We start from the raw sequence: 57,321 nt of genomic DNA, 5'->3' as shown, positions 1-57,321 counted from the left end.
TCGAGGTGCTCTCCGCCGACGTTGTCGAAGTAAACGTCGATCCCGCGCTCCCCCGCGGCTTTGGCGAGCTGCTCGGCGACCGGGCCGTCGTGGTAGTTGAAGGCGGCGTCGAAGCCGAGCTCCAGCAGGCGGGCCACCTTGTCGGCCGAGCCCGCGCTGCCGATAACCCGGGACGCGCCCATGGCCTTGGCAATCTGGCCCACGAGGGAGCCGACGGCGCCGGCAGCGCCGGAAACGAAGACGACGTCGCCGGCTTTGAACTCGGCAACCTTGAGCAGGCCGGCGTAGGCGGTCAGCCCGGTCATTCCCAGCGCACCGAGGAACGCCGATGCCGGGGCGAGGTCGGTGCGTGCCGGCGTGGTGGCCGTGGCATCGAGGACGGCGTACTCGCGCCAGCCGAGGCCGTGGACGACAGTGTCGCCGACGGCACGGCCTTCGGCCTTGGAGGCGATGACCTCGCCGACGGCGCCGCCGTCGAGCGCGGCGTCGAGGGCGAACGGCGCGGAGTAGGACTTGACGTCGTTCATGCGGCCGCGCATGTAGGGGTCGACGGAGATGAAGAGGTTGCGGACCAGGATCTGGCCGTCCTGGAGTTCCGGCAGCGCGGACTCGGCGAGGCGGAAGTTCTCCGGAACGGGACGGCCGTGCGGCCGGGAGGCGAGCTGGATTTCGCGGGTGACGGCGGGGAGAGTGGTGTTTTCGGTGCTCATGCTGCGACCTCCATGATGGTGATGTCTACGGTGATGTTTCCGCGGGTGGCGTTCGAGTAAGGGCAAATCTGGTGGGCTTTGGCCACCAGGGACTCGGCGGTCTGCCGGTCGACGCCGGGAAGGGCGATCTCAAGTTCGGCGGCCAGACCGTAGCCTGCCCCTTCGTCCAGGGCGCCGAAGTGGATCTTGGCGGCAACCGCGGAGTCGGTCAGGTCGGCGCGTTCCTTGCGGCCCACGAGGCGAAGTGCCGAGTGGAAGCAGGCGGCGTACCCGGCGGCGAACAGCTGCTCCGGGTTGGTCCCTTCGCCGTTGCCTCCCAGTTCCACCGGGCTGGCCAGGGTGACGTTGAGCTTGCCGTCGTTGGTCTGGGCGTTGCCGTCGCGTCCTTCGCCGGAGGCCAGGGCCTCGGCCGTGTAGAGGGTCTTCATGGGGTTCCAATCTGTTGGGGGCAGGGAAGTTTCTGGGTCCGGACCGCCGGCGGGGAGCCGGGTCCGGGGCCGGTCAGTGGCCGGAGTGCAGGGCGGCGGTGAGCCTGCCGAGGGTTTCGCGGAGCTGGTCGAGCTCGGCGGCGGAGAGTCCGGCGGCGTCCGCGAGCCTCTGCGGGATGCCGGTGGCCCGGGCACTGAGAGCGGCGCCGGACTCGGTGAGGAAAACCTCCACGCGGCGCTCGTCGGCTGCGGACCGCCGTCGTTCCACGAGCTCCAGGGCCTCAAGCCGCTTGAGCAGCGGGGACAGTGTCCCGGAGTCCAGTCCGAGCTCCTCGCCGAGACCGCGGACGCTGCGGGGCTGGTCCTCCCAGAGCACCATCATCACGAGGTACTGCGGGTAGGTCAGTCCGAGCTCTTCCAGCATGGGGCGGTAGGCGGCAGTGGCTGCGCGCGACGCCGAATACATCGCAAAGCACACCTGCCGGTCCAGCCGGGGTGCGTCCAGGCCGGGGGCGCTGGATCCGGCGGACTCCGGGGTCTCTGTTTCGTTCACATAAAAAGAGTATCGCGCAATTCAGTTGCACACAACTCAATTGAGCACAATGCCACTGGCCTCAGTGCCGTAACGCCGGGTTTCCCCCACGTTCGCGGTGCCCCAAGGGCCCGCCGGTTACAGGTCGCGGAGGGTGCGGAGTGCGGCGGCGGTGAGGACCCGGATGCCGAGCCCCAGGGAGCGTTCGTCCAGGATGTAGTCGCCGCGGTGCAGGTCGTACTCCTCGCCGCCGGGCGTCTTGGTGCCGAGCCGCATCATCGCGCCGGGCAGGTCCGCCAGGAACCAGGCGAAGTCCTCGCCGCCCATCGACTGGGGGGTGAGCACCACGGAGCTTTCGCCGAGTTCGGCGCGGGCCGCGGCCTCGATCAGGGCGGTCTCGTGCTCGGAGTTCACTACTGGAGGTACGCCGCGGGTGTGCTCAAGGTGGACGTCGACGCCGTAGGGTGCCGCGATCTGCTGCACCACCTCGTCGAGGATCTCCCCGGCACTGTGCCAGGCATCCCGGTCCAGGCACCGCATGGTGCCGGCCATGTAGCCGCTCGCGGGGATGGCGTTCGGGGCCGAGCCGGCCGATATGTGCCCCCAGACCACGGAGACTCCGCTGCGCACGTCGACGCGGCGGGACAGCACGGCGGGGACGTTCACGGCGATCTGTGCCAGGGCGAAGACGAGTTCTTCGGTCAGGTGCGGGCGCGAGGTGTGGCCGCCGCGGCCGGTCAGCTCAATCTTGATGGTGTCCGATGCCGAGGTGATGGCGCCGATCCGGGTGCCGATCTTGCCGACCTCGATCCGGGGGTCGCAGTGCAGCGCGAGGATCCGGGGCACGCCGTCGAGGACACCCTGTTCGATGCACGCGTGTGCGCCGCCGGGCATGGTCTCCTCCGCCGGCTGGAAGATGATCCGGACCGTACCGCCCAGCGGGGCGGATTCGTGCAGGTTCTGCAGGACCAAAGCGATGCCCAGCATGGTGGTGGTGTGCACGTCGTGGCCGCAGGCGTGCGTGACGCCGTGGTTCTTGGACGCGAACGGCAGGCCGGTCTCTTCGATGATGGGCAGGGCGTCGATGTCACCGCGGAGGGCGGTGGCGATGGGCCCCTCCCCGATATCGACGGTCAGCCCGGTGCCCTCGAGGCGGCGCGGCTTCAGCCCGGCGGCCTCCAGCCGCTGGGCCAGCTTCTCCGTGGTGCGGAACTCCTTGAAGGACAGCTCCGGGTGCGCATGGAGGTCACGGCGGAACTCGATCAGCTCCGGGAGCAGCGGCTCCAGCCACGGCCCCACCAAGGTGGTGGGCTCAGCTTCAGTAGTGTAATTACGCACACATTCACTGTAGCGAGAGTCGCATAAATAGCGGCATCGCGGTCCGCGGGTTACGGCAGAACACGCGCCGCAGCGGGGTCGGGCTAGAGGACGTCCGTGTCGCCGCTGGCCTTGAGCGCGTCGACGGCGGCCTTGACCCGCTGGGAGTGGGCCTTGGTGGTCACCAGCAGCGCGTCCGGGGTGTCCACGATGACAACGTCTTCAATGCCGATCAGGGCGATCACACGCTTGGTGTCGGTGACCACCACGCCGCTGGCGTTTTCGGTGAAGACGCGGGCGCCCTCCCCGATCACGGTCACGTCGTCGACCTCTTTGGCGCTGTTCAGGCGGCCCACGGACGCGAAGTCCCCGACGTCGTCCCAGCGGAAGGTTCCGGGTACGACGGCGACGTCCCCGGCAGCCGCGGCCGGCTCGGCGACTGCGTAGTCGATGGCGATCTTGGGCAGCGTCGGCCAGACCCGGGCCGTGACCTCGTCGCGCAGCGGGGTGTCCCAGGCCTTGGCGATTTCCTGCAGGCCGGCGAAGAGTTCGGGCTGGTTGGCTTCCAGGTGCTTGAGCATCAGGGAGACCGGCGCCACGAACATCCCGGCGTTCCAGGCGTACTCGCCGCTGTCCAGGTACTGCTGGGCGACGTCCTCACTGGGCTTCTCGACGAACTCGACCACCGTGTGGGCACTCGGCGCACCGGGCACGCTCAGCTTGTCGCCGGCGCGGATGTAGCCGAACCCGGTGGAGGGGTGGGTCGGCTTGATGCCGATGGTGACGATCTTGCCGGCGGCCGCGGTGTGGATGGCCTCGCGCACGGCGTCCTGGAACAGCTCGTCGGGGCTGATGACCTGGTCCGCCGCGAAGGACCCCATGATGGTGTGGGGGTCGCGTTCGTACAGGATGGCAGCGGCCAGCCCGATCGCGGCGCCGGAATCCTTGGGCTCGCTCTCCAGGACGAGGTCAGCCTCGCGCACCTCGGGCAGCTGGCTGCACACGGCGTCGCGGTGGGCGGTGCCGGTGACCACCAGGACCCGGCTGCCGGCCAGGGGTTCCAGCCGGTCGTACGTGGCGCGCAACAAAGTACTGCCAGAACCGGTGAGGTCATGCAGGAACTTGGGGGCGGCTGCCCGGGACAGCGGCCAGAGCCGGGTCCCCACGCCGCCTGCCGGAATCACCGCGATAAAACGGTCCAGCGGAGAGTCTGCCGCCGCGGCCTCGGGTGAATCGTGGCTGGTCACTTTGTCTGTAGTCATCACGGCTACTTTAGCCGAACCGGCCCGTCATCCCCTGTGTGGCCACGCGTACGCGCCACGTCGGGCGCCCGGGAACACGGCCGCTGCCGACGCCGGATGTGGCGTTCGTCTCAAAACCGGCCAAAAACCCCGCAGGGCGCCGTCACCATCGATCCGCTGAATTGAATAAGCTAAGAGCGAAGCCTAGATTTAGGCTTGAGCTTACGAGTGCTCTCGCAGCAGGCGTTCCCCCCGCGTGGATCCCATGCCAGCGCCGCTGTGTTGCAGGGAGGTTTATTCAGTGCCGACAAAACCAGCTGGCACCTTGTACCGCGGCCGTGAAGGCATGTGGTCTTGGGTTGGACACCGCGTTACCGGTGTAGTGATCTTTTTCTTCTTGTTGGTCCACGTGCTGGACACCTCTCTGGTGCGTGTGTCCCCCGAGGCCTACACCGCCGTGATTGGTGCTTACAAGAACCCCCTTATGGCCCTGGGTGAAACGGGCCTCGTCGCAGCGATCGTGTTCCACGCCTTCAACGGCCTGCGGATCATCGCCGTCGACTTCTGGAAGAAGGGCGCCAAGTACCAGCGCCAGATGCTGTGGACGGTCCTGGGTCTCTGGGTCGTTGTCATGATCGGCTTCTCCATCCGCCACCTGTCCCTCGCCCTCGGAGGTCACTGAGCCATGACTGCAACTGAGATTAAGAGCCCGCGCAGCCCGCAGATGGGCAGCGGCCGGATCGCGCCGCAGTACCGCCGCAACGGTTCCTCGAAGGGCAACTTCGAAATGATCGCGTGGCTCTTCATGCGGCTTTCCGGCGTGGTCCTGGTGGTGCTGATCTTCGGCCACCTGTTCGTCAACCTGATGGTCGGCGAAGGCATCCACGCCATTGACTTCGGTTTCGTCGCCGGCAAGTGGGCGGACCCGTTCTGGCAAATCTGGGACCTCGCCATGCTGTGGCTGGCTATGCTCCACGGCACCAACGGCGTGCGCACCATCATCAACGACTACGCCGAGAAGGACGCGACCCGCCTCTGGCTGAAGATCGTGCTCTACGCGGCTGCCGCCGCCATTGTCATCCTGGGCACGCTGGTGATCTTCACCTTCAACCCGTGCCCGGTGGTCAACGGCGTGCAGCTCCCCGGCGGGTTCTGCCCGGCCTAGTAGCGGCCCGGAGTTCCGGGCGCTGATCCCCGTCTGCCCGAGCGGGCGCGGACCAGAGACTTCACTGCGCAGGTTTCGCCGGCAGTGTAAAACAGCGAATTTTGAGAGAAAGAGCATCTGGTATGCAGGTCCATAAGTACGACGTCGTCATTGTTGGTGCCGGTGGCGCTGGCATGCGCGCCGCGATCGAATCCGGTCAGCGCGCCCGAACAGCAGTACTGACCAAGCTTTACCCCACGCGCTCCCACACCGGCGCGGCGCAGGGCGGCATGTGTGCAGCCCTCGCCAACGTCGAAGAGGACAACTGGGAATGGCACACCTTCGACACCATCAAGGGTGGCGACTACCTGGTGGACCAGGACGCTGCCGAGGTTATGGCGAAGGAAGCGATCGACGCCGTCCTGGACCTTGAGAAGATGGGCCTGCCGTTCAACCGCACGCCTGAGGGCCGGATCGACCAGCGCCGCTTCGGCGGCCACACCCGCGACCACGGCAAGGCCCCGGTCCGCCGTGCCTGCTACGCCGCAGACCGCACCGGCCACATGATCCTGCAGACCCTGTACCAAAACTGCGTCAAGCACAACGTTGAGTTCTACAACGAGTACTACGTGCTGGACCTGCTGACCGTCGAGGAGGACGCGGTCCGCGAGGACGGCACCCCGTACAAGCAGAAGCGCGTTGCCGGCGTCGTCTCCTACGACCTCGCTTCCGGCGAACTGCACGTCTTCCAGGCCAAGTCCGTGGTGTTCGCCTCCGGCGGCGCCGGCAAGGTGTTCAAGACCACCTCCAACGCCCACACCCTCACCGGTGACGGCATGGGCATCGCCTTCCGCCGCGGCATCCCGCTGGAGGACATGGAATTCTTCCAGTTCCACCCGACCGGCCTTGCCGGCCTGGGCATCCTGCTCTCCGAAGCAGCCCGCGGCGAAGGTGCCATCCTGCGCAACTCCGAGGGTGAGCGCTTTATGGAGCGCTACGCCCCCACCATCAAGGACCTCGCCCCGCGCGACATCGTGGCCCGCTCCATGGCCAACGAAGTCCGCGAGGGACGCGGCTGCGGCCCGAACAAGGACTACGTCCTCCTGGACCTGACCCACCTGGAGCCGGCGCACATCGACGCCAAGCTGCCGGACATCACCGAGTTCGCCCGCACCTACCTGGGTGTGGAGCCGTACACGGAGCCCGTTCCGGTGTTCCCGACGGCGCACTACGCCATGGGCGGCATCCCCACCAACATCAGCGCCGAAGTCCTCCAGGACAACGACACGATCGTCCCCGGCCTCTACGCCGCCGGCGAGGTGGCCTGCGTCTCGGTCCACGGCTCCAACCGCCTCGGCACCAACTCGCTGCTGGACATCAACGTCTTCGGCAAGCGTGCCGGCGTCGCCGCCGCGGAGTACGCCAAGACCGCTGACTTCGTGGAACTCCCCGCGGATCCCGAGGCGTACACGCTGAACCTGCTCGAGCACGTCCGCACCGCGGACGGCACCGAAAAGGTGGCCCAGATCCGCAAGGAACTGCAGGACACCATGGACGCCAACATGCAGGTGTTCCGCACCGCCGACACGCTGAACCAGGTCCTCGCGGACATCGCCTCCTTCGAGGAGCGGTACCAGCGCATCAGCGTCCAGGACAAGGGCAAGCGCTTCAACCTGGACCTGCTCGAGGCCGTGGAACTGGGCTTCCTGCTGGAACTGGCCAAGGTGATGACCGTGGCTGCCCTGCACCGCGAGGAATCCCGTGGCGGGCACTTCCGTGAGGACTTCCCGGACCGTGACGACGAAAAATTCATGAAGCACTCCATGGCGTACAAGGATGACCACGCCCCGGCGGACGGTTCCGCCGAGTCGGTTGCCGGCATCCGGCTTGCCACCAAACCGGTGGTCTTTACGCGCTACGAGCCGATGGTGAGGAAGTACTAAGATGACCGCTGAACTCGCTGAGCCAGCCTCCAAGATCGAACTGCCCGCCGGCGTCGGCGGCGGCGGGGAAATCCCCTCCTTCGACGTCACGCTGCGCGTGCGCCGCTACAACCCCGAGGTCTCCGAGGAATCCACCTGGGACGACTTCCAGGTCACCATGTACGGCACGGACCGTGTCCTGGACGCCCTGCACAAGATCAAGTGGGAAATGGACGGCAGCGTCTCCTTCCGCCGGTCCTGCGCCCACGGCGTCTGCGGCTCCGATGCCATGCGCATCAACGGCCGCAACCGCCTCGCCTGCAAAACCCTGCTGAAGGACCTGGACACCACCAAGCCCATCACGGTCGAACCGATCAAGGGCCTGCCGGTCGAGAAGGACCTGATCGTGGACATGGAGCCGTTCTTCCAGTCCTTCCGCGAAGTCATGCCGTTCCTGATCAACCGCGGCCACGAGCCCACCAAGGAACGCCTGCAGTCCGCCGAGGACCGCGAGCGGTTCGACGACACCACCAAGTGCATCCTCTGCGCCGCGTGCACATCCTCCTGCCCGGTGTTCTGGACCGATGGCCAGTACTTCGGCCCGGCCGCGATCGTGAACGCGCACCGCTTCATCTTCGATTCCCGGGATGACGCCGGCGACATGCGCCTGGAGATCCTCAACGACAAGGAAGGCGTGTGGCGGTGCCGCACCACCTTCAACTGCACCGAGGCCTGCCCCCGCGGCATCCAGGTCACGCAGGCCATTGCCGAGGTCAAGCAGGCCATCCTGGCCCGCAAAATCTAGCAGCACCCGCACCACCAGTTCCAAACGACGACGGCGCCTCCCACCTTCCGGTGGGGGCGCCGTCGTCGTTTCCCGCCCAGCCGAAAGGGGACGCCTGTGTCCCGGTCCGAAAAAGTCACCTTCGAAGGCTCCACCGGCGAGCTGCTCTCCGGCGTCGTCGACCTCCCCGAAGGCCCGGCGAAGGGCTGGGGCGTGTTCTCCCACGGCTTCACCCTCGGCAAGGACAGCCCGGCCGCCTCCCGGATGTGCAAGGCCCTGGCGGACAACGGGGTGGGCATGCTCCGGTTCGACAACCTGGGCTTGGGTGAATCCGCGGGCCTCTGGTCCGAGGGCTCCTTCAGCCACAAGGTGGCGGACACCGTGCGGGCCGCTGAGTTCATGAACGGCGCGGGGCGGCCCGTGTCGCTGCTGGTGGGCCATTCCTTCGGCGGCGCGGCCGTGCTGGCGGCCGCCGGCAGTATTCCCGGCCTCGACGCCGTGGCCACGGTGGGCGCGCCGTTCTCCCCCAAGCACGTGGCCCACGTCTTCGACGCGGCCCTGGACCGCATCCTCAGCGAGGGCAGCGCGGAAGTGGACCTGGGCGGCAAACGCGTGGAAATCCGCCGCCACTTTGTCGAGGACCTGGAGAACGCGGACCTGACGGACTGCATCCGGCGGCTGCACAAGCCCCTGATGGTGCTGCACTCCCCCACCGACAACACGGTGGGCATCGAGAACGCCAGCAGCATCTTCCAGACAGCACGGCATCCGCGCAATTTCGTCTCGCTGGAGGGCTCGGACCACCTGCTCACGGGCAAGGGCCAGGCAGCCCGCGCGGCCAGGATTATTTCGGCATGGGCCGATCAGTACCTCGACGCCTGAAAGTCTCGGCCGGGCGCCGGTGCTCGTGCTCTGACGGGGTCTTGCCCGGCTGGACCTGACGGGCTCCCCAGCCCGCCGTTCTGGCCGGCGTTGAGGTCTTGAGGTCCTCTTCCCGCACCGCGGACCAGGCGGCGGAGACCAGGTAGACCTGGCTGACCAGGTTGAACCAGATGAGCAGGCCGATGATGATGGCGAACGGGGCCAGCAGCGGGTTCCGGCCGGCGCTGGCGAGGAGCTCGGCGCTGAAGATCTGCAGCACGCTGGTGCCCACGGCGGCCAGGATGGTGCCTTCCAGGAGGGCCCGGCGCTGCAGTTTCAGGCCGCCGGCGAGGCGGAACATGATCAGGGCAGTGACCCAGCCGAGCACCAGGGGCACGCCGATTTTGATAGACGTGGTGAGCGGGCCGGCCACAACCGGGTCCAGCTTGAGCTGCTCGGCCACCCAGCCGGCCGCCGTACCGAACACCAGGGAGGCGCCGGCGCTGATGACCAGGGCGACGCCGAGCAACAGCAGGGTGCCGACGTCGTGCAGTTTCAGCAGGAGCGGGTTGATTTTCAGCGGCCCGATCCGCAGCACACCGCGCAGTCCGTCGCGGAGGCCGGCGATCCAGCCCAGCGAGGTCACCACGGTGACGATGGCGGCGATCACGGCCGTCCACCCGAGGCCGCTGGGGTTCAGCAGCTCCTGCGGGTCCACCAGGCCCTCGCGTCCGTCGACCTTGAGCAGGCCCGGGGCGCTGGTGGCCACGCTGCCCACCACCTTGTCCAGCAGGGCCGGCTGGCCGCGCAGCAGCAGCCCGGCGATCGAGAAGCCGGTCGCCAGCAAACCGGTGATGGAGAAGAACATGTTGAAGCCGATTCCGGCGCTCATCAGCGGTCCGTGCTGCAGGTTGTAGTGCTGGAACGCGCGCATCGGACGGAACGCGTTGAGCCGGGCAAGCAGCCACTGGACCATGGCCAGCAGCCCGGCCAGGCCGCCGCCGGACCGCCGGGCCTTGCCCCAGTCGACCCGCTTCCGGATCACCTCAAGCTTCAGCCGGGCGAGTTCGGTGGGGAGGGGCGGGTCAGCGGCCGCTTGCTTCGTCGGCCGGGCCTCGGTGGTCGTCAAGTTCGGTGCCAAAGTCAAGTTCTTCCCGTAGCTGCCAGATGCCGTTGTCATCGTGCTCGTAAAGTCCCATGCTAGCCACCGGGAAGCTGGCCCTATAGTCCTTCAGCACCGTTTCGGCCTCATCGAGGCTTTCGGGCGCGACATCGTGGGCCACGGTGACGTGCGGGTGATAGGCGAAGGGCAGGTCACGCTCCAGCGGGCCGGCCTGGAGCTGCCGGTGCAGGTTCACGCACTCGCCGAAGCCCGCCTCGACGTTCAGGAACACCACCGGGGAGACCGGCCGGAACGAGCCCGTGCCGGCGATCGTCACCGTGAAGGGTTCCTGCTGCCGGGCCACCTCCCGGACGTGGCTGCGCGTAGCTTCCCAGTCCTGCGTCATGGTGGTGGTCACCAGCGTGATGTGCGCCGGCACCGTGGCGGCCATGGGGTCCCCAAAGGAGGCGCGCCAGCGCTGCAGTTCCTCGGCGATCTCCGGCGGGAAGCCCAGGATCACGCCGATGCTGATGCCCTCCTCCGGGGTCTCCCCGTTGCCGGCCGCCGGACCCCGGTGGGGTGCGGCGGCCGATCCCTTGCGCCCGCCGTGGTGGGCGGTGCGCGCGGTGTCGCTGGAGGTGACTTTGCTGGCGGAGGACATTGCGCTAGTGGACTCCCGCCAAGCTGAGGGTTGGCAGGAACCCCATCCGCTCGTACACCCGGGCCAGCGTCACGGAGGCGATTTCGCGGGCGCGTTCGGCGCCCTGGGCCAGCAGCCTGTCCAGCTCAGCGGGGTCGGCCATCAGCTCGTTGGTCCGGTTCCGCAGCGGCGTAATGAAGTCGACCATGACGTCGGCCAGGTCCGTTTTCAGGTGGCCGTACATCTTGCCCTGGTACTCGGTTTCGAGTTCGGCCACCGTTTTGCCGGTCAGCGTCGAGTAGATGGTCAGCAGGTTCGAGACGCCCGGCTTCTCCTCGGCGTCGAAACGGATCTCCGTCCCGGCGTCGGTCACGGCGGACTTGATGCGCTTGGCGGCAATCTTGGGGTCCTCCAGCAGCTGGATGGAGCCGTTGGGTGATTCGCCGGTCTTGGACATCTTCGCCGCCGGGTTCTGCAGATCATAGATCTTCGCGCTGGCCTTGAGGATGGTCGCCTCGGGCACGGTGAAGGTCTCGCCGAAGCGGGTGTTGAATCGCTGGGCCAGGTTGCGGGTCAGCTCCAGGTGCTGGCGCTGGTCCTCGCCCACCGGAACCAGGTCCGTCTGGTACAGCAGGATATCGGCGGCCATCAGCGTCGGGTAGGCGAAGAGTCCCAGGGTCGCGGCTTCGGCACCGAACTTCTGGGTCTTGTCCTTGAACTGGGTCATGCGGGAGGCTTCACCGAACCCGGTGATGCAGTTCAGGGCCCACGCGAGCTGCGCGTGTTCCGGAACGTGGGACTGCACGAAGAAGATGGACTTGTCGGGGTCAATCCCGGCCGCGATGTACTGCGCGGCGACGATGCGGGTCCGCTTGGCAAGCTCCGCGGGCTCGAAGTCGACGGTGATGGCGTGCAGGTCCGGGATGAAGAACACTGCGTCGTATTCGGACTGCATGTCCACCCAGTTGCGCACGGCCCCGATGTAGTTGCCCAGGTGGAGGGAATCGGCGGTGGGCTTGGCGCCGGAGAGGATGCGCTTCTTGGGCGCAGTGGCGGTTGTGCTGGTCATGGTGTTAGAAGCCTTTGAACTCAGAGCCGGTAGTCCACTACCAGCGGGGCATGGTCGGAGAAGCGGGTGTCCCAGGACGGCGCCCGGTCAACAACAGCTGACACCGCCGCGGCGGCGAGGGCGGGCGTGGCCATCTGGTAGTCGATGCGCCAGCCAGTGTCGTTGTCGAAGGCCTGTCCTCTCTGCGACCACCAAGTGTAGGGGCCGTCGACGGTACCCGCCAGGCCCCTGTGAACATCCTTCCAGCCGATTTCCTCGCCGAAGAAGCGGTCAAAGTACGCACGCTCCTCGGGCAGGAAGCCGGCACGTTTGACGTTGCCCTTCCAGTTCTTGATGTCCAGCTCGGTGTGGCCGACGTTGAGGTCACCCACCACCAGGGCGTGGTCGCTGTGCTTAGCCAGCTCCGGCAGCCGGTTGACCATAACGTCGAGGAACCGGAATTTGTCGTCCTGCTTCGGGGTGCCTGCCTCGCCGGAGTGCACGTAGGCGCTCACCACGCTCAGCTGGGAGGCCTCGCCTGCGGCATTGCGGACGATGTAGTCGGCCTCGACCCAGCGGCCCGTGGTGGCGAAGTAGTCATCGCCGATGCCGCTCCGGGTGGCGATAGGTTCGGTGCGGGAGGCGATGGCGACGCCGGCCCGTCCCTTGGCCTCGGCTTCGGCGTGCAGGATGTACCAGCCTTCACCGAGCAACTCGTGGACCACCGCGTCTGGGGCACGGACCTCCTGCAGGCAGAGGATGTCGACGTCCCTGGGCGCCAGCCACTCCGCCATGCCCTTCTTGTAGGCGGCGCGGAGGCCGTTGACGTTTACCGATGCGATGCGAAGGTGGTCCTTCTTCAATGCCGAGCTCACCCGCTCCACTCTAGTCGATGACAGTTCCGCTGACCGGCTCGTCGGGGGCACCGGAGGGCTTGATCATGTCCCGCGCGTTTGTGGCAGTAATCTCGATGGTTTCCAGGGCGCGGCGGATGGTGTCCTGGTCCGCGGCCTCACCCTTGGCGCGTTCCTGCTCCACCACCCGGACCTGCACCTGCACGATCTTGAAGGAGTGGTCCAGCTTCATGTCGCGGATGTCGTCCGCACCGCGGGCCTCGTTCACCAGGCGGGTGCCTCCATGGTCGGCGCTGCCGGATGAGGGGGCCCGGCCGACGGCCGAGTTGAACGCATTCTGCGCCTCGTTGAACTTGGCGCCGGCCTTCTTGGCGGCCCGCTGGATGCTGAACACCACGAACGCTGCCAGCGCCAGCCAGAAGGCTGCGATCACGGCAACAACCCAGCCGACGACGTCGTTCTGGTTGGCCGCGAAAATGACGGCCACCAGGAAGGCGATGATAAAGACGGACATTCCCAGGCCGCTGAGGCGGAACATCGAGAATTTCCCGGTGGCCGCGTTGAAGGCGGACGGCTTGGCAGAAGGATTGTCCAGGGATCGCATGAGCTTATTATCGCAAACCGGAGAGGCCCGGGGCGGCGCTTCCACCCCGGGCGAACGCCGCGTGCTGCTGGCGGGTTACTTCAGGAACAGCTTGCGGAGCCGGCCCGTGGTGAGGGTAACGCCGAGCAGGATCATGACCAGGTAGTAGCCAATGTGGATGGCGGTGGCCGGGGTGAACACCCCAACACTGATCTGGCGCAGCAGTTCCACGCCGTGCCAGAGCGGCATCGCCTGGATCAGCCACTGGATCCACTGCGGGTAGACGGCCAGCGGGTAGAACGTGGCACTGAAGAGGAACATCGGCAGCATCACGAAGTTGATCCAGTCCATCTGCTGGAACGTCTTCATATAGCTGGTGATGCCCATGCCGAAGCTGGCGAAGCCAAACGCGATCAGCACCGAGGCCGGGACCATCAGGATGGCCCAGGGTGTGGTGATCAGCCCCATCACGCCCATCACGGCGGTGAAGCCGGTAGCGTACATAAACCCGCGGAGCAGGGCCAGGAAGATTTCACCCATGGCGACGTCGATCGGCCCCAGGGACGTGTACAGCATGCCCTGGTAGAGCTTGGCGAAATTCATCTTGAAGAAGACGTTCCAGGTGGAGTCGTACACCGCGCCGTTCATCGCCGAGACCGCCAGCAATGCCGGGGCGATGTAGGCGGCGTAGGAGATCTGCTGCCCGCCCGGGCCCTGCACGGCCCCGACGATCGCGCCGAGGCCCACACCCATCGAGATCAGGTACAGCACGGGTTCGAAGAAGCCGGAGACCATGACCATCCAGTTGCTGCTCTTGGTGGCCATCAGCCCGCGCGCGACGACAGCGCGGACGTTGCGGGAGTAGAGCGGCCCGAAGTTACGCTCGCGTGCAGCGTCGGTGACGCTCCGTCCGGCGGCTTGGCTTCCCGAACCGGGGTGGCCGGCAAGCACGCTCATGATGCCATCCTTTTCGCGAACTGGCGCCGGGTCAGGACCCAGCCGATGACAGTGAGGCCGAGCAGGAACACCAGGTGGACCACGGTCAGCAGGGGTGCTTCCTCATAGCCGTAGGTGAACACCCGCCCCAGCTCGGTACCGTGCCAGATCGGCGAGATCCAGCCGATCCAGCGGACCGCCAGGGGCAGGGTGTCCAGCGGGAAAAAGGTTCCGGAGAACAGGAACAGCGGCATAACGATGAAGCGCATCACCATCGCGAACTGGCCCTTGTCGTTTTTGATCGTGGCGGCGTAGGCCATCAGGGGCAGGCCGAACGAGAGCCCGGCGAGGGTGGCCACCAGGATGGAGACCCAGCCCCAGGCGCCCGGGGAGGCGCCGAAGAGGGCCACCACGCCGAAGTAGATGGCGGACTGCAGCACAAAGCGGACCGTGACGGCGATGATCTGGCCTGCCGCGATCTGTTCCGGGGTCAGCGGTGAAGCGTGCGGGCCGTAGTAGACCCGGCGCCATTTGAAGCCGTCCATCACCGGGAAGGTGAATTCATTGGCCGCCGTCATCACCGCCGCGGAAATCAGCAGCGCCGGCGCGATGAACGCCAGATAGCTGACGCCGCCGAACGCCGCGGTGGAGTTCGTGTCCACCAGGGTTGCCAGGCCCACGCCCATGGCGAAAAGATAGGCAACGGGCTGGCCGACGCCGTACATCACGATGGTCCAGCCGTAGCCCTTCATCACGCGGAGAACCTGCTCGGCGTAGTAGAAGGCGCCCCAGCGGCGGGCGCGGGCGGCCGAGACGGCCGGCGCGTGGGCACGCAAAGCTGGCGCCGGCGTCGTTTGTACTGACTCAGTCAACGAGGCTCCTACCGGTCAGGCGCAGGAAGACGTCTTCCAGCGAGGAGCGGCGCACCAGGGACGTGACCGGGTGCAGGCCCCGGGAGGAGACCTGCTCGAGCGCGGCCTCGCCGTCGTGGGCATAAATGAGGACGCGGTCCGGCAGGGTTTCAATCCGTTCGCCGATGCCTTCGAGTTCGGTGCCCACGGTGGCGTTCCGTTCGGAGCCGAAGCGCAACTCCAGGACCTCGCGGGTGGAGTATTCGCGGATCAGGCTCGCCGGGGAACCTTCGGCCATGATCTTTCCCTTGTCCACCACAATCAGGCGGTCACAGAGCTGTTCCGCCTCGTCCATGTAATGGGTGGTGAGGATCAGGGTGACGCCTTGTTCCTTGAGCCGGAACAGCCGGTCCCAGAGGATGTGCCGGGCCTGCGGATCGAGTCCGGTCGTGGGTTCGTCCAGGAGCAGGATGCGCGGTTCGTTGATCAGGGACCGGGCGATCGTGAGCCGGCGCTTCATGCCGCCGGACAGGGCGTCCACCTTCGACTTGGCCTTGTCCGTCAGCTGGGCGAATTCCAGCAGTTCGTCGGCTTTGGGCTTGAGGTAGCTCATGGGCAGGCCGAAGTAGCGGCCGTAGACCAGGAGGTTGTCGCGGACCTTCAGTTCCTCATCGAGGTTGTCCTGCTGCGGCACCACACCAAGGTGGGCGCGGACCTCGGGGCCGTGCTGCTCCGGGTCCAGGCCCATGATGCTCAGGCTGCCGGAGGTCCGCTGCGAGACCCCGCCGATCATCTTCATGGTGGTGGACTTGCCGGCGCCGTTGGGACCAAGGAGGCCGAACGCCTCGCCGGCGGGCACGCGGAAGGTGATCCCGTCGACGGCGGTCACGTCGCCATACGTTTTGGTGAGGTTTTCGGCGGTGATGACGTACTGGGGTTCGCCGGTTTCGGCGGCACTGGTCAACGGGGACTCTTTCGACACAAGTTCAGACACCCGGAACACGGTAGTCCATCCCGGCAAACTATGAAAGAGTCTTTTCGTAAAAAAATCCAGACATTTTATTTTCCTGGGCCGCGGGCCCACACCCGCTGCCGTTTCGAAGGGTTGATACGGCAGCAGCTGCGGGCCCGCGGGTCCGGTCAGGAGGCGGCGGAGAGTCCGTCCTGCAGCTGGCGTTCGGCGGTTTCCACCACGTTGGCCAGCAGCATGGCGCGGGTCATCGGCCCCACGCCACCGGGGTTCGGCGACAGCCAGGCGGCGACGTCGGCCGCGGCCGGGTCCACGTCGCCGGTGACCACGGCTCTGCCGGAGCCGTCGTCGACGCGGCTGACGCCGACGTCGAGCACGATGGCGCCCGGCTTGAGGTCGCCGGCTTTGATCATGTGCGGCTGGCCGGCCGCGGCGATCACGACGTCGGCCTGCCGGAGTTCGGCGGGCAGGTCTACGGTGCCGGTGTGCGCGAGGATGACGGTGGCGTTGACGTCCTTGCGGGTCAGCAGCAGCCCGACGGGACGGCCGATGGTGACGCCGCGCCCCACCACCAGGACGCGCTTGCCGTTGAGGTCGATGCCGTGCCGGGTCAGCAGTTCGACGCAGCCCTTGGGAGTGCAGGGCAGCGGGGACTTCATGGGTCCGCTGACGTTCGCCACCAGCCGGCCCAGGTTCATCGGGTGCAGTCCGTCGGCGTCTTTCTCCGGCTCCATGGCTTCGAGGATGACGTCCTGGTCAATGTGCTTGGGCAGCGGCAGCTGGACGATGTAGCCGGTGCATTCGGGGTTCTCGTTGAGCTCCCGGACCACGGCCAGCAGTTCGTCCTGGGTGGTCTCTTCGGGCAGGTCGCGCCGGATGGAGGTGATGCCGACCTCGGCGCAGTCCTTGTGCTTGCCGCCGACGTACCAGGTGCTTCCGGGGTCGGACCCGACCAGGATGGTGCCCAGGCCGGGGACGACGCCCCGGGCCTTGAGGGCGGCGACCCGTTGGGTCAGCTCGGCTTTGATGGCTGCGGCGGTGGCCTTGCCGTCGAGGACGCCGGCGGTCTGCGGCTGTGCGGGGGCGGAGTTCGTGGCGGTCATCGAATCACCACTGCTCGTGCTGCGGGTACAGCGGGAAGTCTTCGGCGAGTTTGTCCACGCGGGACTGCAGCGCCTCGACGTCTGCCCCGCTACCGGCCTTCAACGCGGTGGCGATGATCTCGGCGACTTCGGTGAACTCCGTGGCGCCGAAGCCGCGGGTGGCGAGGGCCGGAGTGCCGATCCGCAGGCCGGAGGTGACCATCGGCGGGCGCGGGTCGAAGGGCACGGCGTTGCGGTTGACGGTGATGCCGACTGAGTGCAGGAGGTCCTCCGCCTGCTGCCCGTCCAGCTGGGAGTTCCGCAGGTCCACCAGGACCAGGTGCACGTCGGTGCCGCCGGTCAGGACCGAGACGCCGGCCTCGGCGACGTCGGACTGGTTCAGGCGGTCGGCGATGATCCGGGCACCCTCAAGGACGCGCTCCTGGCGCTCCTTGAACTCCTCCGTGCCGGCGATCTTGAAGGCCACGGCCTTGGCGGCGATGACGTGCATCAGCGGGCCGCCCTGCTGGCCGGGGAAGACGTTGGAGTTGATCTTCTTGGCCCATTCCTGCTTGGCCAGGATGACGCCCGAGCGGGGACCGGCAAGGGTCTTGTGCACGGTGGAGGTGACGACGTCGGAGTGCGGGACCGGGCTCGGGTGCAGTCCGGCGGCCACCAGGCCGGCGAAGTGCGCCATATCGGTCCACAGCAGCGCGCCGACCTCGTCGGCGATGGAGCGGAAGGCCGCGAAGTCCAGGTGCCGCGGGTAGGCGGACCAGCCGGCGATGATGACCTGCGGCTTCTCGGCGAGCGCCTGCTCGCGGAGCTTGTCCATGTCGATCCGGAAGTTGTCCTCCTCGACCTGGTACGCGGCCACCTCGTACAGCTTGCCGGAGAAGTTCAGCTTCATCCCGTGGGTCAGGTGCCCGCCGTGGGCCAGGGACAGTCCCAGGATCTTGTCCCCGGGGGTGATCATGGCGGACAGCGCGGCGGCGTTGGCCTGCGCGCCGGAGTGGGGCTGGACGTTGGCGAACTCGGCACCGAAGAGGTCCTTGACCCGGTCGATGGCCAGCTGCTCGGCGACGTCGACGTACTCGCAGCCGCCGTAGTAGCGGCGGCCCGGGTAGCCCTCGGCGTATTTGTTGGTCAGGACCGAACCCTGGGCCTCCATCACGGCCCGCGGCGCGAAGTTCTCGGAGGCGATCATCTCCAGGGTGCCGCGCTGGCGGCCGAGCTCCTGGGCCAGGACGGCGGCGATTTCGGGGTCAAGGTCAGCGAGCGGCTGGTTGCTCACGGCTGCTGAGGAAAGGCTAGGGGAAGTAGTCACGACGAACTCCTGGCTTGGCAACGGTCACTGCTTTAAGGTCAGGTTACCGGCTGGGCCGCCACGGCGCCGCAAAATTACGGGGCCCGTGAAGGACCCGGAACGCGGCCGGAACACCCATGATCGGGGTACCGGTGGCGGTCCGGCAGCGGGGCTGCCGTCCGGAAAAACATGACCCTCGGCCCAGGCGTACGATCCGTGGTCTGCGTGCGTGCCGCTCCCTGGTGGTTACCCACCCAACGCCAGTTGCGACTCATCCAGCCTATCCCAGCGCGGGTAGGCTTGTCTTTCGTGACTGAAGACCAGCTGACTGCTTCCTACGTTCTGACCCTCTCCTGCCCGGACCGGCCAGGGATTGTGCACGCTGTGGCCGGCGCCCTGCTGGTGGCCGGCTGCAACATTACGGACTCCCAGCAGTACGGCAGCCAGGGCACCGGGACGTTCTTTATGCGGGTGGAAGCCACCACGGCGGCACCGACGGCCGAGTTGCACGCCGCGCTGGAGCCGGTCGCCCACGCGTTCGGTATGCAGTGGAGCCTCAACCCGGCCGGCCGCCGGGTCCGCACCCTGCTGATGGCGAGCACGTCCGCCCACTGCCTCAACGACCTGCTGTTCCTGCAGCGCTCCGGCACCCTGCCCATCGAGATCCCCGCCATCGTCTCCAACCACCGTGACCTGGCTGGCCTGGCCGAGTTCTACGGCATCCCGTTCCACCACATCCCGGTCACCAAGGACACCAAGGCCGACGCCGAGGACGCCCTCCGGAAACTCATGGCCGAACACGACATCGAGCTCACGGTCCTGGCCCGGTACATGCAGATCCTCTCCGACGAGCTCTGCACCGAGCTCACCGGCAAGGCGATCAACATCCACCATTCCTTCCTGCCCTCGTTCAAGGGCGCCAAGCCGTACCACCAGGCGCATGCCCGCGGCGTGAAGCTCATCGGCGCCACGGCCCACTACGTCACCGCCGCGCTGGATGAGGGCCCGATCATCGAGCAGGAAGTCATCCGCGTGGACCACCGCCGCACCGCCGAGCAGTTCGTCCAGATGGGCCGCGACGTCGAGGGCCGCACCCTCGCCCAGGCCGTGCAGTGGCACGCCGAGCACCGGGTGCTACTGGACGGCAACCGGACCGTCGTCTTCAGCTGAGGCCCGCCCGCAGGGAGCGCTTGTTTTCGGGCCCGCGCCGTCCTTAACTGGAGCCATGGAAGCGTCACCGCAGGATGAACTCGAGGCCTTCCTCGAGCTGCTCAAGGCCGAGGGCCGGCGCGGCGTGCTGGGCCTCGATTGCGGAACGGGCGCGGACGGGCTCCGCTTTGTCCGCGCCGGGATCCACTTCACCGGCGTCGATCCCTCGGAGGAGAACATCCATGCGGCCCGCGCCCACGGGCTCTCCGCCTCGGTCGCGGGCGGACAGGTACTGCCCTTCGCCGACGCCGCGTTCCCCGCGGTCTGGGCGGTCGACGCCCTGGCCGAACTGCCCCCGGCGGCATGGGACGGCGTCGTGCGGGAAGTGCGCCGGGTCGCGGAACCGGGTGCGCCGATCGCCGTCGTCGTCCCCGGACTCGGCCGCCCGGACCTCGGCGAGGGTTTCACGGTCCTCCGCTCCCCCGCCTAAGCCCCCATCCCCCGGTTGCGCTATCACTTTTGGTTGCCATCGGGGCCCCAGAACAACCAAAGGTGATAGGGCAACGGGGGAAAGGGCCGGTCAGGGCCTTGGGTTGCTCCGCATGTAGCCGCCCAGGAAGCCGCCGGCCACCAGCAGGACGGCGCCGGCCCGGGCCAGGCCCACCCCCAGCCGGTGCCGGCCCTTGCGGCGGGCACGCCAGGAGGCCAGGAAGATCAGCGTCGCGGTCAGGTTCGCGGCGGCATGGACGACGCCGATCCGCCGCGTCGCGTGATCAGCCCGGGCCCATTCGGCCCAGCCGCTGATCGCCGTCGGCGGGGCGGCAAGGACACCCAAGCCAACCAGCCGCTGCGCCGCCCGCCGGCTCCCCCGGTCCGGAAACAGGTCCAGGAAGACCGCCATGAACCACGCGCCGAAGGGCAGGTCGCTGAGGATCACGTGCGGCGGGATGCCGTTGGCATCGCCGTGGAAGAAGCGCCGGAGTCGGGGGTTGGCGACCAGCCGGGCGGCGATCGGCTCCGCGGTGCGGACGGCGGGGTCGAGCGACTCGGCGTCGGCCAGCTGTTTCATCAGTGTCAGGAACATACCGGCCTCCTGGGGACGCGTCCGGGTGCATGGCGGGATGGCCCCGATCCTACTCAGGGCCGCCGGACCCGCAAGAGGCAGGTGTCCTAGGCTGGTGGCATGAGCCCTGTCTACGCCTTCGCCGGAAACACCCCGGCCGTCCACGCATCCGCCTTCGTCGCCCCCAGCGCTTCGGTGATCGGCAAAGCCACCCTGGCCGAAGACTCCAGCGCCTTCTACGGCGTCTCCGTCCGGGCCGACACGGCCGCGATCACTGTCGGTGCCGGCACCAACTTGCAGGACAACGTGGTGCTGCACGCGGATCCGGGGTTCCCCTGCACCGTCGGAGCCCGGGTCAGCGTCGGCCACAGCGCAGTGGTGCACGGCTGCACGGTCGAGGACGACTGCCTGATCGGCATGAGCGCCACCATCCTCAACGGCGCGGTGATCGGGGCCGGCTCGTTGATCGCCGCCGGCGCCGTGGTCCTGGAAGGCACCGTTATCCCGCCCCGCTCGCTGGTCGCCGGTGTTCCCGCCAAGGTCCGCCGGGAACTGAGCGACGAGGAGTTCGAGGGCGTCAAGCAGAACGCCGCCCATTACCGGGACCTTGCACGGGCCCACCGAGAAATCCACGGCTGAGGTCCGGCTCGGCAACGGGCCGGAGCAAGACACGCCCTCCGACCCTTGCGTTAACTTCTTGACTACAAAGCGTTGATGGGGCACGCTTCATTGCATGCCCTCACCAACGCGCTCAACGAGGAGCCGCACCAAAAACCCCGGGTCGCAATCCGCCCTCCGGCATCTGAACCAGCAACGGATCATCGAATGCCTGCTGGCCGGGCCCTCCACCCAGGCGGAACTGGCCCGCCAGACCGGCCTCTCCACGGCCACGGTCTCCAACATCGTCAAGATCATGCAGGACGCCGGGCTGGCGTCCACCGAACCGATCACCAGCTCCGGCCGCCGCGCTCTGAACGTCCGGCTCAACAGCAACGGCGCTGTGGCCGTCGGCATCGACTTCGGCCGCCGGCACCTGCGGGTGGTCCTGGCCTCCCTGAGCTACCACGTGGTCGCGGAAGAATCGGTCCTGCTGCCGCTGGGCCACCACGCGGAGGAAGGCATCGAGGCCGCCGTCGGGGTGCTGGACCGGCTGCTGGCCGGAAGCGGCGTCGAGCGCAGCGCCCTGGTGGGTGCCGGCGTCGGCATCCCGGGGCCCATCGACCGCCGCACCGGCACCGTCGCGCAGGGCGCAATCCTGCCCGAGTGGGTGGGCATCAACATCCTCAAACGCCTCGAGGAAGCGCTGGATCTCCCCGTTTTCGTCGACAACGACGCCAACCTCGGCGCCCTGTCCGAGGTCACCTGGGGACCGCACACCGGCATCAGCAACCTGCTGTTCCTCAAGATCGGCTCGGGCATCGGCGCCGGCCTGATCCTGAACGGCATGCCGTACTACGGCAACGTCGGCATCACCGGCGAAATCGGCCACGCCACCATCCACGAGCACGGCCTCGTCTGCCGCTGCGGCAACCGCGGCTGCCTGGAAACCATTGCGTCCACCACCACCATGATCGAACTGCTGAGCCGGGGTGAGGACAAGCCGCTGACGTCGGAGGACATCGTCCGCAAGGCCCTCGCCCGGGACTCGGCCACCCTGCGTGTCGTGGACGACGCCGGCCTCGCCGCGGGCCGCGCACTGGGCAACGTCGCGAACCTGATCAACCCGGAGGTGATCGTCGTCGGCGGACCGCTGGCCGGGCTCGGCGAGCTGCTCCTGGACCCGATCCGGCGGGGCCTGGTGCGCCACGCCGTGCCGGTTATCGGGGAGACAACGGTCCTGACCATGTCCTCCCTCGGCGACCGCGCCGAGGCGCTCGGGGCCACAGCTTTGGTGTTCCAACATGCCGGAATCCGGCGAAACTAAAGAAGCTGTTATCGAGCCGTTGCGTTAAAGACTTGACGACAACGGCGTGATCCAGTTTACTTTTGCATCAGACGGCCCTGCGGTTTGCAGGGGCGGACAACGAAGTCATGCATTGGAGGCGTAAGGGCAGATGACGTCCCTCAACACGCACAGCGATCCCGTAATTCTCGAGATGCGCTCCATCACCAAAGAATTCCCCGGCGTTAAAGCATTGGCCGAGGTGACCCTGCGGGTGAAGGCCGGCGAGATCCACGCCATCTGCGGTGAGAACGGCGCAGGAAAATCCACCCTCATGAAGGTGCTCTCGGGCGTTTACCCCTACGGCAGCTACACCGGCGACATCGTCTACCAGAACGAAGTCCAGCAGTTCAAGGACATCCGGGCCAGCGAGCACGCCGGCATCGTGATCATCCACCAAGAACTCGCCCTCATCCCGGAACTCTCCATCACGGAGAACATCTTCCTGGGCAACGAACCCACCAAGCGCGGAGTCATCGACTGGGCCGAGGCCCGGACGCGGTCCACCGAGCTGCTGGCCCGGGTGGGCCTGCGCGAGGACCCGGACACCCCGGTCAAGGAAATCGGCGTCGGCAAGCAGCAGCTGGTGGAGATCGCCAAGGCGCTGAACAAGAAGGTCAAGCTCCTCATCCTGGACGAGCCCACGGCGGCCCTGAACGAATCCGACTCCCAGCACCTGCTGGACCTGATCCTGGGCCTGAAGGGCCGCGGCATCACCTCGATCATCATTTCGCACAAGCTCAACGAGATCGAACAGATCGCCGACTCGATCACGATCATCCGTGACGGCAAGTCCATCGAGACCCTGGACGTGAAGGCCGACGGCGTCGACGAGGACCGCATCATCAAGGGCATGGTGGGCCGGACCCTGGAGTCCCGGTTCCCGGACCACGAGCCGAAAATCGGCGAGACGTTCTTCGAGGTCAAGAACTGGAACGTCGGCCACCCGCAGATCCAGGACCGCTTGGTCTGCAAGAACTCCAACTTCTTCGTCCGCCGCGGCGAGATCGTTGGCTTCGCCGGCCTGATGGGCGCCGGGCGCACCGAACTGGCCCGGTCCATCTTCGGCCGCTCCTACGGCCGCTTCATCTCCGGCCAGGTCTACAAGGACGGCCGGGAACTGCACCTGAAGACCGTGAAGCAGGCCATCGACGCCGGCCTCGGCTACGTCACCGAGGACCGCAAGTCCCTGGGCCTGAACCTGCTCGATGACATCAAGGCCACCACGGTGTCCGCGGCGCTGAAGAAGATCAGCAGCCACAACGTCGTCGACGCCGACAAGGAATTCACGGTCGCCGAGCAGTACCGCAAGTCACTGCGCACCAAAACACCGTCCGTCGAGGAAGGCGTGGCCAAACTCTCCGGCGGCAACCAGCAGAAGGTGGTGCTGGCGAAGTGGATGTTCACCGACCCGGAACTGCTGATCCTGGACGAACCCACCCGCGGGATCGACGTCGGCGCCAAGTACGAGATCTACGGCATCATCCAGCAACTGGCCAACCAGGGGAAAGGCGTCATCGTGATCTCCTCGGAGCTGCCCGAACTCCTCGGCCTCTCCGACCGCATCTACACCATCTTCGAGGGCGCCATCACCGGTGTGCTCGACAAAGACGAAGCCAGCCAGGAAAGCCTCATGAAACTCATGACTTCCGCCCGCAAGACCGCTTGACCCTCTGGACCACCCAGAACATTCCGGACAACAAGGACTGACACAATGAACGCGCTCAAGAAGCTCTTTGGCGGCAACACCCGCCAATTCGGCATGATCTTCGCCCTGGTTGCACTGATCGTCTTCTTCCAGATTTTCACAGAGGGCCGCACGCTCACCCCGGGCAACGTCATCAACCTCTTCAACGGCAACTCCTACATCCTGATCCTCGCGATCGGGATGGTGCTGGTGATCATCGCCGGCCACATCGACCTTTCCGTCGGCTCCGTCGCCGCCTTCGTAGGCGTCAGCGTCGCCCTGATGATCCAGGACTGGGGCATTCCGTGGTACCTCGGAATCCTCTTCGGCCTGATCCTGGGCGCCCTGATCGGCGCCTGGCAGGGCTTCTGGACCGCCTACGTCGGTATTCCGGCCTTTATCGTGACGCTGGCCGGCATGCTGCTCTTCCGCGGCTTCAACCAGTTCGTCGGCAAGTCGAACACCATCCCGGTGCCGAACGACTTCCAGTACATCGGTTCCGGCTACCTGCCCGAGTTCGGCCCCAACACCGGCTATAACAACCTCACCCTGCTGCTGGGCCTGGCGGGCGCCGCGTTCGTCATCTACAGCGAGATCCGCTCCCGCCGCAAGGCCAAGGCCCTCGGCGCCGAGGTCCCCGAGGCCTGGGTCACCATCACCAAACTCGTCCTGATCTGCGGCGCCATCCTCTACGCGACGTACCTCTTCGCGACCGGCCGCCCCGGCACCTCGTTCCCGATTCCGGGCCTGATCCTGGCGATCCTGGTCCTGGTCTACGGCTTCATCTCCTCCAAGACCATCATCGGCCGCCACGTCTACGCCGTCGGCGGCAACCGCCACGCGGCCGAGCTCTCCGGCGTCCAGTCCAAGAAGGTCAACTTCCTGGTCATGATGAACATGTCGGTCCTGGCCGGCCTCGCCGGCATGATCTTCGTCGGCCGTTCCACCGCCTCCGGCCCGTTCGACGGCGTCGGCTGGGAACTTGACGCGATCGCCGCCGTCTTCATTGGCGGCGCCGCGGTCACCGGCGGCGTCGGTACCGTGATCGGCTCGATCGTCGGTGGCCTCGTGATGGCCGTGCTGAACAACGGCCTGCAGCTCCTCGGCGTCGGCGCCGACCTCACCCAGATCATCAAGGGCCTGGTGCTCCTGATCGCGGTCGCCTTCGACGTCTACAACAAGACCCAGGGCAAGAGGTCGATCATCGGCATGATGATGAAGAACTTCAGCCGCGGGAACGAAGCCCGGCCTGACGAGACGACGTCCACCAAGGAAGTCATCGCCAAGGAATCCTGACCGGTTCCCCGGCCCCTCAACCCCGATTCTCCGAACACCATCTAAAAGAAAGTGAACCAAGCAATGCAAATGATTGGTAAAGCAGGAAAGGCAGCAGCGATCGCTGCTATTGCGGCACTGGCGCTGACAGCCTGCGGCCGTTCCGACAGCGGAACTTCCGGCGGCGCAAGCGGCGGCGGCGAGGCGTTCCCCAAGAACTCCCCGATCGGCGTCGCGCTCCCCCAGAAGACCAGTGAGAACTGGGTGCTGGCGGAGAAGTTGTTCAATGACGGCCTCAACGGCGCCGGCTTCAAGGCAGATGTGCAGTTCGCCAACGGCGGCGTTTCGGAGCAGCAGAACCAGATCAGCGCGATGGTCACCAAGGGTGACAAGGTCATCATCGTGGGTGCCATCGACGGCGCCCAGCTCGGTACCCAGCTCAAGCAGGCCAAGGACGCTGGCGCCACCATCATCGCGTATGACCGTCTGCTCCTGAACACCCCGAACGTTGACTACTACGTGGCCTACGACAACTTCAAGGTCGGCGAACTCCAGGGCCAGGCGCTTCTGGACGGACTCAAGGCCAAGAAGCCGTCCGGCCCGTACAACATCGAACTGTTCGCCGGTTCCCCCGATGACGCCAACGCGAAGGTCTTCTTCGACGGCGCAATGAAGGTGCTCCAGCCGAAGATCGACGACGGCACCCTCAAGGTCCTCTCCGGCCAGAAGACCTTCGAACAGGCCGTCACCCAGGGCTGGAAGGCTGAGAACGCCCAGCGTCGCGCCGACACCCTGCTGACCGGCAGCTACGGCAGCGCCTCCCTCGACGGCGTCCTGTCGCCGAACGATACGCTGGCCCGCGCAATCCTGACCTCGGTCAAGGCTGCCGGCAAGCCGCTCCCCGTTGTCACCGGCCAGGACTCCGAAGTTGAGTCCGTCAAGTCGATCATGGCAGGCGAGCAGTACTCCACCATCAACAAGGACACCCGCAAGCTCGTTGAGCACGCGATCACCATGGTCAAGGACATCCAGGCGGGCAAGAAGCCTGAGGTCAATGACGACAAGTCCTACAACAACAAGGTCAAGACGGTGCCGGCGTTCCTGCTGCCGCCGGTCATCGTGACGAAGGAAAACGTTAAGTCCGCTTACGTTGACGATCCGGTACTCGGACCGCTGACCAAGTAGCCTAACGCTCCACACCAGGGCCCCGGCTCCCCCGCAGTGACCAGTTCACGCGGGAGGGCCGGGGCCCTTTTGTGTGCTTCACAGCAGATCCAAAGGAACCCCCCGACCTCCGCACAGCCAGCCGTACCAGTGTGGGAACAGCCGCCGGAGACTCCGGCGCCAGATCCCTAGGAGTACCGTGAGCGTCCTTGCCCGGAGTGTAGGCAACGCCTTTCGAAACAAGGTCAGGACCGCCGCCGTTGTGGCCGTCCTCGCTGTGGCCATCGGCCTCGCACTGTCCATGCTGGTGGCCAACCAGGCCGTCACCGGAAAGGTTGCCGAACTGAACGCCTCGGTGGGCACCGTCCTGACCGTCAACCCGGCCGGCGGGCAGGGCTTCGAGGGCGGCGGGGAGCCGCTCACCGCCGCGGAGGCAGCCACCGCGGCCGCCGTGCCCAACGTCAGCTCGGTGGTCGGCACCAAGGCGCTGCGGCTCCGCAACGCCGCCCAGGTCGCAGCTCAGGCCGCAGCTCAGGCCGCCGCAGCGCAGGCCGGCCATGCACGATCCGGCGGCCAGGCAGGCCAGGGCGGCCCCGGCGGCCAGTCCGCCACGACCGTCACTACGAGCCTGACCGCCGCGGTCGACGCCGGGACGCTCGGCAACCGCAACCAGTCCTCCGGCAGCACCGGCGGCACCGGCCAGGCCGCTCCGTCGTTCTCCCTGCCGGTGACCGCCACCGGCATCGGGGCCGGGGTGGACTCCAGCGGCAAGGCCCTGCAGCTGACGCAGGGCACCGGCCTGGGCAACTACGCCGCAGCCTCAACAGGGGCCCTGCTTGGCACCGCTGCCGACGGCCCAGACCCTCGCCGCCCTGCCGGGCGAACTGTCCACCATAATCGTCACGGTCAACGGCATGGAGAACGTCGACGCCGCCAAGACGGCCCTGCAGTCCGCGCTCGGCACCAGCAAGGCCGACGTCAGCCAGGGCCAGCGTGGCCTGCAGACGGCCGTGAGCTCCCTGGACAGCGTCAAGAACATCTCCTTCATCGCCTTCGCCGCCGCGCTTGCCACGGCAGGGCTCATCATCCTGCTGATCATGGTGATGCTGGTCCGCGAGCGCCGCCGGGAGATCGGTGTGCTGAAGGCCATCGGCGCGCCCAACCGCACCATCGGGCTGCAGTTTGTCCTGGAGGCCCTGGTACTGGTGGCCCTGGGCAGTGCGGTGGGCGCCGCCGTCGCCTCCTTTGCCAGCGGCGGCATCGCCTCGGCCCTGATCAGCTCCAACAGCTCCGCCGCGGCCGCCGGCCGGCGCGGCGGCGGCTTCGCAGGCGGCTTTCCGGGCGGGAACCCCTTCGGCGGAGCGAACCAGCTGTTGAACTCCGTCACCGCGAGCGCCTCGCCGGGCGTCATCGCGGCGGGCATCGCCGCGGTGTTCGGCGTCGCCATCATTGGCGCGCTGGTCCCTGCGCTGCTGACCGCCCGCATCCGTCCCATCGAAGTCCTCCGAGGAGAATAGCCATGATCGAAGTCAAGAACCTGGTCCGCACCTTCAAGTCCGGCGACCGCACCATCAAGCCGGTCAACGATGTGAGCTTTGAACTCGAACAGGGCACCCTCGCCTCGATCGTGGGCAAGAGCGGCAGCGGCAAGAGCACCCTGCTCTCCCTGCTGGGGGCGCTGGACAAGCCCACCAGCGGCGACGTGCTGGTGGACGGCGTGAGCCTGGCCGGGATGCCCGACGGACAGCTGACCCGCTACCGGCGCCGTGACATCGGCTTCGTCTTCCAGCAGTTCAACCTCATCCCGAACCTCTCGGCCGTGGATAACGTGATGCTGCCGATGGAGTTCGCCGGCCTCCGCAAAGCCGCCCGGGCCGAGCGCGCCCGGGAGCTCCTGGAGCAGGTGCAGCTGGACCCGGAAAAGCACACCCGCCGGATCAACCGGCTCTCGGGCGGCGAGCAGCAGCGCGTGGCCATCGCCCGCGCCCTGGCCAACGAACCGAAGCTGATCCTGGCTGACGAGCCCACCGGCAACCTCGACGAGCAGACCGGTGAGCACATCATCGAGCTCCTCAGCGCCCTGAGCCGGGACCACAACACCACCATCCTGGTGGTCACCCACGACCGTGCCCTGGCCAATAAAACGGACCGGCGGTTCCGGCTCCAGCAGGGCCGGCTCACCGAAGAAACTGCCCGGAACCACGCGACGGCGGGCACCCCCGTGTAGCGGCAGGCGGGTGAGAGGATGGCATCATGAGAGCCCCCATCGCCAACCCGTGGCTGTCCAGCCAACCCGACCAGGATCCCCGGACCGCGACGGGCGCGCGGCTGCGGTGGGGCGTGGTGGCCACCGGCGGGATCGCCGCCGCCGTCACCCGGGACCTGGCGCTGCTGGCCGACGCCGAGCTGTACGCCGTCAGCTCACGGAGCCAGGCCGCGGCGGATGCCTTCGCGGCCGACTACGGCTTCGCCCGGGCGTACGGGGACCACGACGGCGCGGCCGGCTACGAGCGGCTCCTGGCGGACGACGCCGTCGACGTCGTCTACGTCGCCACCCCCCACGCCCAGCACCACACCATCGCCCGGGCGGCCCTGCTCGCCGGCAAGCACGTGCTGTGCGAGAAAGCCCTGACCGTCAACGCCCGGGAGGCCGCGGACCTCATCGGCCTGGCCAGGGAGCGGGGACTGTTCCTGATGGAGGCCATGTGGAGCCGGTTCCTGCCCGGCACGCAGCGCGCCTTTGAGATCGCCGCGTCCGGGGAAATCGGCGAGGTCAAATGGGTGGCGGCCGACCTCGGCTTCCCGGCCCCCTACTCCCCGACGTCCCGGCTCTGGGCCCCGGCGGACGGGGGCGGCGCCCTGCTCGATATCACCATCTATCCCCTGCTGTGGGCGCTGGGCACCCTGGGCTTCCCGCAGACCGTGAGCGCCACCGGCTGGATCAACGACGACGGCGTGGACGCCCAGAACGCGTTGACGCTGGGCTACCACCACGGCGCCCAGGCGCAGCTGACCTCCTCGCTGCTGGCCCACGGTCCCCGGACGGCCACCGTGGCCGGCAGCCTGGGGTTCCTGCAGAGCGTCGGCTCCATCAACAACCCCAAGGAACTGGTGGTGCGCGTCGGCTTCGAGGAGCCGCGGACCGAGCTGTTTGATGTGGTGGGCCGCGGTTACACGTACGAACTCCGCGAGGTCACCCGCTGCATCCAGCAGGGTCTAAACGAGAGCCCGGTCATGCCGCTGGAGGACTCCCTGAACACCATGCGGCTGTTCGACGGCGTGCGCGCCCAGCTGGGAATCAGTTACCCGAACGACGCGCGCTGACCCCGGATTTCCGGGCTCTGCGGGGCGGATATTGCCGCGGGCTATGGACTCGCCGCGGCCCCCGGACTTACCCTGTAGTCCAATCGTCGAAGGGTTTCGGGGAGGTGAGTTGCGCATGGAACCTGCAACAAACTGCCCCCGTGCGCGCCGCCTCCTGCAGCGCGGGCTCCTGGGATTAGGCGCAGGGCTGGCGTGGCTGGCGCTCTCCGCGGCCTCGGCCAATGCCGCAGCACCTCCGGCCTACAGTGCGGTCTCTTCTGTTCCGGTCTCGGCCGTCGGCACCATGATCCAACTGCCCAGGGCTGACGACCCGGTAGCACCCGGCACATCTCCGACGCCGGCCGTCACTGCCACGCCGGTTGCCGCCGCACCGGTGGCACGGGTGGCACCGGCTGCCCCGGTGCCGGTACCTGCCGTCACGACGGCGGTGCCCGCCGCACCTGTGGCGCCCGCCCCGCCGGTGGCCGTGGCGCCCGCCCCGCCGGTGGCCGTGGCGGCCCCCGTGGCTGCTGTTCCGCTGCCGGCTCCGGCCGCGCCGCCGCCCACTCCGCTGAACATTGAACCGGTGCTGGCGGCCGCTCCCGTCAGCGCACCGGCCGCCAGCCTCCCTGCGGTCGAGACCGCTCCGGCGCCCGCTCCGGCGCCTGCACCGGCCAGCGACCCCGTCCCCGCGCCCGCGCCCGCCACCACCCAGGCCCCCGACCCCGTCGTGGACCCGGCCCCCGCGCCCGCGCCACCCCCTGCTCCCGGGACCGACCCAGCCCCCACACCCCCGGTCGAACCTGCTCCCGCGCCGGAGCCAGCCGTTCCGCCCACCGATCCCGTTCCGGGGGCCGGTGACGTCCCGGCCGCCCCGCCCGCGTCCGATCCGGTTCCGCCGGCTGTCGGGTCAACTCCCGGCGCCGTGCCCCCTGCCGTTCCGCCGGTCGCGCCCGCAGTGCCGCCGGCCGCACCGGTACCCGTGACCGTTCCGGTAACGATGCCGGGCCAGGCCGGGACCGTCTCCGGGCCCCTGGTGCCGGCCCGGAGGATCGCGGCCGTAACTCCGGCCCGGACGGATCGGGGGGCGGCCCAGCACCTGACGGTGCCGGGTTACCAGCAGGAACCGGCCGAGGACCCGTCGGGCTTCCTCTCGGCGAACCCCGGCTACTACGTTGTCTTCCGGACGCTCCCTGACGTCCAAGGACCCGGCACGGCGGCCGGTGCGCCCGCTGCGGGAATCAGGGCCCCCTCGGGCCAGGGTTCGGGCAGCGGCATCCCTGCCGCGCCCGCCGGCGGCGGTGAGCACCCGCTCCCTAACGGCGGAGGTACCGGGTTGCCGGCACCGAGCGCGCTCCCCCCGGTACCGGGGTCGGGGTCCGGCAACGGTGCCGCCAGCGGCCCGTCCGGGGCTGCGGCGGTGACGCCGAGCGCTTTCTTCTTCATTCCGCCCATGGGCTCAGACCCCATCAGCGGACCGCTGCAGCACGTCCATCCTGCTGTCGCCGCTGATCCCGGCTCCTCTCCTGACTAGTAGGGCCGTCCTCTGCCATTTTCCTGCGCAGAGCACGGTCCTTCGGGTTGCCATGTGCGCCCGCCGTCAGTCATTCAGGAGTTTTCCCCATGGACACCACCGTCCGCGGCCGGACAGCCGGCTTCCGTTTCCCTCTCCCGCCTAGGCGCTCCACGCCTCGCGTCGTGGTTGCCCCGCCCACGGAACGGCCGCCGTAACGCGCGGCCGCTCCGTCCAGGTCCACTGCCGCCGGAGCGAAGTCGTTGGGTCCGCTGGGGGATTCAACGGCCTCGCCGGCTCCGGCGCCGCCCCATCCCTGCGCGCGAAAGGTGGATCCGCCACCACAGACATCACCTGCATCCGGCTGGCGTCCCGCGGCCCGATACGCTGCCCGTAGTATTCATTAGGGGGCGCCGCCGCGGCGCCAGGGACAACAGACGGGAAACACGGTGGAGGCTTCGCCCAGTAAGGTCACGGCCGAGATCCTGGGCGGCCGCTACCGTTTAGGCGAAGTGATCGGCCGGGGCGGCATGGCCTCGGTGTACTCCGCCCGGGACCAGAACCTGGGCCGGGACGTGGCCCTGAAGCTCTTCGCGCCCCAATCCGCGGATGCCGACGAGCTCAAGCGCCAGCAGGCCGAGATTGAACTCCTGGCCACCCTGAACCACCCGAGCCTGGTCACGCTCTACGACGCCGGCACCGACACCCGGGTCCCGGACGAGCCCCGCCCGTTCCTGACGATGGAGCTGGTGGAGGGCCAGGACCTGCGGAGCCGGATCCGGCACAGCGAGGTCCCGTTCGATGAGCTGGCGGTGATCGGGGCCGGACTCGCCGATGCCCTGGCGTACGTCCACTCCCTCGGGATCATCCACCGCGACATCAAGCCCGCCAACGTCCTGCTCGTGCAGGTGCGGCCCGGCGAACCGCTACGCCCCAAGCTGACCGACTTCGGCATTGCCCGGATCGTGGACGGCACCCGGCTCACGGCCACCGGAACCATGGTGGGCACCGCGGCATACCTGAGCCCGGAGCAGGCCCGCGGTGCGGATATGGGCCCCGCCAGCGACATCTACTCGCTCGGCCTGGTGCTGCTCGAATGCATCAAGGGCTCCGTGGAGTACCCGGGAAGCGCCGTCGAATCCGCCGTCGCCCGGCTGCACCGCGCACCCGCCATCCCGGACAGTGTTCCCGTCGAATGGGCGCAGCTGATCAGGGCCATGACCGCCCTGGATCCCCTGGACCGGCCCGCCGCGGCCGACCTTGAAGTAGCACTGCGCCAGGCCCTGGTTTCGCCCGAGTCGCTCCCGGGCCTCCTGGCCGAGGAACGCACCCGTGTCCTTCCCGCCCCGCCGGCCCGCCCGCCCCGCTCTGCGCAGGACACTCCGGCCGACGGCAGAGGTGCCGGCGACAGCAGCACCGGCAAGAAACCGGGAACCCGCCGCCTGCCCGTACTGGACCCGGACGCGGCCCGCGCGACCCCCTCGAACGCCGCCGCCCCCTCGAACTTGGCGGGCGCCGGCGCTCCCCGGCGGACGGCACGGCCGCTGGCCCGCTTCCGGCACGCCAGGCGCCGCACCAAAGCCGCCGTCGTCGTCGCCGTTGTGGCGCTGCTCGCCGTCATCGCTGCCGCCGTCGTCCTCTCCCTCCCCCAGCCGCCCGCCGTCGTGCCCTATCCCGCCGTCACCGGCGACCTCGGCGAGCACCTGAAACAACTGCAGAAGAGTGTGGAACCATGAGCGTCGCCAGCCACCGGCCCTGGTCTGGTGTGGTCGCCGGCCCGTTGGTCGCGGTTGCCCTGATCGCGGGCTCGCTGACCGGATGTTCCGGCCCGGCCGCCGACCTCGACAGGACCGCCGCCGACCAGCTCCAGGCCCAGGTCCTGACCGTGACGAAGGACGTGGCCGCCAACAACCCGGCCGGCGCGTTGAAAGCGCTCGACGAGCTGGCGGCCAAGCTGGACGCCGCGGCTGCCGACGGGAAGGTGTCCTTCAAGCGCCACCAGAGCATCAGAACGGCCCTCGACGCCGTCCGTGCCGACCTCACGGCGAAACAGGCGGCCGCGGCGAAAGCCATCCGGGACGCCGCCGCCAAAAAAGCCGCGGCTGAGAAAGCCGCAGCCGACAAGGCCGCCGCCGACCAGGCTGCAGCGGACGCAGCGGCTGCCGCAGCAGCCGCTGCCGCAGCCCAGAACGCTCCCGTCGGCAAAGCCAAGGGAAAAAACAAGGGCAAAGGCGACCACTGACGCGCCCCGGGCTTTCGCTATCGCCCGGATCCGGCTAGCTTGGTCAGTCAGGCCGGAAACGGCCGCCCGATTTCCCGACCCGCATCCGGGCACTCGCACCACCCTTGTATCCGTCCCTTTCCACAACGGGCGGGCCGCACGCCCGCCATCGAAGGAGTGAAAGCAAGCATGGCAACAGTCCAGGAATCCATCGCCGTCAACGTCCCCCTCAGCCGGGCCTACAACCAGTGGACCCAGTTCGAGGACTTCCCGCAGTTTATGAGCGGCGTCGACGCCGTCCGCCAACTCGACGACACCACCGTCCACTTCCAGACCAGCATCGGCGGGGTCAAGCGCGACTACGATGCCCGGATCACCAGCCAGGAGCCGGACCGGCAGGTTTCCTGGGAGAGCCTTGACGCGCCGCGCAACGCGGGCACCGTGCGTTTCGAAGAACTCGGGCCGGCGGAGACCCGGGTGGACGTCGAGCTCAGCTGGGAGCCCGGCTCCGCCACCGAGAAGATCGGCGCGGCCGTCGGGCTCGACGCCCGCCAGGTCGGGGCGGACCTGGAACGGTTCAAGAAATTCATCGAGGGCCGCGACTTCGAGACCGGTGCCTGGCGGGAACGCGTCAACAACGGCGGGCTGGACGGCCAGCCGCAGGGCGCTCCCCTGCTGACCGACACCGGCTACGACGTCGTAGGCAGCGACGCCTCAATGGACACGGATCCGGACATGGCCACCGAGCCGGCCTTCGACGCGACAGCGGACCGCCGGGACTCCGAGCGCTAGGCGTCCCGCCGCGGAGCCAGGCACTCGGCCGGCGACGACGACGGCGGGTTGGGCCGCCGTCGCCGTCCGGCACTGGAAACGCCAAAGGGCGCACCGGGATCTCCCGGTGCGCCCTTTGCGTGTGGCGAACTAGCCCAGCAGCGCGAGCACTTCGCCGAACTTGGCCGAGGGGCGCATGATCGCGGAAGCCTTGGCTTCGTCCGGGCGGTAGTAGCCGCCGATGTCCGCCGGGGAACCCTGGACAGCGAGCAGCTCGCCGACGATGGTTTCCTCGTTGGAGCTCAGGGCGTCCGAGACGGCAGTGAAGGCAGCGGCCAGCTCGGCGTCGTCGGTCTGGCGCGCCAGTTCATCGGCCCAGAACTTGGCCAGGTAGAAGTGGCTGCCGCGGTTGTCCAGCTCGCCGGCCTTGCGCTTCGGGGACTTGTCCTCGAGCAGGAAGGTGCCGGTGGCGCGGTCCAGGGTGTTGGCCAGGACCTGGGCGCGGGCGTTGCCCGTGGTGGTGGCCAGGTGTTCGAAGCTGACGGCCAGGGCCAGGAATTCACCCAGGCTGTCCCACCGCAGGTGGTTTTCCTTGAGCAGCTGCTGGACGTGCTTCGGGGCCGAGCCGCCGGCGCCAGTCTCGAACAGGCCGCCGCCGTTGATCAGCGGAACGATCGAGAGCATCTTGGCGCTGGTGCCGAGTTCGAGGATCGGGAACAGGTCAGTGAGGTAGTCGCGGAGGACGTTGCCGGTCACCGAGATGGTGTCCTCGCCCTTGCGCAGGCGGTCCAGGGTGAAAGCCGTGGCCTCGTCCGGGGCCATGATCTCCAGCTGCAGGCCCTCGGTGTCGTGGTCCTTGAGGTATTCCTCCACCTTGGCGATCATCCGGGCGTCGTGCGCGCGGGCCTTGTCCAGCCAGAACACGGCCGGGGTGGCGGAGGCGCGGGCACGGGTGACGGCCAGCTTGACCCAGTCGCGGATCGGCACGTCCTTAGTCTGGCAGGCGCGCCAGATGTCACCCGGGGCGACCTGGTGCTCGATCAGCACGGTGCCGGCGTCGTCGATGACCTGGACGGTTCCGGCGGACTGGATCTCGAAGGTCTTGTCGTGGCTGCCGTATTCCTCGGCGGCCTGGGCCATAAGGCCGACGTTCGGGACGGTGCCCATGGTGGTCGGGTCGAAGGCGCCGTTGGCGCGGCAGTCGTCGATGACAACCTGGTAGATTCCGGCGTAGCTGCTGTCCGGCAGGACGGCGAGGGTATCGGCTTCCTGCCCGTCGCGGCCCCACATGTGGCCGGAGCTGCGGATCATGGCCGGCATGGAGGCGTCGACGATCACGTCGGAGGGCACGTGCAGGTTGGTGATGCCCTTGTCGGAGTCCACCATGGCCAGCTCGGGGCCGTCGTTGAGGCCCTTCTGGATGGCGGCTTCGACGTCGGAGCGGATCTCTTCGGGGAGGTCCTCGAGGCCGTTGAGGATGGAGGCGAGGCCGTTGTTGGGGCTCAGTCCGGCCGCGGCGATCTGCTCGCCGTAAGTGGCGAAGAGGTCCGAGAAGTAGGCCTTGACGACGTGGCCGAAGATGATGGGGTCGGAGACCTTCATCATGGTCGCCTTCAGGTGCGCGGAGAACAGCACACCTTCCTCCTTGGCCCGGGCCACCTGGGCCTTGAGGAATTCATCCAGGGCGGCTGCACGCATGACGGTGCCGTCGATGACCTCGCCGGCGAGCACCGGGAAGGCCCGCTTGAGGACCTTGACCGTGCCGTCTTCCTTGACCAGCTGGATCTTGAGGTTCGTGTCGGCCCCGATCACCACGGACTTCTCGTTCGAGCGGAAGTCATCGGCGACCATGTGCGCGACGTTGGTCTTGGATTCCGGGGTCCAGGCGCCCATGCTGTGCGGGTTCTTGCGGGCGTAGTTCTTGACCGAGAGGGGTGCGCGGCGGTCGGAGTTGCCCTCGCGGAGCACCGGGTTCACGGCGGAGCCCTTGATCTTGTCGTAGCGGGAGCGGATGTCCGTCTCTTCGTCCGACGCGGGGTTGTCCGGGTAGTCCGGGAGCGCGTAGCCCTGGCCCTGGAGTTCGGCGATGGCGGCCTTCAGCTGCGGCACCGAGGCGCTGATGTTGGGCAGCTTGATGATGTTCGCTTCGGGCTTCTTGGCGAGCTCGCCGAGTTCGGCCAGGGCGTCGCTGACACGCTGCTCTTCGGTGAGGTAGTCGCCGAATACGGCGATGATGCGGCCGGCTAGCGAAATGTCGCGGGTCTCCACTTCCACACCGGCCGTCGACGCGAACGCCTCGACAATCGGCAAGAACGAATAGGTGGCCAGCATCGGCGCTTCGTCGGTGTGGGTATAGATAATCTTGGCCATTGCTCGGGCGTCTCCCTGAAAGTCTGCGGATATCCGGAAATCTTGTGTTATCTCAACGGCTCTAACTTACCCGAGGTGGCCGCCTCGGCGCCTATCGGGGACGGACCGCCCCGGACCTGTGACTCGGGGGCCCGTCATGACTCCCCGCAATGCCGGTGTGACAGAATTTGACAAACTGCTTTACATGTTCGTCAAGTTGACGTAGTTTCATACCCATCACAGCGGCCCGCCTCCCGGCAGGCCGCACCGCACTTAGCCCGGTTAGGACACCCATGAGAACATCCAAGACTCTGGCCACCAGCCTCCTGAGCCTCTCCGCCGCCGCACTCCTGGCGGTCAGTGCGGTCAGTGCCGCCGGCGCGGCCACCGCCGCCCCGGCCAAGGCACCGGCAGGGACGTCGAACGTCAGCAGCCACGCCGTGAGCGACGGCGCCACGGCCGACTACTGGACGGCGGAACGCATGCGCACCGCGATTCCGGGCGATGTGCTGGCAGCCAAAGCCGTGGCCCGCGGGGCCAACTCGACCGCCCACCGGAACGTCGAAACAGGCGCCCCGGCCAAGGTGGAAGGCACCGCACCCACCCCGCAGGCCAAGCAGGTCCAGACCAAGGCCAACGCCAGCGAGACCCCAGTCAAGCACATCGGCAAGGTGTTCTTCACTCTGGGCGGCTCCAACTATGTCTGCTCGGGCAACTCTGTGACGTCAACCAACAAGAGCACCGTCTCCACCGCCGGCCACTGCGTTAACGAGGGCCCCGGCGCCTTCGCCACAAACTTCACCTTCGTCCCGGCCTACCTCAACGGGTCCGCACCCTACGGCAAGTGGACGGCCAAGACCCTGTACGCCCCCACCCAGTGGAGCTCCGGCGGCGACATGACCTACGACACCGGCTTCGCCGTGATGAACCCGCTCAACGGCAAGTCCCTCGCCGACGTCGTCGGGGCCTCCGGTGTGCAGTTCAACGCCGCCCGCGGCCTGACGTACAAGTCCTTCGGCTACCCGGCCGCCCCGCCGTTCAACGGAGAATCCCTGAAGAGCTGCAGCGGCACCGCCACCAACGACCCGTACAACCCGCAGTTCAACACCCAGGGCATCCCCTGCAACATGACCGGCGGATCCTCGGGCGGGCCGTGGTTCATCGGCACCAGCTCCTCGGGCTACCAGAACTCGATCAACAGCTACGGCTACGGCAGCAACTCGACCACCATGTACGGCCCGTACTGGGGCTCGGTCATCCAGCAGGCCTACAGCGCCGCAGCGGCTTCCTAGGACTCTTCATCCTGAACGGAGTCTTCATCCCAGCGAAATCCCACTGAAATCCCACTAGGAAAGGAAAAGGCAACGCGGGGCCACGTGCCACCCATCCCCCTCGACAGGATGGCACGTGACCCCGCGTTTTGCCGTGGGTGGGGTGGGCTGCGGGGGATGTGGTGTGGGGGTTGGCCCGGGGCGGGGTTGGCCCGGGCGGGGTTGGCCCGGGGCGGGGTTGGCCCGGCTGCCCTCCGGCGGCTGGGCGCGGTACATGCGAGGTCCGCGTGACCCTCCCCTGACGGACATGCCCATCGCACAGGGGCACGAGTGGACATATCCCGTATATGTCCACTCGTCGGCATGAAGAATGAGCATGCCCGCAGACACCGCAGCACATGCCCAGTCCTGGCGTCGAAGGATGGGCATGTCCGTCCGACGCCCCGGGACCGGGGCATACAACCGCAGCCGGAGGAACCAGCGCAGCCTCCACCACGAAGAACCCGAGTCGCACCAACGAAGAATGGACATGCCCTTCCGGAAAGGAAGAGCATGTCCATTCTTTGCGGCCGCGCGGCCGTCTCAGTCCCTAGTGGAAGAAGTGCCGCGCCCCGGTGAAGTACATCGTGATCCCGGCGGCGTTGGCTGCGGCGATCACTTCCTCGTCGCGGACCGATCCGCCGGGCTGCACAACCGCGCGGACGCCGGCGTCGATCAGGATCTGCAGGCCGTCGGCGAACGGGAAGAACGCATCCGATGCCGCGACAGCACCGCGGGCCCGCTCCGGCGCCCCGGCCACATCCGAAGCGTTGGACGCGCCACCGGCACCGTCGACGTCGGACTCCACCGTGACGCCCAGCGTGTTGGCCCGCTCGACGGCCAGGCGGCAGGAATCAAGCCGGTTGACCTGGCCCATGCCGATGCCGACGGCCGCACCCTCGACGGCCAGCAGGATCGCGTTGGACTTGGCGGCGCGGCAGGCGGTCCAGGCGAAGGCCAGGTCCGCGAGGGTGCCGGCGTCGGCGGCCTCGCCCGCGGCGAGCGTCCAGTTGGCCGGATCGTCGCCGTCGGCGTCCACCTTGTCCGTGGCCTGGACCAGCATGCCGCCGGAGACCTGGCGGAACTCGGTCGGGTAGCGGCCATAGCCCTCGGGCAGGGTGAGGAGGCGGATGTTCTTCTTCTTGGAAAGGATCTCCACGGCCTCGTCGTCGAAGCCGGGCGCGATGACCACTTCCGTGAAGATCCCTGCCACGGTCCGGGCCATGCCTGCGGTGACTGTGCGGTTGGCAGCGATGACGCCGCCGAACGCGGACACCGGATCGCACGCGTGGGCCTTCGCGTGGGCGTCGGCGATGGGATCCGCCGCGGACGCGGACCCGACGGCCACACCACACGGGTTGGCGTGCTTGATGATGGCGACGGCGGGCTCGGCGAAGTCGTAGGCGGCGCGCAGGGCGGCGTCGGCGTCAACAAAGTTGTTGTAGCTCATGGCCTTGCCGTGGATCTGGTCGGCCTGGGCGATGCCGGCCGGGGCGGCCTTGTCAACGTACAGGGCGGCCTGCTGGTGCGGGTTCTCGCCGTAGCGGAGCACCTCGGAGCGTTCCAGGGCCAGGCCGGCATAGGCGGGCCAGTCGATGACGCCGTCGCCGTCCTCATCGAGGAACTGGCTGGCCGTCCAGGTGGCCACGGCGGTGTCGTAGGACGCGGTGTGCGCGAAGGCCTTGGCGGCCAGCCGGCGTCGGGTCTTCAGGTCGAACCCGCCCGACGACGCAGCGGCCACGACCGAACCGTAGGACGCCGGGTCCACCACAATTGCGACGGCGGCGTGGTTCTTGGCGGCCGACCGCACCATCGCCGGACCCCCGATGTCGATCTGCTCGACGACGTCGTCCTGCGCGGCACCGGATTTGACGGTCTCCACGAACGGGTAGAGGTTCACCACCACCAGGTCGAACGGCTCGATGGCCATGTCCTCGAGGGTCTTCATGTGGGCGGGCACGCGGCGGTCGGCGAGGATGCCGCCGTGCACGCGCGGGTGCAGGGTCTTGACGCGGCCGTCCAGCATTTCCGGGGAGCCGGTGACTTCCTCGACTTCCTGGACCGGGATCCCGGCGGCGGCGATCTTCTTTGCGGTGGAGCCCGTAGAGACGATCTTGACGCCGGCTTCGTGCAGGCCCTTGGCGAGTTCCTCCAGACCGGTCTTGTCGTAGACCGAGATCAAGGCCCGGCGGATGGGAACACGGTCGATGGATACACGCTCAAGCTGCGTAAAGCTCACAAAAGTCTCCGTCTTATATCGCGGCTGGGCCGCGGGTGGTGGGGATGCGGCCAGTTTATCGTGTCCCGGCTGCCGGGGTTCCCGCGCGGCGGAGTGTGAAGCCTCCCCGCCACCGCACCGCGGGACGTAGAGTTCTTCCAGGAGGCCAAAATGAATACGTACACCACTGTGCCCAGCGGCGAACAGGTGGTCCAGGACCTGCCGTGGCGGTGGAGGGTGCAGGGCCGGATTTTCCTGATCGGCGGCCTGGGTTTTATGTTCGACGCCTGGGACGTGACGCTCAACGGCATCCTGATCCCGTTGCTGTCCAAGCATTGGTCCCTGAGCGCCGGCGACGCCGCGTGGATCGGTACCTCGAACCTGATCGGCATGGCTCTTGGCGCCTTCGTCTGGGGCACCATCGCGGACACGATCGGCCGCAAGAAGGCCTTCACCGCGACGCTGCTGATCTTCTCGATCTTCACCGTCCTGGGCGCCTTCTCCCCCGACTTCATCTGGTTCGTGGTGTTCCGGTTCATGGCGGGCTTTGGCCTGGGCGGCTGTATCCCGGTGGACTACGCGCTGGTGGGCGAGTTCACTCCGCGGAAGCAGCGCGGCCGGGTCCTCACCGCGATGGACGGCTGGTGGCCCGTCGGGGCCGCGCTCTGCGGATTCGTCTCGGCCGGGCTTATCGCCGCCTTCGCGGACTGGCGCCTGACCATGCTGATTATGGTGCTGCCGGCGCTGCTGGTGTTCTGGATCCGGCGCAGCGTCCCCGAATCGCCGCTGTTCCTCATCCGGAAGGGCCGCCGCGAGGAAGCCGCCCGCGTCATCGATTCCCTGGTCGCTGCCACCGGCGCCGAGGCCCGGGTCTACAGCCTGCCCGAACCCCAGGACGCCCCGCGCCTGTCGGCCGGGAGCGCCTGGACGCAGCTCCGTGCGCTCTGGCAGTTCAACTGGAAAATTACGACGGCGGCCTGGGCCCTGTTTTTCAGCATCCTGCTGGTCTACTACCTCTCGCTCACGTGGATGCCGCGGATCCTGATCGGGGCGGGCTTCGAGGAGTACAAGGCCTTTATCACCACGGCGTCGATGGCCGCCGTCGGCCTCCTGGGCGTGGTGGTGGCCGCACTGCTGGTGGAACGGACCGGCCGCAAGTGGATCCTGGCCATCACCGGCCCGCTCTCGGCGCTGCTGCTGGTGATCGTCGCCGTCGTGGTGGACATCCCGACGGCGGCCGTCTTCTGGCTGCTCATGTTCGGGTTTGTGGTGCAGGTGGCGATCCCGGTGCTGTACGCCTACGTATCGGAGCTGTACCCGACCGAGCTGCGCGGCTCCGGCTTCGGCTGGGCCTCGACGTTCTCCCGGCTTGGCGCCGGCTTTGGCCCCCTGATCTTCGCGGCGTTCCTGTGGCCGGAACTGGGGCTCGCGACGTCGTTCGCCCTGGCCGGCGTGCTGGTGCTGGTCTCGGTGCTCTGGATGGCGTTCTTCGCCCCGGAGACCAAGCAGCGCGGCCTGGAGTAGGTCCCGGCCGGCCCGCGCGGCCGGCCCTCAACGCCGCCCCGAACCTCGCCCGCACCCCGCCCCGAACGCCGGATGCCCTATCACTTTTGGTTGCTCTGAGGGCCTCAGAAGCACCGTAAGTGATAGGGCATCCGGGGTGGATGCCGGCTGTCGGCTACTGGATGCAGGTCACCGACACCGAGAGGGTGTTGGTCTTGAGCTGGGTGACGGACCAGCCGATGGGCTGACCTCCAGCACCGACCACGGGCTGGCTGGCCAGTACCTGGTTGCCGTTGCCGGAGTTGAGGGAGAACCCGCCGCCGGTGGCCACCTGGCCCGCGGGGCAGCTCGCCACCACCGTCAGCGTGGCGCCGCTGGCCGTGGCCACCGACACGCTGGTGGATGCAGCAGCACCCGTGGCACCGGTGGCACCTGTCGCGCCGGCCGGCCCCACGGGACCCGTGGCGCCGGTCGCACCCCGGAGCCCGGTGGCGCCTGTTTCGCCTGTTTCGCCCTTGGCACCGGTAGCGCCCGTGGCGCCGACAGCCCCGGTGTCGCCCTTGGCCCCGGCAGGCCCGACGTCGCCCGTGTCACCCTTCGCGCCCTGGGCTCCGGTGTCGCCGGTCTTCCCGGTTTCGCCCTGGACGCCCTGGACGCCCTGGGCCCCCGTGGCTCCGGTGGGGCCTACCTCGCCGCTGTCACCCTTGGCCCCGGTGTCGCCCTTCGCACCGGTCTCCCCGGTGTCGCCCTTGGCGCCGGTTTCACCGGTCGCGCCCTGGGATCCGGTGTCACCCTTATCGCCCTTCTCGCCTTGGAAACCCTGGATGCCGATGGCCCCGGTTTCACCCGTAAGGCCGGTCAGGCCCTGGATTCCGCGGGGATCGGCAACACCCTGAATCCCCTGTGCACCGGCGACTCCCTGGACACCCTGCATGTTCCAGGTGATCGGCGTCTCCTTCTTCAGGTCGCAGGACTGTCCGGCCGTCAGCACCCGGAGCTGACCGCCGTTGTTGACGTTGTAGCAGCCGTTGATTTCCCCGGTACCGGACGTGGTCGAGGCAGCGTAGGCGGCAGAAATGGCGCCGGTCCCGAGGACAAGCGCCGCGGTGAGGCAAAGAACTTTCGGACTGGTTTTGGCAAAGCTGAAGTGTGGCACGTGAGACCCCCAGGGACGCAAGAGACGAATGAGACTGCGCGCCAGACTATGGCCCTATTCCCCGCGTAAACCGGTCCGCTAATACTCGAATTTCGCCATCCAGTACCCGACTTTTTCGCCGGGTACTCGCTTTTACCGCCCCGACTACTTGGACCGCCGGATCAGGCCGCAGTAACGCCCGCGGCGAGGGTCTTCAGGGTGGACACCAGCAGCCGCCGTTCCACCGTCTTGATCCGCTCGTGCAGCGACTCCTCGGTGTCACCGTCGAGCACGGCGACGGCCTCCTGCGCGATGATCGGGCCCGTGTCCACCCCGGCGTCGGCCCAGTGGACCGTGCAGCCGGTGACCTTCACGCCGTACGCCAGGGCGTCGCGGACACCGTGCGCGCCCGGGAACGCCGGCAACAAGGCCGGGTGAGTGTTCAGGTACTTGCCGTCAAAGGCGGCGATGAAGTCGGCGCTGACAATGCGCATGAACCCGGAGGATACGACGACGTCGGGCCTGTACGCGGCGACGGTGTCGGCGAGCGCCGCGTTCCACGCAGCCCGGTCCGGGTACGCCTTGAAGTCCACCACGAACGTCGGGATGCCGGCTGCCGCGGAGCGCTCCACCCCGTAGGTCCCGGACCGGTCCGCGCCCACAGCGGCGAGCTCGACCGCCAGTTCGCCGGCCGAAACGGCGTCGATAACAGCCTGCAGGTTGGAACCGGTACCGGAGACGAGGACAACAATGCGCATTGACTTAGCTTATGGGGCCATTCGCGTACGCTGGAAAATATGAATTCGCCCCACGAGCCGGACCCAGCACAACGGGGCCCAAACCCCCGGACCGACGCGGGCAAGGCATCGCTGCTGCGGACCCACAATTTGTTCCGCACCTTCATAGTGGTGGTGCTGGGAGCGTTCTTCGTTTTCCAGCTGGACGTCAACTACCTCTGGCTCACCGCCATCCTCACAGCGGCTGCGGTGGCTCTCGGCGTCGTGCTGCTGGTGCGCGCCACCCGGTTCAAGCAGTCCCGGCTGGTGCTGTTCGGAACCATTTCCGGCCTGCTGGTCACCGCCGTGATGGTCCTGGTGGTTGTCACCTCGGCGGTGTTCTTCAACCAGGTCCGCGACTTCCAGCAATGCTCAAGGCACGCCCTCACTGAGCAGGCAACCTCGATGTGCCGGACGCAACTGGAGAAGTCGCTGCCCATGCAGCTGCGCTGAAGGCCGCCCGCCGTCGTCGTCCCTGCCGGGGCCTGTCGATTTAGGGATCAGCCGGCTTGCGGGGTCAGTCGGCCTCGGCGGCGAGTTCCAGCTCTGTCTCGTGCAGCTTCTGGCGCCGTTCCAGCCACGGCCCGGCGGCGTAGCCGATCACGACGCCGATCCCCGTTTCGGCCGCGACGAAGATGGCAGTCGCCAGCGGATCCGGTCCGATGTCCGTGAGCCTGCCGATGCCGGCGGATCCGCGGGCCAGCCAGGCCAGGGCCGCCGCGAGGACACCCGCCACGGCGCCGATCATGGCGCCGAGGACCAGCGTCGAGACCGTGGCCGTGAACCAGCGCGCCTTGACCTTGATCGAGAGCCATTCGTCGAAGTGGTTTTCACCCTCGCGCAGGAACCACCAGCCCGCCAGGAGCCCGGCCAGGGCAGGAACCACAAGGGCCACGAAGCCGTACTCCAGCGCGCCGGCCGGGAGGGCGGCGAACACCGGGATGGAGGGCAGCGGTCCGACGGCGGTGGCCAGCGGCCCGGCGTGGGACCCAGCGCCCAGCGCGAAGCCGGAGCCGGAGGTCCAGGAGAGCGCGAAGATGGCAAGGTTGGGCAGGTAGCCGAGCTGCGCGATGGTAAGCGCCGCACCGCCTACGGGGCCGGCGTCGAGCGCTTCATACACGGCGATGATGAGGTTCCAGTGGATGATCAGGTCCACGGCGAGCAGGGCGGAGGCCATCGCCAGGGTGGCCATCACGGCCACGAATCCGGCCTTGACGGCGGATCCGAGGTAGGACCCGGCCCAGCGCGAGTGCTGGCTGGTGCGCGAGAGCCAGGCCACGGCGTCGACGCCGATCAGCCGGCTCCAGGAACCGGCTTCCCGGCGTGCACCGATCACCATGCCGAGGGCGAACGGGATCAGCGGGACCAGGGTGGCGTACCAGAGGCTGACGCCGACGTCGGAGGTGCGGCAGACGAAGCCGGTGGCGAACCCGAACGCGCCGTACATCAGCCAGGACCCCAGCAGCGCCTGCCAGAGCTGGTCCGTGTACGAGGCCCGGGCCAGCCGCCGCCCCGCACGCCACGCGAGCAGGAACGGGATGAGCGTCAGGCCCAGCGGAATCAGCGAGAGCGTGCCAGTTTCGGGGCGGCCGGCGGTACCGGCACCCACGGTCTCCAGCAGGAGCGGGACGCCGTGGATCAGCAGCCAGGCCTGGCCGGCCAGGCGGGCCAGGAATTCGAAGCCGTTCTCGCGGAATCCGGCCGAGGCCCAGACCGCGACGATCGGGACCACCACGATCAGCGCCGAGATCACAGCGGCCTGCGCGGACTCCAGCGCACCCTGTAGCCAAAGGGGCATCGGAAGGCCACGGTTTCCGGTCTGATCAGCGCGCAGTTTCATCGTGTTCCATGGTGCCACGCGCCGGGCACCGCGCCCCGCTCCGACAGGCGCTATGCCCCGGAAATCAGCCCGCCGCGTGCGGGCGGCCCGGCTCCGGACCGGCGCTTTTTCCGGTGCCCCGCCGTAAAATTTTAAGTGTCCGCAAACAGTGGTTGGAGGCAGAAAATGACTACCGCATCCCCACATGCACACGGCGTACATTTCGGACGGACTGATGTCCAAAACGTCGGCATGGGTGTGGGTATTGTGCTACTTGCCGTGGGCGTCCTGGGATTCATCCCGGGCATCACCGCGCAGTACAGCGAACTGAGGTTCCTCGGACCCGATTCCAGGGCCATGTTCCTCGGCCTGTTCCAGGTGTCCATGCTCCTGAACATCGTTCAGCTCGCCATTGGCGCCGCCGGCTGGACCATGTCCCGCAACGACATGGGAGCCCGGAACTTCCTCATGGGCTTCGGCCTTTTGTACATCATCTTTGGCGTTTACGGGCTGATCGTCGGCGTGGGGTCGGCGGCCAATTTCATGGCGTTCAACACCATGGACAACTGGACTCACATGGTGCTGGGCGTGGCAATGATTGGCGCCGGCTGGCTGCTCGCGAGGCATCTGGCCGATGACGCACAAACCCGGTAACTGAACTCCGGGAAAAGGGAGCCGCGAATGAGGACCGATTTTCAGTAATCCAACAAATTCGCACTACCTGCTGGTGTGGGCCCCTGGAGCGTTATAGGTGTCCGCACCAGCTTCCTGCTGTGGGGGGTGGGGTGCGTTGGGTGGCTCGGATGCGGGGTGGCTGCGGTGCGTAGCCGGGGTGCGTTGGGTGGCGGGGGTGCGTTCCCTCGGAGCGGAGCCGGTTGTCATCGGCACGGTTCTCGGGGCGTGCGGGCCAGTGTTGGGGCTGACCCGAGGCTGCTCGTTGGTTGTAGGCGACGGGCGAGTCCTGATTTGAGGGCTCCAGGGCCCAACTTGAGCGTGGTCCTTCGTCCATTCGCCACATATGGCCGCAATGGGGTTCTCCAAAGCGGCCCTTTGTGGCAAACGGCGTCGGAGTAGGGAACGCTCTCCGGCCACTCCCCGGTCCGGCGCGCTCGGTATGGGCGCGGACCCCTGGACCTTCTCCAGCCCCGAGCCGACGTCGATTTGCCACTTATGGCCGCTTCGCGGGGTGGTTTAGCGGCCACTTTTGGTGAATCGGGTGGTCACAGCGCAGGCCACCCAAGTCTCGACTTCGCAGCCGACACCAGGAAGCACCCAGCCCCAGCTCCGCCGATCACTCCACGAAGCCGCCCGATCAGCTCCCGGTCCCGCGCTCCGCCCACTCTACCGGCGCAGCAGCCCCGGTCAGCCCGCCCACCCCGAGCCAGCATCGACCCCACCCCGAAACCCCTCCCCGCAGGAACCCCAGCCATGCACACGCTTGTTAACCCACTCTTCCCCTGCAGGCCACGCCGACGCCCCCGCCCCGTCAGCGGCCGCGGCCACCGTGGAGGCGTGAGGATCGCACTAGTCGCCGAATCATTCCTGCCCCAGATGAACGGGGTCACGCACTCCATCCTGAGGGTCCTGGAGCACCTGCAGGACCGGGGCGACGAGGTGCTGGTAATCGCGCCCTCCACGCAGGACACCGACGTCCCCGCAGAGGTCCACGGCGCGAAAATCCACCGGCTCCCCTCCGTCCCCCTGGCCGGCTACACGAATGTACGGGTGGCGTTGGGCGGTGTGGCCCGGGTCAAGCGAATCCTTGCCGGCTACGCGCCCGACGTCGTCCACCTCGCCTCCCCGTTCGTGCTTGGCTGGCGGGCAGCCCAGGCCGCGCATCAACTCGGCATCCCCAGCGTCGCCATCTACCAGACCGAAGTCCCCGGCTACGCGGCGCGCTACGGCGTCCCGTTCCTGGAGAACTGGGCGTGGAACCGGGTGGAGCAGATCCACCTCCTCGCCACCCGCACCCTGGTCCCCTCCACCTTCGCCCGCGACCAGTTCCTGGGCCGCGGCATCCCCCGCGTTCAGATGTGGCGCCGCGGCGTGGACACCCGACGGTTCAGCCCGGAGAAGCGCGACGACGCGTGGCGGGCCTCCGTGGCCCCGGACGGCGAGCGCATCATCGGCTACGTGGGACGTCTCGCCGTCGAGAAGCAGGTGGAGGACCTGGCCGTACTCGCCGACATCCCCGGGACCAGGCTGGTGATCGTCGGCGACGGGCCGCAGCGCGAAGCCCTCGAAGCCGCGCTGCCCCGGGCCGTGTTCACCGGATTCCTGGGCGGCGAGGACCTGGCCCGGACCGTCGCCTCCTTCGACTTGTTCGTCCACCCGGGCGAGTTCGAGACCTTTTGCCAGACCATCCAGGAAGCGATGGCCTCCGGCGTCCCCGTGGTCGCCACCGGGCGCGGCGGCCCGCTGGACCTCGTGGAAAACTCGCGGACCGGCTGGCTCTACAAACCGGGAGACCTCGCCGAGATGCGGTCCCGCGTGGCGGACCTGACGGGCGACGACGCCAAGCGCCGCGCGTTCGCCGCCGCCGCGCACGCTTCGGTCCAAGGCCGGACGTGGGAGGCACTCGGACGGGAACTCGTCGGTCACTACGAGGCCGTCCAGGCCAACCCCGCCGTCCAGTCCAACCCCGCCAACAGAGCCACCACCCCGGCCACGAGACCAACCGCAACCACCACCGCCCCTACCAGAGGAGCAACCCTGTGAAGATTTCCGTGATCGGCTGCGGCTACCTCGGCGCGGTGCACGCTGCCACCCTGGCCTCGATGGGCCACACCGTCGTGGGGATTGACGTCGACGCCGCCAAGATCGCCCAGCTGGACCGCGGCACCGCCCCGTTCCACGAACCCGGCCTGGACGAGCTCCTCCGCGATGGCCGCGCCAACGGCCGGCTCGCGTTCTCCACCAGCTTCGCCGACGCCGCCAGCGCGCAACTGCACTTCCTCTGCGTCGGGACACCGCAGTCCAAGACCTCCGACGGCGCCGACCTCAGCTATCTCGTCTCAGCGATCGAGTCGGTGCTGCCGTTCCTGGCCCCGCGCGCCGCCGTCGTCGGCAAGTCCACTGTGCCGGTGGGAACGGTGGAAATGCTCCGCGGAGTCCTCGCAGGCCGGCCGGACGTGCTGCTTGGCTGGAACCCCGAGTTCCTCCGCCAGGGCACCGCGGTCAAGGACTCGCTGGTCCCGGACCGGCTGGTGTACGGCGTACCGGGCGGCAAGGACTCGGCCAAGCGCCCGGACAGCACGGGCGCGGCCGTCACGTCCGTCCTGGACACGGTCTACGCTCCGCTTCTCTCCGCGGGCATCCCCCGGCTCGTCTGCAACTTCGCCACAGCGGAACTGATCAAGTCGGCGTCGAACGCGTATCTGGCCACCAAACTGAGCTTCATCAACGCCATGGGCGAACTCTGCGACGCGTCGGGCGCCGATGTGACCGAGCTGGGCGAGGCGATGGGGCTGGACCCGCGGATCGGCGGCCGGTACCTGCACGCCGGGCTCGGCTTCGGCGGCGGCTGTCTGCCCAAGGACATCCGGTCACTCCGGGTGCAGGCGCAAACGTTGGGCGTGGACTCGGTGGACGCCTGGATGGCCGCGGTGGACGGGATCAACCGGAGCCAACGCTCCCGCACCGTGGAGGCGGCACGGGAACTCTGCGGCGGCCAGCTCGGCGGCCGGCGCGTGACCGTGCTGGGGGCAGCCTTCAAGCCGGACACCGATGACATCCGCGACTCCCCGGCCCTGGATGTTGCCCAGCAGCTGGCCGACTCCGGCGCGCACGTCACCGTCACGGACCCGGCAGCGATCAACAACGCCTGGCTGCGCTACCCGCAGCTGCGCTTCGAGGCCGAGGTGGAGCAGGCGCTCGACGGCGCCGAGCTGGTCCTGCTGCTAACGGAGTGGGAGGCCTACCGTGCGCTGTCGCCCGCGGCCGCCGGCGGCCTGGTCCGGCGCCGGAATATCCTGGACGCCCGGAACGCGCTCGACGCCGCCGCCTGGTCCGCGGCCGGCTGGACGGTGCGCGGGCTGGGACGGTCCGACGCCGGGACCCCCGTGGACGCGGCGGCCTGGGACCGGCTGGCTACCGCCGACTGAGCGGCAGCACCCCAAACCCGACGGATATCCGCGCGGCGGCGCCCCGGCCCCGCTCTGCACCCTATGATTTCTGTGGGGAGGATTCTCATGGAACATCGTTGGTCTCACAATCGCTCGGCTCCGGCCGCGTGAACACTTCTGCGCGCACCGAAGAGGACGCCAGGCTCCGCGAAGCCATGTCCCTGCTCTCGGCCACCCTGGAGTCCACCGCGGACGGCATCCTGGTGGTCAGCGCCGAGGGCCGCATCTCCTCCGTGAACAACAAGTTCCTGACCATGTGGGGCATCCCCCGCGACCTGGTCGACGCCGGCGATGACGAGGCCGTGATCGGCTCCGTGCTCGGCCAGCTGCAGGACCCCGAGCAGTTCCTCGCGAAGGTCACGGCCCTGTACGCGGACCCGGCGGCTGAGAGCCACGACGTGCTGCACTTCCGCGACGGACGCACCTTCGAACGCTACTCCCGCCCGCAAAAGGTGGAGGACCGCGTGGTGGGCCGAGTCTGGAGCTTCCGCGACGTCAGCCAGGCCCGGCGGGACCAGGACCAGATCAACCGGGCCATGGCGGACCTCGCCCAGCAGGCCAGCCAGCTCAAGACCCTCGCGTTCCAGGATCCGCTGACCGGGCTCTCCAACCGCCAGCTCTTCAACGACCGGCTGGCGCACGCCCTGGCCGGGCCCTGCGGGACCGCCGTCGACGTCCTGCTGCTGGACCTGGACGACTTCAAGGAAGTCAACGACGTCCACGGCCACCACGCCGGGGACCAGATGCTGATCGAGGTGGGCCGCCGGCTCCGCGCCTGCGTCCGGCCCAGCGACGTTGTAGCACGGCTGGGCGGCGACGAATTTGTGGTCCTCCTGGTCGGCTCGCTCGATGCCGACGCGGCCGCCCAACGGATCATCGAATCCCTGAAGGTGCCGGTCTGGCTCGACGGGACCATGCTGCGCCCGAGCCTGAGCCTGGGCCTGGCGTCCATCGGTGAGGACGCGGGCGACGCCTCCGAGCTGCTCCGCCGCGCGGACATCGCCATGTACGCGGCCAAGTCCGCCGGGAAGAACCGCTACCTGCGCTTCCGCCCGGAAATGATGACCGAACTGCTGGAACGCACCCACCTGGAGGCCGGGCTGCGCGCCGCCGTCGACAACGGTGAACTCGCGGTGCACTACCAGCCGATTGTCTCCTCGAGCCTGGGCACCGTGGTCAAGGTCGAGGCGCTGGTCCGCTGGGAACGCGACGGGCGCCTGGTCCCGCCGCAGCAGTTCATTCCCGCCGCGGAGCGCAGCGGCCTGATCGTGGAAATCGGCACCGAGGTGCTGCTGCGCGGCTGCACGGAGCTGGGACCCTGGCTGTCCGAGGACCCCACCCGCTCCCTCGCCATCAACGTCTCCGGCGTCCAGCTGCAGCAGGGCAACTTCCCGGAACTGCTGTTCGCCACCGCCGGCTCCTGCGGCGTGGACCCGCACCAGCTGGTCATCGAGGTCACCGAGAGTGTGTTCTTCGAGGACGAATGCCAGGTGCGGCGCCAGCTGGTGCAGCTCCGGAGTGCCGGGGTCCGGGTGGCGTTGGACGACTTCGGCACCGGGTACTCCTCCCTGGGCCGGCTGCAGGACCTGCCAGTGGACACGCTCAAGATCGACCAGTCGTTTGTCGCCATGATCCGCACCGGCACCGAGCGCCTGCCCATCCTGAACTCCATGATTGACATGGCCCACGGACTGGGCCTGAACGTCACCGCGGAGGGCGTCGAGACCCGGGAACAGGCCGAATACCTGATGGCCCGCGGCTGCAACTTACTCCAGGGCTACCTGTTTTCCCGGCCCCAGCCCGCCGACAGCCTGGGCACGGCCCTCGCAGCCTCGGCGCGGACCATCGCCGGCCTGCGCGGCGACACCACTGCCGAAACCCAGCGGGTTCTGTGATTTGGGTCTCAGGGCCCTATGATGCTTGAAGTTTACTGACCACCTGGACGGTGGACCCGAGTACCGAACGCCTGGGGGCTGGCATCGACGTGGAACAAGGTTTAGCGGAAACCCTGCTGACGCAGGGCCCTGACGCGTTGCTGCTGCTGACCACCGAGGGGATCATCACGTTCCTGAACCCGGCAGCGGAGCGCCTGTTCGGCTACTCCCAGGACGAGCTGATCGGCGTCGAACACCACCGCCTGCTGGTGGAGGACGACCGCGGCGGATTCCTGCGGGTCTGGAGCCGGCTGGGCCGCTCGGGCACCTTCGGCACCAGCCCGTTCCCCGGGATGGGGCTGCACCGCGACGGCCACGAAATCCCGCTGGACATCACGTGTTCACTGGTCACCATGCAGACGGAGACGTCCATGGCCGTGGCGGTCCGCGACACCTCCCACCGCCAGGACGACGACACCGGGCGGCGGCACGCCGTCTCGCTCCTGGACGCCACGCTGGAGACCACTGCGGACGCGATTGTGGTGGTGTCCAACACCGGCCAGATCACCGGCGTCAACGAACAATACCTCCGGCTCTGGGGTATGCCGCGCGAGATCCTGGCCGAGGACGACGCCTACGCCCTGGTCCGCTTCATCGCCAAGCAGCTGGTGGACCCGGACACCTTCAAAGCCAAGGTCGCCGAGCTCTACGCCAACCACGAACTGCACAGCCATGACCTGCTGGAGTTCACGGACGGCCGCACCGTGGAACTGTATTCGCGGCCGCAGAAGGTGGCCGAGGAAGTGGTGGGCCGGATCTGGAACTTCCGCGACGTCACCTCCCGCACCATGGCCCAGGACACGGCCCGCCGCGCCCTCGACGAACTCGCCCAGAAGGCGGACCAGCTCAAGGCCCTGGCCTTCCAGGACCCGCTGACCGGGCTCGCCAACCGGATGCTGTTCAATGAACGTGCGACGGCGGCACTGGAGTCCCCGGGGCCGGTGGCGGTGTTGCTCCTGGACCTGGACGACTTCAAGGACGTCAACGACATACTGGGCCACCACGCCGGCGACCAGATGCTTGTGGAAATCTCCCGCCGGCTGCAGAACTGCGTGGGCCCGCACGGCACCGTGGCCCGGCTGGGCGGCGACGAGTTTGTGGTGCTCCTGGTGGGCTGCAATGACACGGACACCGTGGCGCAGCGGATTGTCAGCACCCTGAACGCCCCCGTCACCATCGAGGCCACCCTGATGCGCCCGGGCCTGAGCCTGGGCGTCGCCATGCGCGGATCCGACGGTATGTCCTCCTCCGAGCTGCTGCGGCAGGCGGACGTGGCCATGTACGCAGCCAAGGAGGCGGGGAAGAACTGCTACGTGCACTTCCAGCCGGAGATGCTGACCACCCTGCTGGAGCGCACCCAGCTGACCGCGGGGCTGCGCCGCGCCGTCGAACTCGGCCAGATCAAGGTGTTCTACCAGCCGGTGGTCTCCACGAACCGGCGCGAGGTGGTGCAGTTCGAGGCCTTGGCCCGCTGGGAACGCGACGGGGAGCTCATGGCCCCGGACACCTTTATCCAGACCGCCGAACGCAGTGGCCTGATCCGGGACATCGGCGCCGAGGTACTCCGGCAAAGCTGCACGGAACTGCAGCCCTGGCTGGCCGAGGACCCGGGCCGGACGCTGGCCGTGAACGTCTCCGGCGTGCAGCTGCAGCACAAGGACTTCGCCGAGCGGGTGCTGGACATCGCCGCGTGGAGCCGGGTGGATCCGCACCAGCTGGTCCTGGAGGTCACCGAGAGTGTGTTCTTCGACGCCGCCACACACGTCATCCAGCAGCTGATCACGCTGCGCGCGGCCGGCATCCGGGTGGCCCTGGACGACTTCGGCACCGGCTACTCCTCGCTGGGCCGGCTGCAGGAGCTTCCCGTGGACGCGGTGAAGATCGACAAGTCGTTCGTTTCCATGCTGCACACCGGCGAGGAGCGGCTCCCCATCCTGACCTCGATGATCCATATGGCGCACAGCCTGGGCCTGCGGGTGACCGCGGAGGGCATCGAGACGCCCACCCAGGCCCGGTACCTGATGGAACACGAGTGCGACGCCCTGCAGGGTTACCTGTTCTCCCGGCCTGTCCCGGAGGCCCGCCGGGGCGCTGCCATGGCACAGACCGCCGAGGCGCTCCTGGAGCTGCAGGACGCCGTCGCCGTCCTGTAGCCCGGCGGGGTGTCTGGGCGCCCGGACGACACATTCGGACGCTTTCGCAAATACTGCCGGGGCGGCACGGCAGTGTGCTACCGAGCACTTATGATTTCAGCAGGCACGGCGCCGGCAACCGCCACGGGGTTTCCGGCAGCGGGCCACCAGTCACGGATCCATCGCTTTGGGGGCAGTACACATTATGGACGCAACGTTTGCGCAGGCAGTGCTGGAGCACAGCCCCGACGCCCTGCTGCTGCTGGCCCCGGACGGGTCCATCTCTTTCCTGAACGCCGCCGCGGAAAAACTCTTCGGCTACTCCCGCGCCCAGCTGCTCGGCGCCGACTACGCCCTGCTCTTGGCCGAATCCTCCCGGGAAGACTTCCACAAGCTCCTGGCCGGGCTGGCAGACGCCGGCGCTGCCGCGCAGGGTTCCCGACCCTTCGCGGGCTCGGGCCGGCGGGGCGACGCCTCGGAGTTCCCGCTGGAGATCACGTGCTCCGCGGTTCCGTCCGCGGCCGTCGGCGCCTCAAGCGGTGCGTCGGGCGCGGGCGCCGTCGCCGTCTCGGTCCGGGCGGTGTCCGGGCACGCCGCGTCAGCCCCTGCGTCGAGTCACGCGAACGCGTACGACGGCGCAGCGCCGGGTGCCGCCGCGGCGGCGCCTGCCGCCCGGCGTCGGACGTTCGCCTCGCTCGAAGCCGAGCTGGTGCCCGGCCACACCGGCGTCCTCCCCCGCCTTTCGCCCGCGGAACACGATGACCAGCTCAAGGCTGCCGTGCTGCGCGACCCGCTGACCGGGCTGCCGAACGGGACGCTTTTCAACGAACGCCTGGCCGCGGCCCTCCGCCGGCCGGACCCGGTGGACGTGCTGATGATCAACGTTGACGACTTCAAGAGCTACAACGACATGCTGGGCCGCTCTGCCGCGGACGAGCTGCTGGTGGAGGTTGCCAGCCGGCTGCGCAATTGCGTCCGGCCGCACGATACCGTGGCGCGGCTGGGCGGCGACGAGTTTGTGGTGTTGCTGACCGAGTGCCTGAACGCCGGGGCCGTGGCCAAGCGGATCTCCGAGTCCCTGTACGTCCCGGCGCGGGTGGGCGGCTCGATGGTCCGCCCCGCGGTCAGCATGGGGCTGGCCTCGCGGTCGTCGCAGACGCACGACGGCGCGGAGCTGCTGCGGCAGGCGGACTCGGCCATGGCTGCGGCCAAGGCGGCCGGAAAGAACACGTGGCTGCAGTTCCGGCCGGAGATGCTGAAGACGGGCGTGCAGGGTGCCCAGGGCGAGGCCGGGCTGCGGCAGGCTGTGGGGCTGGGTCAGATTTCGGTGCATTACCAGCCGGTGGTCTCCCCCGGGCTCGGCGCTGTGGTGCAGTTCGAGGCGTTCGCGCGCTGGGAGCGGCACGGCAAGCTGGTCCCGCCCAACCAGTTCCTGCCCGTGGCCGAGCAGAGCGGCCTGATCCGTGAGATCGGCGACGAGGTCATGCGCCGGGCCTGCGCCGAGATTCGGCCCTGGCTGGCCGGCGACGCCGCGTACAGCGTCGCCGTGAATGTCTCCGGCCTGCAGTTCCAGCACCGCGACTTCGCCACAGATGTCCTGTCCATTGTGGCCTCCACCGGGGTCAACCCGCGGCAGCTGATGCTGGAGCTGACGGAGAGTGTGTTCTTCGACGCCGATTCGGACGTGCTGCGGCAGCTGGGCCAGCTGCGCGAGGCCGGAGTGCGGATCGCGATGGACGACTTCGGCACCGGCTACTCCACCCTGGGCAAGCTGAAGGAACTGCCCCTGGACATGGTCAAGATCGACCGGTCCTTTGTGGCGATGATCAAGACCGGCAAGGAACACCTGCCGTTCTTCCGGACCATGATCACGGCCGCGAAGAACCTTGGCCTGAAGGTCACCGCCGAGGGCATCGAGACGCCCGAGCAGGCCGGTTACCTGATGGACCTCGGCTGCGACTCCCTGCAGGGCTACCTGTTCGCCAAGCCCGCCCCCGCAAGCGACCTCGCCGGCACCATGGAGAGCGCCCTGACGGCGATCGACACGGTCGAGGCCGCGCGGTAGCCGCCGGCTTGACCGCACCTTCCTAAGTACGCGAAAGGCCCCGGCAACTCTGCCGGGGCCTTTCGTTTGGGTTAGCGCTTTTCGCAGGCGATGCCGTCGTTGTCGCGGTCGAGGTCGTACTCGCCGCGGTGCTTGACCGGGCCGCCGTCGTTGTAGCTGTACAGGGTGCTGTCGACGCGGAAGTTTGTGACCTTCTTGCCGGTGGTCTTGTCCTTGGCGCCCTTGCGGCCGACGCCGTGCGGGTAGACCTTGTTCAGTTCGGTGCAGTTCTTGTAGGACTTTGGCGCCGGGGCTGCGGAGGCAGGTACGGCCGTTCCGCTCAGCACCACGGCGCTGGCGGCGAGTGAGACGATGATCAGTTTCTTCAGGCGCACGTTCGAGAGCCCTTCCCCCATAGAAGCCCTCGGCCGCGTGTCGGCGAGGATCAGGGAAATCCTATCCCACGTTCCGGACGATTGCGGACCGTGTCAGCCGCGGGGATCGAGGTCGCGTTCCTGCGCCACCATGGCGGCGCTGCGCTCCCATAGCTCGGCGGCGAGCCTGGCGTCGTAGGCCTGCTTGTTGGCCTTCGCCAGGGCCCGCTTGGCATAGTAGGCGCCGGAGACCCAGTCCTGCCCCGGTGTGGCCGTGGCGAGCCAGACGAGGGTGTCTGCGCCCTGCTCCGGGGAGAGCATGAACCTGTTCAGGAAGGAGCGGTACATAAACCTGAAGGGGCTGGTGGTCTCCGCGGCGAAGTTGGTGGCCACTACACCGGGGTGGAAGGCCGCTGTGGAGATGCCGGCCGCCTGGTACCGGTTGTGCAGCTCGGCGGTGAAGAGGATGTTCTCCAGCTTGGCGTTGCCGTAGGCCAGGTTGGCGGTGTACTTGTTGGCAAGCTCGAGATCGTTGATGTCCAGCCGGCCGTAGAGCGAATTGGCGGCGCTGGAGGTGTTGATGACGGTGGCTTGGCTGGCGGTGAGGACGTCCATCAGCTCGGTGGTCAGCAGGAACGGCGCCAGGTGGTTGATCTGGAACGTCTTCTCGTGGCCGTCGTCGGTGAGTTCCCGCGCGCCCATGATCCCGCCGGCGTTGTTGGCCAGAACGTCGATCCGCGGGTATTTCTCCCGTAGCTGCGCCGCGAGCCGGCGCACCTGGGCCAGCTCGGCGAAGTCACAGACGAGGTAGTCCGCGCCGGTCTCCTGCGCGATCCGCCGGGTCTTCTCCGCGGAGCGCCCGACGACGACGACGTTCTCGCCTTGCGCTGCCAGGGTCCTGGCCGCGGATGCGCCGATGCCGTCGCTGGCGCCGGTGATGACGATGGTCCGTGCAGTCATGGGATCTCCCGTGGTTGGTGGTCTATGCCTACTCAAGGGTAACCACCGTGGCTGGGTGTTGGTTGGGTGGTTAAAGTGGGAGAGCCTCCAACCTGGTGGTTGGAGGCTCTCGACCTGTAATAGTGTTCCGGCGGTGACCTACTCTCCCACACCCTCCCGGGTGCAGTACCATCGGCGCTGTGGGTCTTAGCTTCCGGGTTCGGAATGGGACCGGGCGTTTCCCCCACGCTATGACCGCCGTAAC

General features: G+C 68.0%; 50 protein-coding genes, 1 rRNA gene, 1 pseudogene and 1 riboswitch (1 of these 53 only partly in view). Of the genes and pseudogenes, 28 read left to right on the top strand and 24 right to left on the bottom strand.

Annotated features, from left to right (window positions below):
• From AC1DHY_RS11710 to AC1DHY_RS11690, 5 genes are all read right to left on the bottom strand, one after another.
• On the bottom strand, window positions 1–710 hold the 5' portion of the coding sequence (locus AC1DHY_RS11710) for an NADP-dependent oxidoreductase (protein WP_476877977.1). The gene continues 316 nt to the left of window position 1, outside the view; only the first 710 of its 1,026 coding nucleotides appear in the window; its start codon is at window positions 708–710; the stop codon falls past the left edge of the window.
• Window positions 707–1,138, bottom strand: coding sequence for an organic hydroperoxide resistance protein (locus AC1DHY_RS11705; protein ID WP_476877976.1), 432 nt, complete (start codon window positions 1,136–1,138; stop codon window positions 707–709). Before AC1DHY_RS11705 ends, AC1DHY_RS11710 begins: the two co-directional genes overlap by 4 nt.
• A 73-nt stretch (window positions 1,139–1,211) precedes the next feature.
• Window positions 1,212–1,604 (bottom strand): MarR family winged helix-turn-helix transcriptional regulator, encoded by a 393-nt coding sequence (locus AC1DHY_RS11700; RefSeq protein WP_476878002.1) that lies wholly within the window; start codon window positions 1,602–1,604, stop codon window positions 1,212–1,214.
• 204 nt (window positions 1,605–1,808) lie between these two features.
• Window positions 1,809–3,008, bottom strand: a complete 1,200-nt coding sequence (locus AC1DHY_RS11695) for an amidohydrolase (RefSeq protein WP_476903654.1) — start codon at window positions 3,006–3,008, stop codon at window positions 1,809–1,811.
• 83 nt (window positions 3,009–3,091) lie between these two features.
• Window positions 3,092–4,249 (bottom strand): mannose-1-phosphate guanylyltransferase, encoded by a 1,158-nt coding sequence (locus AC1DHY_RS11690; protein WP_476880135.1) that lies wholly within the window; start codon window positions 4,247–4,249, stop codon window positions 3,092–3,094.
• Between the two features lie 280 nt (window positions 4,250–4,529).
• Here AC1DHY_RS11690 and sdhC point away from each other — a divergent pair, with 280 nt between their 5' ends.
• The 5 genes from sdhC (at window position 4,530) to AC1DHY_RS11665 (ending at window position 8,960) form a co-directional block, all read left to right on the top strand.
• Window positions 4,530–4,910 (top strand): succinate dehydrogenase, cytochrome b556 subunit, encoded by a 381-nt coding sequence (gene sdhC / locus AC1DHY_RS11685; RefSeq protein ID WP_476880138.1) that lies wholly within the window; start codon window positions 4,530–4,532, stop codon window positions 4,908–4,910.
• 3 nt (window positions 4,911–4,913) lie between these two features.
• On the top strand, window positions 4,914–5,393 hold the full coding sequence (locus AC1DHY_RS11680; RefSeq protein WP_476880139.1) for a succinate dehydrogenase hydrophobic membrane anchor subunit: 480 nt from the start codon (window positions 4,914–4,916) through the stop codon (window positions 5,391–5,393).
• Between the two features lie 122 nt (window positions 5,394–5,515).
• Complete coding sequence (gene sdhA, locus AC1DHY_RS11675; protein WP_476880136.1) at window positions 5,516–7,315, top strand: succinate dehydrogenase flavoprotein subunit; 1,800 nt, start codon at window positions 5,516–5,518, stop codon at window positions 7,313–7,315.
• Between the two features lies 1 nt (window position 7,316).
• Complete coding sequence (locus tag AC1DHY_RS11670) at window positions 7,317–8,099, top strand: succinate dehydrogenase iron-sulfur subunit (protein ID WP_476880137.1); 783 nt, start codon at window positions 7,317–7,319, stop codon at window positions 8,097–8,099.
• Between the two features lie 96 nt (window positions 8,100–8,195).
• Window positions 8,196–8,960 (top strand): alpha/beta hydrolase family protein, encoded by a 765-nt coding sequence (locus AC1DHY_RS11665; RefSeq protein WP_476903653.1) that lies wholly within the window; start codon window positions 8,196–8,198, stop codon window positions 8,958–8,960.
• On the opposite strand, the gene AC1DHY_RS11660 is transcribed toward AC1DHY_RS11665, so the two are convergent.
• The 10 genes from AC1DHY_RS11660 to glyA form a co-directional block, all read right to left on the bottom strand.
• On the bottom strand, window positions 8,923–10,080 hold the full coding sequence (locus AC1DHY_RS11660) for a YihY/virulence factor BrkB family protein (protein WP_476903652.1): 1,158 nt from the start codon (window positions 10,078–10,080) through the stop codon (window positions 8,923–8,925). The two genes, AC1DHY_RS11665 and AC1DHY_RS11660, sit on opposite strands and share 38 nt — an antisense overlap.
• Entirely contained in the window at window positions 10,025–10,702 is a 678-nt protein-coding gene (locus tag AC1DHY_RS11655; protein ID WP_476903651.1) for a 2'-5' RNA ligase family protein, read from the bottom strand. Before AC1DHY_RS11655 ends, AC1DHY_RS11660 begins: the two co-directional genes overlap by 56 nt.
• Window positions 10,703–10,706: 4 nt before the next feature.
• Window positions 10,707–11,750 carry a tryptophan--tRNA ligase gene (gene trpS / locus AC1DHY_RS11650; RefSeq protein ID WP_476880495.1) on the bottom strand — a complete coding sequence of 348 codons (1,044 nt, stop codon included), beginning with the start codon at window positions 11,748–11,750 and terminating at the stop codon, window positions 10,707–10,709.
• A gap of 20 nt (window positions 11,751–11,770) precedes the next feature.
• Entirely contained in the window at window positions 11,771–12,604 is an 834-nt protein-coding gene (locus tag AC1DHY_RS11645) for an exodeoxyribonuclease III (protein ID WP_476880496.1), read from the bottom strand.
• Between the two features lie 10 nt (window positions 12,605–12,614).
• Window positions 12,615–13,187 (bottom strand): hypothetical protein, encoded by a 573-nt coding sequence (locus AC1DHY_RS11640; RefSeq protein WP_476903650.1) that lies wholly within the window; start codon window positions 13,185–13,187, stop codon window positions 12,615–12,617.
• A gap of 75 nt (window positions 13,188–13,262) precedes the next feature.
• Entirely contained in the window at window positions 13,263–14,123 is an 861-nt protein-coding gene (locus tag AC1DHY_RS11635) for an ABC transporter permease (protein WP_476903649.1), read from the bottom strand.
• Window positions 14,120–14,974: an ABC transporter permease gene (locus AC1DHY_RS11630; protein WP_476880710.1), complete on the bottom strand. Its 855-nt coding sequence runs from the start codon at window positions 14,972–14,974 to the stop codon at window positions 14,120–14,122. The genes AC1DHY_RS11635 and AC1DHY_RS11630 overlap by 4 nt, the downstream gene beginning before the upstream one ends.
• Complete coding sequence (locus AC1DHY_RS11625; RefSeq protein ID WP_476903700.1) at window positions 14,967–15,917, bottom strand: ABC transporter ATP-binding protein; 951 nt, start codon at window positions 15,915–15,917, stop codon at window positions 14,967–14,969. The genes AC1DHY_RS11630 and AC1DHY_RS11625 overlap by 8 nt, the downstream gene beginning before the upstream one ends.
• 176 nt (window positions 15,918–16,093) lie before the next feature.
• Window positions 16,094–17,026, bottom strand: coding sequence for a bifunctional methylenetetrahydrofolate dehydrogenase/methenyltetrahydrofolate cyclohydrolase (locus AC1DHY_RS11620; protein ID WP_476879189.1), 933 nt, complete (start codon window positions 17,024–17,026; stop codon window positions 16,094–16,096).
• Between the two features lie 4 nt (window positions 17,027–17,030).
• Window positions 17,031–18,332, bottom strand: a complete 1,302-nt coding sequence (glyA, locus tag AC1DHY_RS11615) for a serine hydroxymethyltransferase (RefSeq protein ID WP_476879190.1) — start codon at window positions 18,330–18,332, stop codon at window positions 17,031–17,033.
• Between the two features lie 171 nt (window positions 18,333–18,503).
• A riboswitch (ZMP/ZTP riboswitch) is annotated at window positions 18,504–18,589 on the bottom strand.
• A gap of 31 nt (window positions 18,590–18,620) precedes the next feature.
• On the opposite strand from glyA, the gene purU reads away from it, so the two are divergent.
• Entirely contained in the window at window positions 18,621–19,481 is an 861-nt protein-coding gene (gene purU / locus AC1DHY_RS11610) for a formyltetrahydrofolate deformylase (protein WP_476879191.1), read from the top strand.
• Between the two features lie 55 nt (window positions 19,482–19,536).
• The gene (locus tag AC1DHY_RS11605; protein WP_476879192.1) at window positions 19,537–19,950 is read left to right on the top strand and encodes a class I SAM-dependent methyltransferase; all 414 of its coding nucleotides are present in this window, start codon (window positions 19,537–19,539) and stop codon (window positions 19,948–19,950) included.
• Between the two features lie 90 nt (window positions 19,951–20,040).
• On the opposite strand, the gene AC1DHY_RS11600 is transcribed toward AC1DHY_RS11605, so the two are convergent.
• Entirely contained in the window at window positions 20,041–20,544 is a 504-nt protein-coding gene (locus AC1DHY_RS11600; protein ID WP_476879193.1) for a DUF2231 domain-containing protein, read from the bottom strand.
• Between the two features lie 99 nt (window positions 20,545–20,643).
• Here AC1DHY_RS11600 and AC1DHY_RS11595 point away from each other — a divergent pair, with 99 nt between their 5' ends.
• From AC1DHY_RS11595 to AC1DHY_RS11540, 12 genes and pseudogenes are all read left to right on the top strand, one after another.
• Complete coding sequence (locus AC1DHY_RS11595; RefSeq protein WP_476879194.1) at window positions 20,644–21,162, top strand: gamma carbonic anhydrase family protein; 519 nt, start codon at window positions 20,644–20,646, stop codon at window positions 21,160–21,162.
• Window positions 21,163–21,256: 94 nt separating this feature from the next.
• Complete coding sequence (locus AC1DHY_RS11590; protein WP_476879195.1) at window positions 21,257–22,447, top strand: ROK family transcriptional regulator; 1,191 nt, start codon at window positions 21,257–21,259, stop codon at window positions 22,445–22,447.
• 130 nt (window positions 22,448–22,577) lie between these two features.
• Entirely contained in the window at window positions 22,578–24,134 is a 1,557-nt protein-coding gene (gene mmsA, locus AC1DHY_RS11585) for a multiple monosaccharide ABC transporter ATP-binding protein (protein WP_476903648.1), read from the top strand.
• A 45-nt stretch (window positions 24,135–24,179) separates the two neighbouring features.
• Window positions 24,180–25,448 (top strand): multiple monosaccharide ABC transporter permease, encoded by a 1,269-nt coding sequence (gene mmsB, locus AC1DHY_RS11580; RefSeq protein ID WP_476879197.1) that lies wholly within the window; start codon window positions 24,180–24,182, stop codon window positions 25,446–25,448.
• A gap of 63 nt (window positions 25,449–25,511) precedes the next feature.
• Window positions 25,512–26,612, top strand: a complete 1,101-nt coding sequence (locus AC1DHY_RS11575) for a substrate-binding domain-containing protein (protein ID WP_476879198.1) — start codon at window positions 25,512–25,514, stop codon at window positions 26,610–26,612.
• A 178-nt stretch (window positions 26,613–26,790) separates the two neighbouring features.
• A pseudogene (locus AC1DHY_RS11570) lies at window positions 26,791–28,108 on the top strand (ABC transporter permease).
• A gap of 2 nt (window positions 28,109–28,110) precedes the next feature.
• The gene (locus AC1DHY_RS11565; protein WP_476879546.1) at window positions 28,111–28,818 is read left to right on the top strand and encodes an ABC transporter ATP-binding protein; all 708 of its coding nucleotides are present in this window, start codon (window positions 28,111–28,113) and stop codon (window positions 28,816–28,818) included.
• A 26-nt stretch (window positions 28,819–28,844) separates the two neighbouring features.
• A complete protein-coding gene (locus AC1DHY_RS11560; RefSeq protein ID WP_476879547.1) occupies window positions 28,845–29,915 on the top strand; it encodes a Gfo/Idh/MocA family protein in 1,071 nt (356 codons plus the stop codon).
• A gap of 115 nt (window positions 29,916–30,030) precedes the next feature.
• Window positions 30,031–31,428 (top strand): hypothetical protein, encoded by a 1,398-nt coding sequence (locus AC1DHY_RS11555; protein WP_476903647.1) that lies wholly within the window; start codon window positions 30,031–30,033, stop codon window positions 31,426–31,428.
• Between the two features lie 428 nt (window positions 31,429–31,856).
• A complete protein-coding gene (locus AC1DHY_RS11550; RefSeq protein ID WP_476903646.1) occupies window positions 31,857–33,143 on the top strand; it encodes a serine/threonine-protein kinase in 1,287 nt (428 codons plus the stop codon).
• On the top strand, window positions 33,140–33,649 hold the full coding sequence (locus AC1DHY_RS11545; protein WP_476879550.1) for a mucin-associated surface protein: 510 nt from the start codon (window positions 33,140–33,142) through the stop codon (window positions 33,647–33,649). Before AC1DHY_RS11550 ends, AC1DHY_RS11545 begins: the two co-directional genes overlap by 4 nt.
• Window positions 33,650–33,817: 168 nt before the next feature.
• Window positions 33,818–34,420, top strand: coding sequence for an SRPBCC family protein (locus AC1DHY_RS11540; RefSeq protein ID WP_476879551.1), 603 nt, complete (start codon window positions 33,818–33,820; stop codon window positions 34,418–34,420).
• Between the two features lie 129 nt (window positions 34,421–34,549).
• Here the strand turns inward: AC1DHY_RS11540 and AC1DHY_RS11535 are convergent, their stop codons facing one another.
• Entirely contained in the window at window positions 34,550–36,769 is a 2,220-nt protein-coding gene (locus tag AC1DHY_RS11535; RefSeq protein ID WP_476903645.1) for an NADP-dependent isocitrate dehydrogenase, read from the bottom strand.
• Window positions 36,770–37,041: 272 nt separating this feature from the next.
• Between AC1DHY_RS11535 and AC1DHY_RS11530 the strand changes: the two genes are divergently transcribed.
• On the top strand, window positions 37,042–38,040 hold the full coding sequence (locus AC1DHY_RS11530) for a trypsin-like serine peptidase (protein WP_476903644.1): 999 nt from the start codon (window positions 37,042–37,044) through the stop codon (window positions 38,038–38,040).
• Between the two features lie 568 nt (window positions 38,041–38,608).
• On the opposite strand, the gene purH is transcribed toward AC1DHY_RS11530, so the two are convergent.
• Window positions 38,609–40,297, bottom strand: coding sequence for a bifunctional phosphoribosylaminoimidazolecarboxamide formyltransferase/IMP cyclohydrolase (purH, locus tag AC1DHY_RS11525; protein WP_476903643.1), 1,689 nt, complete (start codon window positions 40,295–40,297; stop codon window positions 38,609–38,611).
• A gap of 150 nt (window positions 40,298–40,447) precedes the next feature.
• Between purH and AC1DHY_RS11520 the strand changes: the two genes are divergently transcribed.
• On the top strand, window positions 40,448–41,800 hold the full coding sequence (locus AC1DHY_RS11520; RefSeq protein ID WP_476880459.1) for an MFS transporter: 1,353 nt from the start codon (window positions 40,448–40,450) through the stop codon (window positions 41,798–41,800).
• A 154-nt stretch (window positions 41,801–41,954) separates the two neighbouring features.
• Here the strand turns inward: AC1DHY_RS11520 and AC1DHY_RS11515 are convergent, their stop codons facing one another.
• Together AC1DHY_RS11515 and purN are read right to left on the bottom strand one after the other, a co-directional pair.
• Window positions 41,955–42,935, bottom strand: a complete 981-nt coding sequence (locus AC1DHY_RS11515; protein ID WP_476879585.1) for a collagen-like domain-containing protein — start codon at window positions 42,933–42,935, stop codon at window positions 41,955–41,957.
• Window positions 42,936–43,096: 161 nt separating this feature from the next.
• Window positions 43,097–43,672, bottom strand: coding sequence for a phosphoribosylglycinamide formyltransferase (gene purN / locus AC1DHY_RS11510; RefSeq protein ID WP_476879584.1), 576 nt, complete (start codon window positions 43,670–43,672; stop codon window positions 43,097–43,099).
• A gap of 39 nt (window positions 43,673–43,711) precedes the next feature.
• Here purN and AC1DHY_RS11505 point away from each other — a divergent pair, with 39 nt between their 5' ends.
• Entirely contained in the window at window positions 43,712–44,143 is a 432-nt protein-coding gene (locus tag AC1DHY_RS11505; RefSeq protein WP_476879583.1) for a hypothetical protein, read from the top strand.
• 64 nt (window positions 44,144–44,207) lie between these two features.
• Here AC1DHY_RS11505 and AC1DHY_RS11500 read toward each other — a convergent pair whose 3' ends face one another.
• Window positions 44,208–45,530 carry a cell division protein PerM gene (locus AC1DHY_RS11500; RefSeq protein ID WP_476879582.1) on the bottom strand — a complete coding sequence of 441 codons (1,323 nt, stop codon included), beginning with the start codon at window positions 45,528–45,530 and terminating at the stop codon, window positions 44,208–44,210.
• 165 nt (window positions 45,531–45,695) lie between these two features.
• On the opposite strand from AC1DHY_RS11500, the gene AC1DHY_RS11495 reads away from it, so the two are divergent.
• The 6 genes from AC1DHY_RS11495 (at window position 45,696) to AC1DHY_RS11470 (ending at window position 55,764) form a co-directional block, all read left to right on the top strand.
• Window positions 45,696–46,163 carry a DUF4383 domain-containing protein gene (locus AC1DHY_RS11495; protein WP_476903642.1) on the top strand — a complete coding sequence of 156 codons (468 nt, stop codon included), beginning with the start codon at window positions 45,696–45,698 and terminating at the stop codon, window positions 46,161–46,163.
• Between the two features lie 858 nt (window positions 46,164–47,021).
• Window positions 47,022–48,227, top strand: a complete 1,206-nt coding sequence (locus AC1DHY_RS11490) for a glycosyltransferase family 4 protein (protein WP_476879580.1) — start codon at window positions 47,022–47,024, stop codon at window positions 48,225–48,227.
• Window positions 48,224–49,612, top strand: coding sequence for a UDP-glucose dehydrogenase family protein (locus tag AC1DHY_RS11485; RefSeq protein WP_476879579.1), 1,389 nt, complete (start codon window positions 48,224–48,226; stop codon window positions 49,610–49,612). The genes AC1DHY_RS11490 and AC1DHY_RS11485 overlap by 4 nt, the downstream gene beginning before the upstream one ends.
• A 128-nt stretch (window positions 49,613–49,740) precedes the next feature.
• Window positions 49,741–51,528 (top strand): putative bifunctional diguanylate cyclase/phosphodiesterase, encoded by a 1,788-nt coding sequence (locus AC1DHY_RS11480; protein WP_476903641.1) that lies wholly within the window; start codon window positions 49,741–49,743, stop codon window positions 51,526–51,528.
• A gap of 89 nt (window positions 51,529–51,617) precedes the next feature.
• The gene (locus tag AC1DHY_RS11475; protein WP_476903640.1) at window positions 51,618–53,720 is read left to right on the top strand and encodes a putative bifunctional diguanylate cyclase/phosphodiesterase; all 2,103 of its coding nucleotides are present in this window, start codon (window positions 51,618–51,620) and stop codon (window positions 53,718–53,720) included.
• A 184-nt stretch (window positions 53,721–53,904) separates the two neighbouring features.
• Window positions 53,905–55,764 carry a putative bifunctional diguanylate cyclase/phosphodiesterase gene (locus tag AC1DHY_RS11470; RefSeq protein ID WP_476880293.1) on the top strand — a complete coding sequence of 620 codons (1,860 nt, stop codon included), beginning with the start codon at window positions 53,905–53,907 and terminating at the stop codon, window positions 55,762–55,764.
• Window positions 55,765–55,835: 71 nt separating this feature from the next.
• Here AC1DHY_RS11470 and AC1DHY_RS11465 read toward each other — a convergent pair whose 3' ends face one another.
• From AC1DHY_RS11465 to rrf, 3 genes are all read right to left on the bottom strand, one after another.
• Window positions 55,836–56,138, bottom strand: a complete 303-nt coding sequence (locus AC1DHY_RS11465) for an excalibur calcium-binding domain-containing protein (RefSeq protein WP_476903639.1) — start codon at window positions 56,136–56,138, stop codon at window positions 55,836–55,838.
• Window positions 56,139–56,231: 93 nt separating this feature from the next.
• Window positions 56,232–57,077, bottom strand: a complete 846-nt coding sequence (locus tag AC1DHY_RS11460) for an SDR family NAD(P)-dependent oxidoreductase (protein WP_476880291.1) — start codon at window positions 57,075–57,077, stop codon at window positions 56,232–56,234.
• 125 nt (window positions 57,078–57,202) lie between these two features.
• A 5S ribosomal RNA gene (gene rrf / locus AC1DHY_RS11455) occupies window positions 57,203–57,319 on the bottom strand.
• Window positions 57,320–57,321: the final 2 nt, after the last annotated feature.

The organism is Arthrobacter sp. 05L44, assembly GCF_056397605.1.
Note: the sequence above shows the minus strand (reverse complement) of the source record. Positions and strands in the feature narration are given on the sequence as shown.

Excerpts from the sequence above, each read along its gene's own strand:
- AC1DHY_RS11595 (WP_476879194.1), top strand. The coding sequence starts at position 20,644 with ATGAGCCCTGTCTACGCCTTCGCCGGAAACACCCCGGCCGTCCACGCA.
- sdhA (WP_476880136.1), top strand. The coding sequence starts at position 5,516 with ATGCAGGTCCATAAGTACGACGTCGTCATTGTTGGTGCCGGTGGCGCT.
- AC1DHY_RS11500 (WP_476879582.1), bottom strand. The coding sequence starts at position 45,530 with ATGAAACTGCGCGCTGATCAGACCGGAAACCGTGGCCTTCCGATGCCC.
- AC1DHY_RS11655 (WP_476903651.1), bottom strand. The coding sequence starts at position 10,702 with ATGTCCTCCGCCAGCAAAGTCACCTCCAGCGACACCGCGCGCACCGCC.
- AC1DHY_RS11690 (WP_476880135.1), bottom strand. The coding sequence starts at position 4,249 with ATGACTACAGACAAAGTGACCAGCCACGATTCACCCGAGGCCGCGGCG.
- AC1DHY_RS11635 (WP_476903649.1), bottom strand. The coding sequence starts at position 14,123 with ATGAGCGTGCTTGCCGGCCACCCCGGTTCGGGAAGCCAAGCCGCCGGA.
- AC1DHY_RS11555 (WP_476903647.1), top strand. The coding sequence starts at position 30,031 with ATGGAACCTGCAACAAACTGCCCCCGTGCGCGCCGCCTCCTGCAGCGC.
- AC1DHY_RS11575 (WP_476879198.1), top strand. The coding sequence starts at position 25,512 with ATGCAAATGATTGGTAAAGCAGGAAAGGCAGCAGCGATCGCTGCTATT.
- AC1DHY_RS11605 (WP_476879192.1), top strand. The coding sequence starts at position 19,537 with ATGGAAGCGTCACCGCAGGATGAACTCGAGGCCTTCCTCGAGCTGCTC.
- AC1DHY_RS11505 (WP_476879583.1), top strand. The coding sequence starts at position 43,712 with ATGAATTCGCCCCACGAGCCGGACCCAGCACAACGGGGCCCAAACCCC.
- AC1DHY_RS11620 (WP_476879189.1), bottom strand. The coding sequence starts at position 17,026 with ATGACCGCCACGAACTCCGCCCCCGCACAGCCGCAGACCGCCGGCGTC.
- mmsA (WP_476903648.1), top strand. The coding sequence starts at position 22,578 with ATGACGTCCCTCAACACGCACAGCGATCCCGTAATTCTCGAGATGCGC.
- AC1DHY_RS11470 (WP_476880293.1), top strand. The coding sequence starts at position 53,905 with ATGGACGCAACGTTTGCGCAGGCAGTGCTGGAGCACAGCCCCGACGCC.
- trpS (WP_476880495.1), bottom strand. The coding sequence starts at position 11,750 with ATGACCAGCACAACCGCCACTGCGCCCAAGAAGCGCATCCTCTCCGGC.
- AC1DHY_RS11590 (WP_476879195.1), top strand. The coding sequence starts at position 21,257 with ATGCCCTCACCAACGCGCTCAACGAGGAGCCGCACCAAAAACCCCGGG.
- AC1DHY_RS11565 (WP_476879546.1), top strand. The coding sequence starts at position 28,111 with ATGATCGAAGTCAAGAACCTGGTCCGCACCTTCAAGTCCGGCGACCGC.
- AC1DHY_RS11600 (WP_476879193.1), bottom strand. The coding sequence starts at position 20,544 with ATGTTCCTGACACTGATGAAACAGCTGGCCGACGCCGAGTCGCTCGAC.
- AC1DHY_RS11520 (WP_476880459.1), top strand. The coding sequence starts at position 40,448 with ATGAATACGTACACCACTGTGCCCAGCGGCGAACAGGTGGTCCAGGAC.
- AC1DHY_RS11705 (WP_476877976.1), bottom strand. The coding sequence starts at position 1,138 with ATGAAGACCCTCTACACGGCCGAGGCCCTGGCCTCCGGCGAAGGACGC.
- AC1DHY_RS11670 (WP_476880137.1), top strand. The coding sequence starts at position 7,317 with ATGACCGCTGAACTCGCTGAGCCAGCCTCCAAGATCGAACTGCCCGCC.
- AC1DHY_RS11700 (WP_476878002.1), bottom strand. The coding sequence starts at position 1,604 with ATGTATTCGGCGTCGCGCGCAGCCACTGCCGCCTACCGCCCCATGCTG.
- AC1DHY_RS11535 (WP_476903645.1), bottom strand. The coding sequence starts at position 36,769 with ATGGCCAAGATTATCTATACCCACACCGACGAAGCGCCGATGCTGGCC.
- AC1DHY_RS11545 (WP_476879550.1), top strand. The coding sequence starts at position 33,140 with ATGAGCGTCGCCAGCCACCGGCCCTGGTCTGGTGTGGTCGCCGGCCCG.
- AC1DHY_RS11495 (WP_476903642.1), top strand. The coding sequence starts at position 45,696 with ATGACTACCGCATCCCCACATGCACACGGCGTACATTTCGGACGGACT.
- mmsB (WP_476879197.1), top strand. The coding sequence starts at position 24,180 with ATGAACGCGCTCAAGAAGCTCTTTGGCGGCAACACCCGCCAATTCGGC.
- AC1DHY_RS11640 (WP_476903650.1), bottom strand. The coding sequence starts at position 13,187 with ATGCGATCCCTGGACAATCCTTCTGCCAAGCCGTCCGCCTTCAACGCG.
- AC1DHY_RS11460 (WP_476880291.1), bottom strand. The coding sequence starts at position 57,077 with ATGACTGCACGGACCATCGTCATCACCGGCGCCAGCGACGGCATCGGC.
- purN (WP_476879584.1), bottom strand. The coding sequence starts at position 43,672 with ATGCGCATTGTTGTCCTCGTCTCCGGTACCGGTTCCAACCTGCAGGCT.
- AC1DHY_RS11530 (WP_476903644.1), top strand. The coding sequence starts at position 37,042 with ATGAGAACATCCAAGACTCTGGCCACCAGCCTCCTGAGCCTCTCCGCC.
- AC1DHY_RS11560 (WP_476879547.1), top strand. The coding sequence starts at position 28,845 with ATGAGAGCCCCCATCGCCAACCCGTGGCTGTCCAGCCAACCCGACCAG.
- AC1DHY_RS11540 (WP_476879551.1), top strand. The coding sequence starts at position 33,818 with ATGGCAACAGTCCAGGAATCCATCGCCGTCAACGTCCCCCTCAGCCGG.
- AC1DHY_RS11680 (WP_476880139.1), top strand. The coding sequence starts at position 4,914 with ATGACTGCAACTGAGATTAAGAGCCCGCGCAGCCCGCAGATGGGCAGC.